The organism is Mucilaginibacter dorajii (assembly GCF_024808255.1).
GTDB classification, from domain to species: domain Bacteria; phylum Bacteroidota; class Bacteroidia; order Sphingobacteriales; family Sphingobacteriaceae; genus Mucilaginibacter; species Mucilaginibacter dorajii.
The window spans coordinates 1-56,266 of record NZ_JANTYS010000024.1 but is presented as its reverse complement, the minus strand read 5'-3'; the positions used below and the strand labels follow the sequence as shown (position 1 = coordinate 56,266).

At 43.1% G+C, this 56,266-nt stretch carries 45 protein-coding genes; 13 read left to right on the top strand and 32 right to left on the bottom strand.

All coding sequences use genetic code 11. From position 1 onward, the window contains the following. A partial coding sequence (locus FHS10_RS24165) for a hypothetical protein (RefSeq protein WP_259096051.1) occupies positions 1-192 on the bottom strand: 192 nt, incomplete at its 3' end. Between the two features lie 67 nt (positions 193-259). Here FHS10_RS24165 and FHS10_RS24160 point away from each other — a divergent pair. Next, positions 260-715, top strand: a complete 456-nt coding sequence (locus FHS10_RS24160) for a GIY-YIG nuclease family protein (RefSeq protein WP_259096049.1) — start codon at positions 260-262, stop codon at positions 713-715. Between the two features lie 433 nt (positions 716-1,148). Here FHS10_RS24160 and FHS10_RS24155 read toward each other — a convergent pair whose 3' ends face one another. Together FHS10_RS24155 and FHS10_RS24150 are read right to left on the bottom strand one after the other, a co-directional pair. After that, on the bottom strand, positions 1,149-2,027 hold the full coding sequence (locus FHS10_RS24155) for a YitT family protein (protein ID WP_259096046.1): 879 nt from the start codon (positions 2,025-2,027) through the stop codon (positions 1,149-1,151). A 10-nt stretch (positions 2,028-2,037) separates the two neighbouring features. Further along, positions 2,038-2,616 carry an HD domain-containing protein gene (locus FHS10_RS24150; protein ID WP_259096044.1) on the bottom strand — a complete coding sequence of 193 codons (579 nt, stop codon included), beginning with the start codon at positions 2,614-2,616 and terminating at the stop codon, positions 2,038-2,040. Between the two features lie 56 nt (positions 2,617-2,672). Between FHS10_RS24150 and FHS10_RS24145 the strand changes: the two genes are divergently transcribed. Together FHS10_RS24145 and FHS10_RS24140 are read left to right on the top strand one after the other, a co-directional pair. Continuing rightward, a complete protein-coding gene (locus tag FHS10_RS24145) occupies positions 2,673-3,950 on the top strand; it encodes a dicarboxylate/amino acid:cation symporter (RefSeq protein WP_259096042.1) in 1,278 nt (425 codons plus the stop codon). Between the two features lie 526 nt (positions 3,951-4,476). Beyond that, a complete protein-coding gene (locus FHS10_RS24140) occupies positions 4,477-5,091 on the top strand; it encodes a trimeric intracellular cation channel family protein (RefSeq protein WP_259096040.1) in 615 nt (204 codons plus the stop codon). Between the two features lie 144 nt (positions 5,092-5,235). On the opposite strand, the gene FHS10_RS24135 is transcribed toward FHS10_RS24140, so the two are convergent. From FHS10_RS24135 to FHS10_RS24090, 10 genes are all read right to left on the bottom strand, one after another. Then, the gene (locus FHS10_RS24135; protein WP_259096038.1) at positions 5,236-7,518 is read right to left on the bottom strand and encodes a GH92 family glycosyl hydrolase; all 2,283 of its coding nucleotides are present in this window, start codon (positions 7,516-7,518) and stop codon (positions 5,236-5,238) included. A gap of 103 nt (positions 7,519-7,621) precedes the next feature. Beyond that, complete coding sequence (locus tag FHS10_RS24130) at positions 7,622-9,121, bottom strand: RagB/SusD family nutrient uptake outer membrane protein (protein ID WP_259096036.1); 1,500 nt, start codon at positions 9,119-9,121, stop codon at positions 7,622-7,624. Between the two features lie 23 nt (positions 9,122-9,144). Beyond that, on the bottom strand, positions 9,145-12,513 hold the full coding sequence (locus FHS10_RS24125; protein WP_259096034.1) for a TonB-dependent receptor: 3,369 nt from the start codon (positions 12,511-12,513) through the stop codon (positions 9,145-9,147). A gap of 350 nt (positions 12,514-12,863) precedes the next feature. After that, positions 12,864-14,075, bottom strand: coding sequence for a FecR family protein (locus FHS10_RS24120; RefSeq protein ID WP_259096032.1), 1,212 nt, complete (start codon positions 14,073-14,075; stop codon positions 12,864-12,866). Between the two features lie 556 nt (positions 14,076-14,631). Then, a complete protein-coding gene (locus FHS10_RS24115; protein ID WP_259096030.1) occupies positions 14,632-15,261 on the bottom strand; it encodes an RNA polymerase sigma factor in 630 nt (209 codons plus the stop codon). Positions 15,262-15,428: 167 nt separating this feature from the next. Then, entirely contained in the window at positions 15,429-16,031 is a 603-nt protein-coding gene (locus FHS10_RS24110; RefSeq protein WP_259096027.1) for a TMEM175 family protein, read from the bottom strand. A gap of 27 nt (positions 16,032-16,058) precedes the next feature. After that, on the bottom strand, positions 16,059-17,273 hold the full coding sequence (locus FHS10_RS24105) for a glycoside hydrolase family 88 protein (RefSeq protein WP_259096025.1): 1,215 nt from the start codon (positions 17,271-17,273) through the stop codon (positions 16,059-16,061). Between the two features lie 97 nt (positions 17,274-17,370). Continuing rightward, a complete protein-coding gene (locus FHS10_RS24100) occupies positions 17,371-18,201 on the bottom strand; it encodes an alpha/beta fold hydrolase (protein WP_259096023.1) in 831 nt (276 codons plus the stop codon). 8 nt (positions 18,202-18,209) lie between these two features. Beyond that, positions 18,210-18,857 (bottom strand): LamG domain-containing protein, encoded by a 648-nt coding sequence (locus FHS10_RS24095; protein ID WP_259096021.1) that lies wholly within the window; start codon positions 18,855-18,857, stop codon positions 18,210-18,212. 29 nt (positions 18,858-18,886) lie between these two features. Then, positions 18,887-19,531: a hypothetical protein gene (locus FHS10_RS24090; protein WP_259096019.1), complete on the bottom strand. Its 645-nt coding sequence runs from the start codon at positions 19,529-19,531 to the stop codon at positions 18,887-18,889. Positions 19,532-19,663: 132 nt separating this feature from the next. Between FHS10_RS24090 and FHS10_RS24085 the strand changes: the two genes are divergently transcribed. The 5 genes from FHS10_RS24085 (at position 19,664) to FHS10_RS24065 (ending at position 24,734) form a co-directional block, all read left to right on the top strand. After that, positions 19,664-20,947: a hypothetical protein gene (locus tag FHS10_RS24085; RefSeq protein WP_259096017.1), complete on the top strand. Its 1,284-nt coding sequence runs from the start codon at positions 19,664-19,666 to the stop codon at positions 20,945-20,947. A 213-nt stretch (positions 20,948-21,160) separates the two neighbouring features. Then, positions 21,161-22,219, top strand: coding sequence for an alpha/beta hydrolase family protein (locus FHS10_RS24080; protein WP_259096015.1), 1,059 nt, complete (start codon positions 21,161-21,163; stop codon positions 22,217-22,219). Between the two features lie 101 nt (positions 22,220-22,320). Next, positions 22,321-22,557 (top strand): hypothetical protein, encoded by a 237-nt coding sequence (locus FHS10_RS24075; protein WP_259096013.1) that lies wholly within the window; start codon positions 22,321-22,323, stop codon positions 22,555-22,557. Positions 22,558-22,751: 194 nt separating this feature from the next. Then, positions 22,752-23,945, top strand: a complete 1,194-nt coding sequence (locus FHS10_RS24070) for a winged helix-turn-helix domain-containing protein (protein WP_259096011.1) — start codon at positions 22,752-22,754, stop codon at positions 23,943-23,945. A 36-nt stretch (positions 23,946-23,981) separates the two neighbouring features. Then, positions 23,982-24,734, top strand: coding sequence for a hypothetical protein (locus FHS10_RS24065; protein WP_259096010.1), 753 nt, complete (start codon positions 23,982-23,984; stop codon positions 24,732-24,734). A 73-nt stretch (positions 24,735-24,807) separates the two neighbouring features. Here FHS10_RS24065 and FHS10_RS24060 read toward each other — a convergent pair whose 3' ends face one another. After that, positions 24,808-25,533: a hypothetical protein gene (locus FHS10_RS24060; RefSeq protein WP_259096009.1), complete on the bottom strand. Its 726-nt coding sequence runs from the start codon at positions 25,531-25,533 to the stop codon at positions 24,808-24,810. Positions 25,534-25,883: 350 nt separating this feature from the next. Between FHS10_RS24060 and FHS10_RS24055 the strand changes: the two genes are divergently transcribed. Then, a complete protein-coding gene (locus FHS10_RS24055; RefSeq protein WP_310504201.1) occupies positions 25,884-27,518 on the top strand; it encodes an ABC-F family ATP-binding cassette domain-containing protein in 1,635 nt (544 codons plus the stop codon). A gap of 250 nt (positions 27,519-27,768) precedes the next feature. Here the strand turns inward: FHS10_RS24055 and FHS10_RS24050 are convergent, their stop codons facing one another. From FHS10_RS24050 to FHS10_RS24035, 4 genes are all read right to left on the bottom strand, one after another. Continuing rightward, entirely contained in the window at positions 27,769-29,244 is a 1,476-nt protein-coding gene (locus tag FHS10_RS24050) for a SusD/RagB family nutrient-binding outer membrane lipoprotein (protein ID WP_259096007.1), read from the bottom strand. A gap of 21 nt (positions 29,245-29,265) precedes the next feature. Further along, positions 29,266-32,697: a SusC/RagA family TonB-linked outer membrane protein gene (locus tag FHS10_RS24045; RefSeq protein WP_259096004.1), complete on the bottom strand. Its 3,432-nt coding sequence runs from the start codon at positions 32,695-32,697 to the stop codon at positions 29,266-29,268. 272 nt (positions 32,698-32,969) lie between these two features. Next, complete coding sequence (locus FHS10_RS24040) at positions 32,970-34,160, bottom strand: FecR family protein (RefSeq protein WP_259096002.1); 1,191 nt, start codon at positions 34,158-34,160, stop codon at positions 32,970-32,972. Positions 34,161-34,249: 89 nt separating this feature from the next. Then, a complete protein-coding gene (locus FHS10_RS24035) occupies positions 34,250-34,852 on the bottom strand; it encodes an RNA polymerase sigma-70 factor (protein ID WP_259096001.1) in 603 nt (200 codons plus the stop codon). A gap of 424 nt (positions 34,853-35,276) precedes the next feature. Between FHS10_RS24035 and FHS10_RS24030 the strand changes: the two genes are divergently transcribed. After that, the gene (locus FHS10_RS24030) at positions 35,277-36,059 is read left to right on the top strand and encodes a polysaccharide deacetylase family protein (protein WP_259096000.1); all 783 of its coding nucleotides are present in this window, start codon (positions 35,277-35,279) and stop codon (positions 36,057-36,059) included. 148 nt (positions 36,060-36,207) lie between these two features. Here FHS10_RS24030 and FHS10_RS24025 read toward each other — a convergent pair whose 3' ends face one another. The 3 genes from FHS10_RS24025 to FHS10_RS24015 form a co-directional block, all read right to left on the bottom strand. Continuing rightward, positions 36,208-36,684, bottom strand: a complete 477-nt coding sequence (locus tag FHS10_RS24025) for a hypothetical protein (protein WP_259095999.1) — start codon at positions 36,682-36,684, stop codon at positions 36,208-36,210. A 61-nt stretch (positions 36,685-36,745) separates the two neighbouring features. After that, on the bottom strand, positions 36,746-38,740 hold the full coding sequence (locus tag FHS10_RS24020) for a M1 family metallopeptidase (protein ID WP_259095997.1): 1,995 nt from the start codon (positions 38,738-38,740) through the stop codon (positions 36,746-36,748). A 64-nt stretch (positions 38,741-38,804) separates the two neighbouring features. After that, complete coding sequence (locus FHS10_RS24015; protein WP_259095995.1) at positions 38,805-39,053, bottom strand: hypothetical protein; 249 nt, start codon at positions 39,051-39,053, stop codon at positions 38,805-38,807. Between the two features lie 342 nt (positions 39,054-39,395). Between FHS10_RS24015 and FHS10_RS24010 the strand changes: the two genes are divergently transcribed. Further along, positions 39,396-39,617: a DUF2683 family protein gene (locus FHS10_RS24010; RefSeq protein WP_259095993.1), complete on the top strand. Its 222-nt coding sequence runs from the start codon at positions 39,396-39,398 to the stop codon at positions 39,615-39,617. Beyond that, entirely contained in the window at positions 39,605-39,871 is a 267-nt protein-coding gene (locus tag FHS10_RS24005; protein ID WP_259095992.1) for a Txe/YoeB family addiction module toxin, read from the top strand. The genes FHS10_RS24010 and FHS10_RS24005 overlap by 13 nt, the downstream gene beginning before the upstream one ends. A gap of 122 nt (positions 39,872-39,993) precedes the next feature. Here the strand turns inward: FHS10_RS24005 and FHS10_RS24000 are convergent, their stop codons facing one another. The 4 genes from FHS10_RS24000 to FHS10_RS23985 all read right to left on the bottom strand — a co-directional run bounded on the left by FHS10_RS24000 (position 39,994) and on the right by FHS10_RS23985 (position 46,283). Beyond that, complete coding sequence (locus FHS10_RS24000) at positions 39,994-42,210, bottom strand: outer membrane protein assembly factor BamB family protein (protein WP_259095989.1); 2,217 nt, start codon at positions 42,208-42,210, stop codon at positions 39,994-39,996. Between the two features lie 15 nt (positions 42,211-42,225). Next, entirely contained in the window at positions 42,226-43,542 is a 1,317-nt protein-coding gene (locus tag FHS10_RS23995; protein WP_259095987.1) for a hypothetical protein, read from the bottom strand. A 371-nt stretch (positions 43,543-43,913) separates the two neighbouring features. Then, on the bottom strand, positions 43,914-45,584 hold the full coding sequence (locus FHS10_RS23990; RefSeq protein WP_259095984.1) for an alpha-amylase family protein: 1,671 nt from the start codon (positions 45,582-45,584) through the stop codon (positions 43,914-43,916). A gap of 309 nt (positions 45,585-45,893) precedes the next feature. Further along, positions 45,894-46,283: a winged helix-turn-helix transcriptional regulator gene (locus FHS10_RS23985; protein ID WP_259095982.1), complete on the bottom strand. Its 390-nt coding sequence runs from the start codon at positions 46,281-46,283 to the stop codon at positions 45,894-45,896. A 96-nt stretch (positions 46,284-46,379) separates the two neighbouring features. Between FHS10_RS23985 and FHS10_RS23980 the strand changes: the two genes are divergently transcribed. Further along, the gene (locus FHS10_RS23980) at positions 46,380-46,742 is read left to right on the top strand and encodes a DoxX family protein (RefSeq protein ID WP_259095980.1); all 363 of its coding nucleotides are present in this window, start codon (positions 46,380-46,382) and stop codon (positions 46,740-46,742) included. A gap of 60 nt (positions 46,743-46,802) precedes the next feature. Here the strand turns inward: FHS10_RS23980 and FHS10_RS23975 are convergent, their stop codons facing one another. From FHS10_RS23975 to FHS10_RS23945, 7 genes are all read right to left on the bottom strand, one after another. Further along, positions 46,803-48,104 carry a sensor histidine kinase gene (locus FHS10_RS23975; RefSeq protein ID WP_259095978.1) on the bottom strand — a complete coding sequence of 434 codons (1,302 nt, stop codon included), beginning with the start codon at positions 48,102-48,104 and terminating at the stop codon, positions 46,803-46,805. Beyond that, entirely contained in the window at positions 48,088-49,461 is a 1,374-nt protein-coding gene (locus tag FHS10_RS23970) for a sigma-54-dependent transcriptional regulator (protein ID WP_259095976.1), read from the bottom strand. Before FHS10_RS23970 ends, FHS10_RS23975 begins: the two co-directional genes overlap by 17 nt. Before the next feature lie 258 nt (positions 49,462-49,719). After that, entirely contained in the window at positions 49,720-50,904 is a 1,185-nt protein-coding gene (locus FHS10_RS23965) for an ABC transporter permease (RefSeq protein ID WP_259095974.1), read from the bottom strand. Between the two features lie 25 nt (positions 50,905-50,929). Continuing rightward, on the bottom strand, positions 50,930-52,156 hold the full coding sequence (locus FHS10_RS23960) for an ABC transporter permease (protein WP_259095972.1): 1,227 nt from the start codon (positions 52,154-52,156) through the stop codon (positions 50,930-50,932). A 22-nt stretch (positions 52,157-52,178) separates the two neighbouring features. Continuing rightward, on the bottom strand, positions 52,179-52,844 hold the full coding sequence (locus FHS10_RS23955; protein WP_259095970.1) for an ABC transporter ATP-binding protein: 666 nt from the start codon (positions 52,842-52,844) through the stop codon (positions 52,179-52,181). Positions 52,845-53,177: 333 nt separating this feature from the next. Then, on the bottom strand, positions 53,178-54,635 hold the full coding sequence (locus FHS10_RS23950; RefSeq protein WP_259095968.1) for a TolC family protein: 1,458 nt from the start codon (positions 54,633-54,635) through the stop codon (positions 53,178-53,180). Positions 54,636-54,790: 155 nt separating this feature from the next. After that, on the bottom strand, positions 54,791-56,038 hold the full coding sequence (locus tag FHS10_RS23945) for an efflux RND transporter periplasmic adaptor subunit (protein ID WP_259095965.1): 1,248 nt from the start codon (positions 56,036-56,038) through the stop codon (positions 54,791-54,793). Positions 56,039-56,266: the final 228 nt, after the last annotated feature.

Genomic DNA, 56,266 nt, shown 5'->3' with positions numbered 1-56,266 from the left:
TAAAAATAACTCTCTCCCACCTGTCATGCTGAGGTACGAAGCATCTATTCGCGAACTTTGCAGAACGGCAGGCATGGCGCAGAATAGATTCTTCAAACGTTCAGAATGACCGTTTTGTAAAAATAACTCTCTCCCACCTGTCATGCTGAGGTACGAAGCATCTATTCGCGAACTTTGCAGAACGGCAGGCATGGCGCAGAATAGATTCTTCAAGCGTTCAGAATGACAGTTTTGTAAAAACAACTCTCTCCCGCCTGTCATGCTGAGGTACGAAGCATCTATTCGCGAACTTTGCATAACGGCAGGCATGGCGCAGAGTAAATTCTTCAGTGCGTTCAGAATGACAGTTTCTTATTTTAAAATCAATTCACATTCTGTACATTTATGGATGCACCAGTATAACTTCTTCACCTATATCCTTACCAATTACAACAAAACCGTATTGTACACAGGTGTTACCAATGATCTTGACAGGCGCTTATATGAACACTTTTTCGGCATTAACCAAACAAATAGCTTTACATCAAAGTACAACTGTTTTTATTTGATCTGGTTCGAAAGGCATCAATATGTTAACGATGCCATTGACCGCGAAAAAGAAATCAAAGGTTGGACAAGAGACAAGAAAAATAAATTAATTGAAGCTGCGAATATAGACTGGAAATTCCTGAATAGTGAAGTTATGGAATGGCCTCCCACTAAAATTCAGGAATAGGTATTTCTTGTACCCTTAATAAAAAACTGTCATTCTGAACGCAGTGAAGAATCTATTTTACGCCATGCTCATTCGCCCTGTAAAGCTTGCGAATAGATGCTTCGTACCTCAGCATGACAGGGTGGTGAAGAGGATTATCATAACTAAAAAACTGTCATTCTGAACGCTTGAAGAATCTATTTTACGCCATGCTCATTCGCCTTGTAAAGCTTGCGAATAGATGCTTCGTACCTCAGCATGACAGGTAGTGAGGAGGATTATCATAACTAAAAAACTGTCATTCTGAACGCTTGAAGAATCTATTTTGCGCCATGCTCATTCGCCCTGTAAAGCTTGCGAATAGATGCTTCGTACCTCAGCATGACAGGGTGGTGGGGATGTCAAAAACTCATTAAATATCTTGCTACCTGACACTAACTACTTGATACTAAAATCAATGCTCCCTTACCCTTTTCTTTAACACCCCGCCGGCGGCTTCTTTGATGCTGTTGGTAAATATGAATGCTTTGGGATCGATCTTGTGCACCAGGTTTTTTAACCTGCGGACCTCGAAACGGGTTATTACCGTAAAGATGATATCAACCGGCTGGTGTACATCGAAGCTTTCCTTTAAAAAGCCACGCTCGCCTTTGTAAATGGTGATGCCACGACCAAGTTCCATCACCAATTTTTCTTTGATGATCTCGCTTTGGCCAGATATGATGTTTACAGCGGTGTATTCTTCCAAACCATCTATCACAAAGCTAATGGTGCGTGACGCGGTGTAATAGGTTAATATGGAATATAACGCTGTTGGTAAACTAATTTTCCAGGCTGCAATTAGGAAAATGATAACGTTTATGGTTAAAATGATCTCGCTGATAGTTAAACTGGTACGTTTAAGTGTGTAAAGCGCCAGGATTTCTATACCATCAAGCGCGCAGCCACCACGAATGGATAACCCTACACCCAAGCCCATGAATACGCCACCGAAGATGGATACCAGCAACTTGTCTGAAGTGATTACCGGGTACGGGACAAAGTGCAAACAGAGTCCCAATGCAACAACGCACGCAAAAGTTTTAAGTGCAAATGCCTTGTTAACCTGGAACATCCCCATGATAATGAAGGGAATATTGGCAATTACGATAACAAAAGCGATGTTTTTATGGTACAGCTCATGAATAAGCAGGGAAATACCTGTTACACCACCATCAAAAAATTTATTTGGTACTAAAAACCCTTTTAGCGCAAAGCCGCAAAATAAGATCCCGATAATTACGGTCACTACATCCTTAAGTATTTCGGGCAGACTATGTTTCGGTTTCGACATTTGTAGTATTCTATTTTAACCTATCAATTATGATTTTCAGGTGCCTTTCCTTTTCGGCCCCCCGCAAAGCGATGGCAGTTTGGGTAAAGTAATGATGGCTTTCCAGGAAGCTCACCTGCTGTTTATCCCACTCGGCCTCCGTTTGCAGGCTGTGGGTTATTTCAAGTTCCGAAAATAACCTTTTACTGAGTATAAAAAAATCATTCCGGCCTAAATAATCCAAATCGGCATCACAAATTATTTCACCCAGCTTATCCTGTGGACTTTGCGGCATTTTAGTAGCCATAATAATATCGCAGATGCGGGCAATTTCCTCATCGGTATAACCAAACGCAGGGAGAAACTCGCTGGCTACCTCGCATGATTTCTTTTCGTGCTCATCTGCTCCTAACAGCAATCCCGAATCATGGAACAGCGCGGCAGTGAGCAGCAAGCAGGTATCCTGGGCGCTTATCCCCTCGCCCAGGGCAATTTGTTTTGCCGCGGTATAAACGTCTTCGGCATGGGTGGCATTATGGTAATGATATTGCGCCGCAAGTTGGGTATTTAATTTATCCAGGATAAATTGCCTGGCCTGTTCAATGTGCATTCGGTATAAAATTGGTTGCTAATATAATAAAATGAGTTATTGTCGATGCATATTGTATGGCATTTGCGCCTGTTATACAGGTAAACGATTATATTAGCTACATGGATAATTGGTTTAAGAACTACAAGGGCATCATTTTTTTAATTGGCGGCATCATCATTGGCAGTATTGCCGGTTTGTTTTTGGGGGATAAGGTGAACGTTATTAAACCCATAGGCGATATTTTCCTAAACCTGCTGTTTACAGCCGTAGTCCCCCTTGTTTTCTTCGCCATATCATCGGCCATTGCCGGGCTGGATGGTTCTAATAAATTGGGCAAATTGTTGGGTGTTACCTCGCTGGTATTTGTGGGCACGGTACTTGTTGCCGCCATGATCACCATTATTGCCATCTGGATTTTCCCTATCCACCAGCACCTGGTGGCCAGCCCCATTACGGAAACTGTAGACAAGAAACCCTTCGGCGACCAGTTGACCAAACTTTTCACCGTAAGTGAGTTTTATGAGCTCCTCTCCCGCAAAAGCATGATGTCGATGATCATATTTTCGGTATTGATTGGTTTTGCAACTTTAAAATCGGGCGAAAAAGGTGCGGGCTTTGCCAAATTCCTGCATAGTGGTAACGAAGTGTTCAAAAATATCTTTATCCTGATTATGGAATTAGGACCAATTGGCCTGGGCGCGTACTTCGCATACCAGGTTGGCGTGTTCGGTCCGCAGTTGTTTGGTGGGTATGCACGTTCGATGGCCTTGTATTACGGTGTTGGCGCTTTTTATTTTGTGGTGATTTTTAGCCTGTATGCTTTTATAGCAGGTGGTGTAACTGCCGTAAAACGGTATTGGAAAAATAACATTATCCCATCGGCAACGGCGGTGGGTACCTGTAGCAGTATAGCCACCATACCCGCTAATTTGGATGCCGCCAAAAAGATGGGCATCTCTGATATGATTGCCAATGTAACCATCCCCCTGGGTGGAACATTGCATAAGGATGGCTCAAGCATTTCGTCTATTGTAAAAATGGCGGTAGTGTTTGCCCTGTTTGGCAAAAGTTTTAACAGCGTTGAAACGGTTATGATTGCCCTGGCCATAACCATACTGGTGAGTTTGGTTGAGGGTGGCATCCCCAATGGTGGTTATATCGGTGAATTGCTATTTATTTCGGCCTACGGTTTCCCGCCAGAGGCCCTCCCTCCTGCCATGATCATCGGCACCCTTGTTGATCCGATGGCCACCCTTTTAAACGCCACCGGCGACACCGTTGCCGCCATGTTAGTGTCCCGTTTTTTTGAGGGCAGGAAATGGATGAGTCAGGTACAGCAGAAAGAAAAATAAAGCCATTTGATTTGTTTATGAAAGATACACTGTTCCACCGAAACGGGTGGAACACATGGAACACACAGAACACCTTTATTACTGATAATCAGCGAGTTAATATTTAAAGAAAATAAAATCAGCGGAACACTTTAGCGACTGAAAATCAACTACTTACAACAATACCAACCAAAATCAATGCTCAATATTGTTAATTACTGACAAGATAGTGTCACCATACTTCGTCGTTAAAAAAGGGGCTTGTCCGTATCTGGGTTTACACTTTATTTTAATCATCCGTTAGATTCACAAGGAAATCTATTTCCAAAAGGGGCACCTACGCGGCCTTGTTTTAACAACTAATTTGGACTATAAACACGGGAGTACACTGGAGTTCTCTTTTGCAGTGTGAAACTCCGTTAAGCATTTAGTGCTTATAGCTTAAATCATTTATCTTTTTGATTCCGCAGGCACCTTACTTTTAAAAGCGATTTCCCCGATTGGATTTACGCTAATCTTTATCTTTGTTTAACAAATACCTATCGCTATGCTCCATATCCTTTACATCATCGCCATAATTGCCGAAGCTATGACCGCCGCGCTATCTGCCGGCAGGCGTGATATGGATTGGGTTGGCGTTTGTATTATAGCCTGGGTTACGGCGCTTGGCGGCGGTACCGTACGTAACATATTGTTTAACCACTACCCCATGAGTTGGGTTGAGCATCCCGAATACCTGCTGATCACCGCCGCCGCCGCCATACTTGCCGCAGTAATAGCCCGTTTCATGAGCAAAATGAAAACCCTGTTCTTATACCTCGATGCGCTCGGTTTAGTGGTATTTACCATCATAGGTTGCCAGGTAGCACAAGCCATAAACCTGCCCACTACCATCATTATGCTCAGCGGTATGATCACCGGCTGCGCGGGCGGTGTATTGCGCGATGTACTTTGTAACGAGGTACCGCTGCTATTCCGCAAAGAGATTTACGCCAGCGCCGCAATTGTAACCGGTGCCGTTTTTCTGGGTTTGGAGCATTTTGGCATTTCGGAGGTTATCTCCATGATCATCGCCTGCATCATCGGCCTTGCTCTACGCTTATTATCCATCCGTTATAACTGGCAAATGCCAAAATTTGTGTATAGGGAAGAGTGGCATTAGACGAATATAAACAATCATGCCGAACCCGTTTCGGCACCCCATAAACTAAGTATACTTCATGCGAGCTACCAGTCCTGTGGGATACCAAAACAAGTTCGGCACGACTTCTATTTCTGTTCCCCCTTCAGGGGGTTAGGGGGTCTCTTATTTCTCGTTCGATAACGAATACGGAACATCGCTATCCTTAATACCTCTTGTTTTGTTAGGTACCGGGGCCATGTTGAAATTAATGGTTGCGCCGTTTTGCAATCCACTGTGGCTAAGCCAGGTAAGATCATAAGGTTTGCCATTAACCGTCATGGTGTTGATGTATTTGTTGGCTTCGCTGTTGTTAGGTGCGTTGATAGCTACGGTTTTGCCGTTCTCCAGTTTAAGGGTGATCTTTTTGAACAATGGTGCTCCTAACACATATTGATCGCTGGCCGGGGTTACCGGGTAAAAGCCCATTGCCGAGAACACATACCAGGCAGATGTTTGGCCATTATCCTCATCGCCGCAGTAACCATCTGGTGTCGCTTTATACAACTTGTTCATCACATCACGAACGTGATATTGGGTTTTCCATGGCTCACCACCATAGTTATACAGGTAAATCATGTGCTGAATAGGCTGATTACCATGCGCGTACTGCCCCATGTTAACAATCTGCATCTCACGAATCTCGTGAATCACCTCACCATAATAGCTATCGTCAAATATTGGCGGCAATGTCCAAACAGAATCCAGCTTGGCTACAAATTTCTTTTTGCCACCCATCAGATTTATTAAACCCTGCATATCGTGGAACACGCCCCAGCTGTAGTGCCAGCTGTTACCCTCGGTAAAGGCATCGCCCCATTTAAACGGACTAAACGGTGTTTCCCATGAACCATCCTTATTTTTACCACGCATTAACCCGGTTGATGGATCAAAAAGGTTTTTATAGTTCAAACTACGTTTTTTGTACAGATCTGTTTCAGAAGCCGGTTTGCCTAAGGCTTTACCCAATTTATAAATGGTAAAATCGTCATAAGCGTACTCTAATGTGCGAGCAGCATTCTCGTTGATCTTCACATCATAAGGCACGTAGCCTAAGGAGTTGTAATACTCCACACCTTCGCGACCTGTAGCGGCCGGGCCTTTATTGTTGGCACCGTGGATCAATGCTTCATATAGCTTTTGGATATCATATCCCCTGCCGCCTTTTAAGTAGGCCTCAGATACAACAGATGCCGAGTTATTACCGATCATTACAGCCGAGTAACCAGGGCTCGACCATTCTGGCAGCCAACCACCTTCTTTATAATCGTTAATTAAGCCTTCCTGCATCTCTTTGTTGATAGATGGATAAACCAGATTCAGGAAAGGATACAAGGCCCTAAACGTATCCCAGAAGCCTGTACCGGCAAATTTATAACCAGGGAATACTTTACCTGTCGATGCGCTGTAATGCACTATATCACCCTTCTCATCTATCTCATACAATTTGTTAGGGAAGAAAACCATGCGGTAAAGGCATGAGTAAAAAGTACGGGTTTGATCAATTGAACCGCCTTCAACAGTTAAGCGGCTCAAAGTTTTGTTCCAAACGTCTTTCGCTTTTTTGCAGGTTACATCAAAGCTGTCGTTACCCTGCTCGCGTTTCAGGTTTAGTTCGGCTTGCTCAATGCTGATGAATGACGATGCTACACGTAAGTGTACTTTTTCGTTATGCTCGGTTTTAAAACCTATCAGCGCGCTTGCATGCTCAGCTTTCAGTTCTAAACCATCGGCCAATGTAGTGTCGCTATAGGTTTGTGCCAGCGTGATCGGCTTATCTACATAAATAACAAAATAATTTTTAAAGTTTTTAAGCGGACCGCGGGCATACTTGGTAGAATAGCCTACTATCTTTTTTTCGCCGGGGATGATCTTTACGTACGATCCTTTATTTAAGGCATCAATAACAATAAATGAACTATCGGTTTTAGGGTAAGTGAATCTGAACTGTGCCGATCTTTCGGTTGGTGTAATTTCGGTAGTTACGTCATGATCTGCCAGGTAAACGCTGTAGTAGTAAGGTTTAGCTGTTTCGGCTTTGTGCGAAAACCAGCTTGCCCTTCCGTTTTGCGATACCTGAGCGTGTTTGGTAACCGGCATTATGGCAAATTGCCCATAGTCATTCATCCAGGGTGATGGCTGATGGGTTTGTTTAAAACCACGGATCTTGTGGGCATCATAAGTATACGCCCATCCATCGCCCATTACACCGGTTTGCGGCGTCCAAAAGTTCATTCCCCATGGCAGGGCAATTGCAGGGTAAGTATTTCCGTTCGATAAATCGTAATGCGAATCGGTCCCCATCAGGGGGGTAATGTAATCAACAGGATCGGTAACCTTATTTACCTGCTGGGCAAATGAACCTGCAGCGGTAAAAAGGGAGGCAATAAGTACCAGGGCTTTCTTCATGCTTTTAAAATGATCTTTTTTGGTAAAACGTTTAACCAGCTGTAAATATAAAAAGACTGGCACGTAAATGCCAGTCTTTTACAATCTTAATAAATAAATATAATTACCAGCCCGTATTTTGGGTTAGTTTACTGTTGGTACTTATTTCGCGCTGCGGAATAGGCCATAAGTAATACTGGGCTTTCATAGTTACATTTTGCTCATTTTTAGTAGTGGTAGCATCACCAAAAGTGTTATTGATCACATCATAGATCTGGTGTGTACGCTGAATATCAAAATAAGCTTTGTTTTCATAAGCTAACTCATGATAACGTTCTTTCCAGATAGCCGCGCGGAACTGATCTTTGGTTAAACCAGCCAAAGGAGCCAGTTTAGCACGTGCCCTGATCTTGTTGATTTGGGTATAAGCATCAGCAGTTGGGCCGCTTACTTCGTTAGTTGCCTCAGCATAAATTAACTGTGCTTCGGGCAAACGTAAAAACGTCCAGTTTTCATCGCACTGGCCATTGCCCAGCGCGCTTTCTACGTGGAAGTATTTGTAAAGCGCGTGCTCGCCAAATTGTAAAATTACGCTTGGGTTACCGTTTTGCGGGTAGCTTGAAAAGTAAAACTGCCTTTCCTGGGTGCGTAAATCGCCGGCTTCGTAGCTTGCTACAAACGCGTTTGTAGGGATCATAGCGCCTAAGTGATCGCCATAAACACCCACCAGCAGGTTAAAAGGAACAGTTAATTGGGTAATAGCGTTTGTAGCTACGCCTACCAGGTAATTTGACTGAAATATTAATTCCTGCTGATTTTTGTGAGGGGTATCATGCAGGTAGTCATATTTATCAAACAAACTGTAGTCACTCAATACAGGTTGCACTTCTGCCGCTGCCAAAGCATAATTAGCGGTTTTTTGCAGCGGATAACCTGCGGTAGTTAAATAAACACTGGCCAGCAACGTACGTACAGCACCTAATGATACCTTACCTGTAGCGTCGGTTTCTGGCAAACCAGATGCTTCCGCAGCTTTTAAATCGCTGATGATTTGATCATATACTGCCGACGTGGCAGCACGTGATGGATAAAGATCAGGGCTGCTGATGGTTACAGGGGTTGTGATCAAAGGCACATCGCCATATAACCTTACCAGGTGGTAGTAAAAGAATGCCCTCAGAAAATATGCTTCGCCTAAAAGTGCTTTTTTATCAGCATCGGCAAAGGGAGTAATTCCCGGAATATTAGCAAGTGCTATATTGGCATTTGAGATAGCGTTATAGCTATTTTGCCATACATCTTCAAAACCGGGGTTAACCGCATCTGTGCGATTATTGATAACGTTATTATTATTAACGCTTTGACCAAGTGACGTAGCGTGACCGGCAAAAAGTTCCATAGTTATAAACGGACTCTCGCCATAGGCATCGCCGTTTTGAAACATATAAAGCTTTTGGTAAATACCAGTAACAAAAGTTCTGGCCTGGCTGGCAGTGGTAAAATAGTTGCTTTTTACAAATTGACTTTTATCTTTTTCGACAAGATCTTTTTTGCAACCACTTACTAATATAGTGAGAACCAGTAACGAATAACCGATCCTGTATTTTTTTAAATTAAACTTCATGTTGATATGTTTTAACGTTTAAATTAGAAACTGGCATTTAACCCAAATAAGAAAGTTCTTGGTTTTGGATAATCATAAAACTGAATGCCCTGTGTGAAGTTACTGGTGTTATTTTGACCTTGAGTACCTTGTGTAATAGCGGTATTGTTGTTGTAGGTAGAAACCTCAGGATCGTATCCGGTATATTTTGTAATTACAAACAGGTTTTGCGCTTGAAGGTAAATTCTTAACCTGCTCAATTTTATTTTTTTCGTAATTGATTCAGGGAAAGTATACCCAAGTGTTACAGCACGGCCACGTATAAAGCTGCCGCTTTCAACCTTTGTTGAATATATTTCTGTTTGATAATATACGTAAGCAGGTCTATCTTCTGCTATACTGGTGTTTTGATTAGTTGGTGTCCACGCGTTTAACACAGTAGCATAGCTATTTGCCTGACCAGTACGATCCTGACCTGAGTGGCGGGTTAAGTTCATGATTTGGTTACCGTAGTTAAACTGCAAATCAACACCTAAATCAATCGCTTTATATTTAAAAGTGTTACTAAACGTACCATAACCATCTGGTAATGATTTACCTAACACAACTTTATCAGCCGATGTAATTTTACCATCGCCATTAGTATCCTGTATTTTTAAATCGCCCGGCAATTTACCAAATGCGGCTGCCTGTGTAGCTTCGGCTGTACCCCATGTGCCTAACACCTTGTAACCATAAAAGCTGCCTGCAGGTAAACCTACGCGCATCAGGTTAAATTGCGAAAGAAAAGTTGGAGACAAGAAGATATCATCATTAGATGCACCTAACTGTAAAACTTTATTTTTAAGGAACGAGATATTGAACGAAGAGTTCCAGGTAAAGTTATTTGTTTTTACGTTGATGGTATTAATGGTTAACTCAATACCTTTGTTTTGCAACCTGCCAATGTTTTTATAAACGCTGTTAAAACCACTGGTTTCTGGCAACGGAGCATTAAGTAACAACTCCTTGGTTTTTTTAAGGTAAGCATCAGCATCAACAGTAATGCGGTTATTGAATAAACCAAATGATACGCCAAGATCATACTCAGCTGTTTTTTCCCATGATAAATCTTCGTTACCAATAGTTGCTTGCTGCGTGCCAATGGCCTGCGCGCCGTTAAATACATAATTAACAGTATTTATTTGCGCCAATGACTGGTATGAGCCAATTTCGGAGTTACCGGTTAAGCCGTAGCTTAATCTGAATTTTAAATCAGACAGGGTTTTGTTATTTTTTAAGAAATCTTCCTGTGAAGCTCTCCAGGCTATGGCCGCAGATGGAAAAAATCCATTTTTAACGTTTGTACCAAAACGGGAAGAACCGTCTCTCCTGCCAGTTACAGTTAATAAATATTTGTCATCATAAGCATAGTTTATACGACCAAATATCGACTCGAACTGGTAAGCAAGATAATTAGATTTTGGGATGCCCGGAATTGAACCGGCGCCTAAGTTGTAATACTGATAGTAGTTATCTGACAGGTTACTGGTTGACGCGTACACACCGGTTTGTTGGAAACCTGTTTTTTCGTAACCGGCAACAACATTTAATGAATGTACTTTATTAAATGTTTTGTTGTACGTTGCATAGTTATCCCACTGCCAGTAAGTATTGTTAGCTTCATCTATTGATGCCGAGCTGTAGGTTTGGCTTGCGGACGCACCGCCAACCAAACCACTCTGGAAATGTGGGTTGTAATTGGCTGATGTTGTTACACCAAGTACACTACGAAAATCAAGACCAGGTAAAATATTAATGTTGGCGTAACCGTTACCACTAAAAACGCGGGTTTTATATAAAGATTCTATTTCGTTTGCTTGCGCAACAGGGTTATCACCACCCTCTAAGTTAGGGTAATCTGTACGTTTTCCGTAAGTACCATCAGGGTATTTGATTGGAATGAACGGAACCATTTCAATTAACATACGCGGAATGTTATTACCTCCGGTACCATCATCTGCTGTACGTTTATCCTGGTTGTTATAGTTTAAAGTGGCACCAACTTTTAACCATGGTTTAATTTGATTATCAAAAGTTAAACGTACATTATAACGTTTCAGGTAGCTGTTTAAAATAATACCTTCATCATCAGAATAATTCAAAAACAAACCGTAATTAATGTTATCAGAACCGCCGGTAAATGCAAGGTTATGGTTTTGACTAACAGATGTACGGGTGGTTGCTTTTTGCCAATCTACATCGTAAAGCGGGTTCAGGTTTTGGTCGAACAATTTACCAATAAGGGCAGTACGTTGTAATTTTGGATCTCTTGTAGCGTAGTTACCTGCTGCCCATCCTGTAGGGTCATATTTTTTAATATTGGCGTAGGAAATATCTTCAACCTCCATAAACTCTTTTGAGTTTAATACTGGCAGTTCTTTAGCCATGTGATTGATAGCAACATATGAATCGTAGCTAACAGTACCGCCTTTTTTACCCCTTTTGGTAGTTACCAAAATTACACCGTTTGCACCACGTGTACCGTAAATAGCAGTTGATGATGCATCTTTCAAAACGTCTATTGTTTCAATATCATTTGGATTAATAGAGTTACCGCCTTCTGTCCAAACAACACCATCAACCACATAAAGCGGATCTGTATTGGTGTTGATAGAGCTATAGCCACGTATACGTATTTTAGTAGCACCGCCTGGTGCACCAGAGTTTGTTGATACGTTAACACCAGCAATTTTACCAGATAACTCCTGCTCAAGATTGGTTTGAGGCCTGTCTTGAAGTTGTTTACCGCTAACGCTACCAACAGAACCCGTTAAATCAACACGTTTAGATGTACCGTAGCCAATTACAACTACTTCGCTCAAGGCTTTTGGATTTTCAACAAGAGTAACATCCAAAGTGGTTCTGCCACCAACGGCAACCTCTTGAGTAGTGTAACCAATAAAGCTAAATACCAATGTCCCTTTTTCTGGTACGTTTAAAGTATATTTACCGGTAGCATCGGTTTGTGTACCTACATCTGATCCTTTGATCCTAACACTTACGCCAGGCAACGGGCCTTTAGCATCAGATACCGTACCAGATACTTTAATATTCGCCATGGTCACAGTTGCTGCTTCGTCCTTCTTTTTAACTACAATAGTTTCCTGGAAAATTTTATAGGTTAAAGGCTGATCTTTAAACGCCTGGTCAAGTGCTTGTTCAAGCGATACACCTGCTACTTCGATATTAATAGCCGAGGCTTTAGATACATCCTGCTTGTCATACATAAAATGATAGCCGGTTTGTTTTTCGATAGAACGAAGCACTTTTTCGACACTGGCATTCTTTTGGTGCAAGGTTACAACCTGGCTGTAGGTTTTGGCGTATACGTTGGTGAGTGCCAAAACCATAACAATAACTGTTAGCTTCATAGCTAAAATTATTTTGGATAATTGGGGCCATGCCAAAGGCACGGCCTTAGAATTAAAATTCATAAGTTTGTAGAGTTTGGGTTAAACATTTACTTTCAATTCGTCGATTGTATTTTTTTGGGGCCCAGATACTTGGCCGGGAAAGTACTGCGAATACTTCCCGGTTTTTTTATGTACTGATGTCCGGTTAAAAAATGCGTGTTAAAACACTTGATAAACCGTTTTACCAGATGAGTCCCTCCCTGAGCTAACTTATCTTTTGTACTTTTTCCATCATAGCGTTTTTTAGGTTAATAATTAATTACTTGGTTGTTTTTATGTATAGGTATTGAAATACTTGGTTGTGTATTTTATGGTATTACCGTTATGTGCTTATCTTCTATTTTAAAGTTAACGCCCATGTATTTAAGCATCCCCATCAATTCAGATGCTTTTACATTGCGAGATATGCGGCCGGTAAACTCCTTTACCGGAATTTTACCCTCAAAACTCACCTGCACATCGTACCAACGGGCGGCTTGCCTCATAATGGTTTCTATGCCTGCATCTCTAAACTGAAAAATACCATCTTTCCAGGCTACAGCGTCTTCGGCATCCGGATCATCATTAACTGCAATGCGGCCGCTTTGTTTGAGCAATGCGCGCTGCCCCGGCTTCAAAATATTGGAATTATCTTTATTACTGATCTTAACAGATCCTTCTAACAGCGTAGTTTTCATTTCACTCTCATCATTATAGGCCATTACATTAAAGTGTGTACCTAAAACTTCAACTACGGTGTTATTAACTTTTACCCTGAAAGGCATTTTGGCGTTTTTGGCAACCTCAAAATAGGCCTCGCCGGTAATTTCAACTTCACGGGTTTTACCCCTAAATACAGCGGGAAAACTCAATGACGAAGCTGAATTTAACCAAACCCTACTGCCATCATTAAGCACCAATTGATATTGGCCGCCCCTGGGGGTTGCTACAGTATTCATTGCAGCAGTATTATCGCCGGTTTCGCCATCGGCATTGTATATCAATTGGCCATCTTTGGTTTTATTGATATGTGCAGATCCTTGTTTGGCCAAAAGACCATTTTTGGCGCTATCGAGTGTTATTGTTTTTCCATTGGCAAGTGTCAATACTGCTTTATTCCCGCCAGGCAGCACATCATGCGCCGGCTGAGCTTTTGCAATAGTTTTTTTATTGACGGCTTTTTTATTATTCTGATTACTTAGCAATACATAAGCGCCAAACCCAACAAAAACCATCAATGTAGCGGCAACTCCTAATTTTAACCAGGTTTGGTTATGATTGGGAGGACGAATCTGATGATCATTATCCGGGTGCGATTTACTTTGCAAAATGCTGTTAAGCATATCCATGCTTTTGGTGGCATCAAAAAGTGGTTCGTTTACCTGTAAACTATTCCAGGCCTCCTGAATAAGGGCTGCAAGCTCTGCATCACTCGCCGATGAATTAATAATTTCAAATAATTCATCCTGCTCCTGCTGTGTAGCAGTTTGATGGTAATAACTATTAAACAGGTAGTTAAGCCTTGCATTAAATGCACTCATACAGGTAAATGTTGGTTCATAATAATTGGTAAATGCAGAGTTTAAGGAAACTCAACTACAAGACAAAAAAACCATTAAAAAAGGGGGTATCAGTTTTAAAAAAAATAAAAAAAGTATTTTTGAGGGTTTATTTACACCATGTCATTGCGAGGAGTAAAAGCCGGTGGCCTCTGAAGGTGGGGATGACGCAGATCGCATGGCGGCGAAGACTCACCCGCCAGCGCTACGCGCGGCACCCTCTCTTCGGCTTCGCCGGAAAGAGGGGTTTGATTTTTTTTTGAATTTATATTGCTTGTAATCAATTTATTAACTATTAAAACCCCTCTTTCCACCAGGGTGAAGAGAGGGTGGCGGGCGTAGCCTCGCCGGGTGAGTCTTAGCCAGCGTTTAAAGCCGATGTTTGTGTAAAGTACAATACGTCATGGGTAGGTACGAAGCAATCGCGAACTATTATAATTCGCTCTGTAGTACATGAGATTGCTTCGTACCTTATAATGACATGGATGGAATATTCGGCAAATAAAATTGAAAAACAGGATAAATGGCTTCTTTCCCCTTATCTCTTGAAATAAAAAATGGCCGCCAAAACCACCGTAAACCCATCCAGGTGGGTACGTACATAATCGGTGATATTAATAGTAGCAATCTGCAGGTATTTTTTTACCGTTTCGCGCGAAAGTTTTAATTGTTCGGCTATTTCGGCATATTTAAGGCGGTTATGCCTGCTTAACAAGTACACTTTTTGTTGTTGGGGTGGCAAATGATCTATGGCTTCATCAAGCAAATTGTAGTACATACCGTTATCTTGTTCCATATTTAAAACGCCCATACCCGCCTCTTCCAGTTTTTTGATCTTCACACGTTCTTTCGCTATTTTTTTGAGGCAATTGAGCGCGTGGTTTTTGGAAATCACAAAAAGATATGCTTTAAAGTCTTCTACGTTTTGCAGCGATTCGCGCGTCATCCATATTTTTACAAAAACATCCTGCACTACCTCTTCTGCAAGCTCGGCAGAATTGGTGATACGATAAATATGGACACCCAATTGTTGGTGATGCGCAACAAACAACCGGCGAAAGGCATGCTCATCGCCGCTGGCTACACTCAGCAGTAATTCTTTTTCATGATGAGTTTGAGTTGCTTTGGTAAGCAATCCTTGCTCATGATCATAAGCAATATCCAACATAGATAAATGTATAGTAGTGGCAAATAATGGTTAATTAAAATGCAGGCGAATTTTCACTTAGGTTAAAACACTACTATAACAGCAAAGTTGCAAAATAGTTTATACTTTGCATGCATCTAAATGCATTTAGAGGATATTATTTTCACAATATATTTTAATACAACACTTTAAACATGGTGCTCATTATCCTGGTGGTTAAGTTTTCGCTCAATCCTTTTATCGGGAATAAACCATATAATGGCCACTACAATGTATAAAGCAAAGCCGGCAATAGGTACATAACAGGTGAGAGAAATTGCCACAAGATAAATCAACAAGGATACTTTTCCCTTCCAATCGGCACCAATTGCTTGCGCTAAAACCGAATTTTCGCCATGAATATTTACCAGTATCCTGGCTAAAATTGTATAAGCTATGGCGTTCATAGCCAGCACAACTCCGTAACAAAAGCTTGGCCATTTTGAGAAATGATTTTCGCCCATCCAGCCGGTTACAAACGGAATAAGCGAAAGCCAGAAAAGCAAATGCAGGTTGGCCCACAAAACAGCCCCGTTTACCGACCGTACAGCCTGCATCATATGATGGTGGTTATTCCAATATATACCCACGTAAATGAAGCTTAAAACATAGCTGATAAATACAGGTACCATTGGTTTTAACGATTCGATGCTATCACCATGCGGCACCTTCATTTCTAATACCATAATGGTGATGATGATAGCTATTACACCATCGCTAAATGCCTCTAACCTGCCTTTTCCTAATGCCATTGTATGATCTATACCGCTAAAAATAACTTATTTTTTTGTGCCGAACGACTGGTAGCGCTTCATGGCTTCAATAAAATAGTAATCGGCATAAGTTAACGGCACATCAATCTCTGTACCGGCAGGGAAGTGCCCAACGCTGTGCTGTAAAATGAAACCACCATTGGTACCGGCGGCAGCCATATAAGGTGGGGCCGAAAGGGTTTTTAAAATAGTTTGTGCCACATCAAAATACTCCTGCCCTTTTTTAGCATCGCTATACGTGCAAAGCTCCAATAAGGCCGAAGCCATTACCGAAGCTGCCGAGGCATCCCTCAGTGCATTGGGAATATTACTCGCGTTATAATCCCAGTAAGGTATTTTATCTGCAGGTAGGTTGGGATTGGTTAAAATGAAATGGGCTATATTTTGTGCCTGATCAAGGTATTTTTTATCGTGCGTTTCACGGTACATCACGGTATAGCCATACAATCCCCATGATTGCCCCCTTGCCCATGCTGATTCATTCGCGAAGCCCTGCGCGGTTTTCTTCTCTTTTACAGCTCCGGTTTGCGCGTCATAATTGATCACGTGGTAAGAACTATAATCGGGCCTGAAATGGTTTTTCATGGTGGTATTGGCGTGGGTGACCGCTATTTTATAATAGCTGCTATCGCCGGTTTCGTGGGTAGCCCAAAACAGTAATTCAAGGTTCATCATGTTATCGATGATCACCAGGTAATCGCCCGGCTTGGAATCCCATGATTTAATACAACCTACCGCAGGATTAAACCTGGTAGATAAAGACTTAGCGCTATTAATCAGTATCTGCTTATACTCCGGCTTTGGCTCAATTTTATTGGCGTTGCCAAAGCTGCAATACATCATAAAACCAAGATCATGTGTATGGGTATTGAATTGCTCTTTGGCCAGCACGCCCATCATCCGGTTAGCTTCGGTCAATAATTGCTCATCTTTTGTTTGCTGATATAGGTACAATAAGCTGCCCGGGTAAAACCCGCTGCACCACCAGCCAGAGTTACTGTTTTCCTGCTTATCCTTATCCGGGTGATACGTTTTAGGAAACTCCTCCGGTCCTATTTTGGTGGCCAGTACTTTATACTGCGCATTGGCATTGGCAAAGTTTTTTGTGATGGTGGCTAAAAGCTCCTTTTGAGGCTTAAAAGTGGTTTGAGCGTTACAAAAAAGGGCAATAGCACTCAAACAAGCGGTAAACCCCAGCGATGACAGTATTTTGAATTTCATAGGTTATAAATTTGGCCGGTGCTAAAGTTGCAAAATTTGATTTGCATTTGCCAAAAATAAAAGCAGGCTGACTTATAAACGTGCCCCTATTTATACCCTACCGCAAAAAATCAAGTACAATCCTTTCCATCAATTCGGGCTGCCGGTAAAAAATAATGTGATCTGCGTTGGGGATAACGGCCAGTTGCGCATGCGGCAATAGCTTATAGACACGTACAAAACTCTCTATAGGATTATATTGATCCCTATCGCCGGCAGTTACCAATACATGGCAGGCAATACTTTTTATCTCTTCGTCGCTAAAAGCTACCTGGTTAACCCATGCATGTTTCAATAACTCCACAAACTCGGCCCAGCGTTGCGGTTCGGGCATTAGTTTCTTCCTGTCGGCTACAAATCCGGGGGCATCTTTTTCGAGTGAGCTGCCACTCAGTAGTTTAAGCTGCTCCATTTCGCCGGGGCGATAGCTTGCAGCCGAAACATTGCCACCGGCAAATACCATTTTCCTGATCAAACCGGGGTGATGAATAGCCAGATCCATTGCCTGCACCGCGCCATCACTAAAACCTAAAAGCAAAATGCTATCCTTTGTTACATGGCGGATAACCGTATAGGCATCTTCGGCCATCATGTGATAGGTGTAAGGTGTGTGCCCTATTTCAGATTTGGCATGCCCCCTGGTACCAATGGCTATCACCTCATAGTATTGGCTTAAGGCAGGTATAAGCTTTTCATACTCAGAGATATCGCCATAAAGTCCGCCATGCAGTAATACCAATGGTTTGCCGCTGCCATAAACTTCGTAGTAAATATTTGTACCGTCGCTCATTTTGAGGTAGTTACCGGCAGCAGGGTTATTACCATACGCAATAGTTTGGGCAATTGCCGGCGACGCGAACATCAACAGTATAAATAACAGCTTTCTCATACAACTAACTATTTTAACAATTTAACTACCAGGTTTTTATAGGCCGATAAGCCACTGTTACCATGCCAGTAACCTACCGAACCATTTTTCAATGATGGATCAAGCGAACTATACACCATAGCCGGTTTTGGGGCATTGTTTACATATACTTCCAACTTGCTGCCTGTAACTATCAGCTTTACATGAAACCAATCGTTATGGGGTAATATGGCTTTAGCCTGGTATTTATCGGCTTCATAATCCCACCAGTTAAAATCGGCTTTCTTTTCGGGCATATATTGGATGGCGTTGATGGTACCCGACGAGAGCGGCCGGAAGTATAGCGTTTCGTAATGATGCGCGTCTTTAATCCTGAAAGCCAGGCCTATATAGGCATTACCCTTACCTGCAAAAGCCAGGTCACATTCAATAATACCATCCCTGAAATTGAGGTTGGTAGGGTATATAGGCGTACCCGCTTTGTAGTCACCTATCTTGCGTTGTACCATCAACGCCTTTTGATTTTTGTAAGATCCAAACTCGTATTGAATGGTATCATTTTGGGGGATCACCCACTCTTTGGGCTTAATAACCGAAAGATCATGAACCACATACTTTTGCTGGGCATTTACACAAATAAACGCCAATAACGGGATAAAAACCAGTAAATTTTTCATAAGAAAACAAAAAAACAGATAACTTTTAATCAATTAATTACAAGGTTGGCAAAATCGCCGGGTAAAGCCGATGACCATAGGCCGATAAGACCGCTTTGCCGGTTGTTCAATTTTTTAACCCTGAGCGACGGCCTGGCAGAATGATCAACATAAACCACAATTTCATCCGCCGTTACCACAATATGGGCATGGAACCAGGCGGTAGCCTGGGGCGCGGGTTGGACCGCGTTTTCATAAACCAGCGGATGCGCCGCCCGCAGCTTATCCCAGGGATAATCGGGCTCGCTCATGTACTGAACCGCGTGGCTGCGCCGCAGGGTATCGGGCGATTGGAAATTGAACGGACGGAAATAAACAACATCATAGGTGGCCGTATCCACGCCATGAAAAGCGATGCCCAAAAAGCTTTGCTGAAAAACATCCTTCCCCCGCATATCCACATCAATGGAACCGGTTTTAAAATCGACACCTTTGAGCCAGACAACACCCGTGCAGGCAATACCTCCCTTTGTTCCATCGTTTAACGGTTTAGCACTTTGGGTGGTGCCAATCACCAGTTTACCATCGCGCAGCAAACGGGCAAGATCATAACTATCTTTTGTAGCCTGACTGTAACATACCACCGACTGAAACGTCATGATTAAAATAAGGACTGATAAAATATTGTATTTCATAAGCTTAGCCTTTATATTAACCAAAGCTTGCAAATGCTTATCACAAAAAAGCCTGATTGGCGTTTCAATTCTGTTCAAATTTGTTCAAAGCATTTTTGCATCTTTAGATGCGGCCTTACTACCTAAAAATCAATGGAAAAAGAAAAACAATTGCTTTTACTATGCTGCCGGTTAATTGAGCAATCATTAAACTGGGGCGACAGCGATATCTGGACCAATGATGATTTTGAACAGTTAAGCAAGCTCATTTTTGAAAAAACAAGGGTGCAGCTCAGCGTATCTACCCTTAAAAGGATCTGGGGTAAGGTTAAGTATAATAGTTTCCCTACCGCCGCCACGCTCAACGCGCTGGCCGGGTACCTGGATTATACCAGCTGGCGCGATTTCAGGCAGCAATACCAGGTTAACGGTGTGATGATCACCGAACCCATCGCCCCTCCTGTTGCCGAAACTGTTGAAACTATGCCCCCGGCAAAAAAAAGCTTCAGGTATGTATGGCTTGCCCTTGGTTTACTGATAGCCATAAGCAGCATTTATTTTATCAGCATAAAAAGAAAAACCGCGCCCGATCTGTCCACCGTTAAATTTGAAACCAAAAAGATCACCGACGACCTGCCCAACTCCGTTGTATTTAATTACGATGCCTCGACCTTCAAATCCGACAGTGTTTTTATCCAGCAAAACTGGGACCCTTCCCGGCGCGAGCAGGTGCCCGGTGATGGTAAACAATTTACATCCATTTATTATCACCCTGGCTTTTTCAACGCCAAACTCATTGTAGATAACCAGGTAAAAAAGGAAGCGGTCATCTTCATTAAAACAAAAGGATGGAAAGGTATTATTGATAAGTCCCCCGTCCCCGTTTATTTATCTGCTCATGAAATAAAAACCACCGGCGGTATGGGCATTTCGGGCGAATTGATGCAGCAGAAACTGGGTCTTTCGGTGTTCAACGACAATTGGGTAAAGTTTTCGAATGTGCGGGAGTTTCCGGGTATTAAAGCTGATGATTTCACCCTTGATTGCACTTTACGCAACAGTTCAACCGCCGGCCAATCCATTTGTGGCAAGCTCGATCTTACCATCCTGGGCACCGGCACCGCCATCATTATCCCTTTGGTTAATAAAGGCTGCATAGCCGATATGGGCATTTTAAATGTTGGCGACTGGATAGGCGGCAAAGACCACGATCTGAGCGCTTTCGGTTGTGATGTATCACAGTTTCAAAACCTTACCTGTACGGTTAAAGATCGGCACCTTAAAATCTACCTCAACAAAAAGCAGATCTACGATGTGGCGCAAAACCATCCCATGGGACATATCATCGGCATCCGTTTTGAATTTGAAGGCCCCGGTGAGGTGAAACATTACAAGCTGGAAACACCGGGAGCAACAGTTTACGAAGAAAGTTTTTAATGCATTTTTCTGTAGAGACGCGTATTTGCGTCTCCCGCAGGACATTCAGAACTTACAGAGCCGGTTTGTAAGGCCGATCTATATGGCCGATTTGCACGCGGGAGACGCAAATATGCGTCTCTACAAAACCTCACATGCAATGAAACAACCACGCTATTGTTACAATGATTAACCGTCCTATTTTATACATTGTACCCATAAATCTGCTACCCTATGTTGTTTAAGATCAAAATACTTTGCACCGCCGCCGCGTTGTCGTTTGGCACGCTGTTTTCATCAGCCCAGCAAATAAATTATCCGCCCGCCGATAAGGTAGCCGCCGATTTTAAAAAGCTGCTGGAACGGCCTCGCGTACCCCTAAACCCATCCTTCGATATCACTAAAACCGATTCGGTAATTATTGAGCACGGTTTCATTTACAGCGAAAAAAACGAAAGGGTACCAATTCTGATCTATAAGCCGGTCACTGGCTTAAAATCATATCCCGCGGTTATTTTTTTGCACGGCACGGGCGGTAAAAAAGAGGATAACAAAGGGATGCTATACCAGTTGGTTAAAAAAGGTATCATGGGCGTATCCATTGATGCCCGCTTTCATGGCGAACGCATAGCGGGTGGCGCGCACGGCTCAAAGGAATATGTTGCTGCCGCTACCGCTGCCTGGGAAAATAAAGACAAAGCCCATCAAACCCATCCATTTTTATTTGATACCGCTTTTGACCTTTGGCGGGTAACCGATTACCTTACAAGCCGACCGGACGTAGACCCCAACCGACTTGGCATGGGTGGCATATCTATGGGTGGTATCGAAACCTGGCTTGCCTCGTCGGTAGATAAACGAATAAAAGTCATAGTGCTGGATATTTCTGTACAAAGCTTCCAATGGTCGTTAGATAACGATAAATGGCAGGCACGGGCAGGCACTATCCAGGGCGCGCACTTACAGGCTGCCAAAGACCTTGGCGATTCGGCTTTAAATAAACGGAATGTAAAGGCGGTGTGGGATAAATTGCTGCCCAACATTACCGGCGAATTTGACTGCCCCTCGCTGCTGCGCCTGATGGCACCACGGGCACTACTGGTTATAGGTACCGAAAACGACCCAAATTGCCCCCTACCCGGCGCAAACATTGCCTACGCATCGGCCATGCAGGTATACACAGCCCAAAAGGCAAGCAATAAGATTAACCGCGACGTAACCCCCAAACTTTTCCATACGTCCACGCCACAGCATTTCAGGATGACGCTGGATTGGTTTAGTAAGTGGTTGTAGGGAAACCAAAGTCCTCGTCTTCCCTATTCGTCAGCAGAACAGCTTCGGGCGAAAACGGGCAAAACAATGCGGGGCTGCGCGGTGGCAGGGCATAGGAGTTTTTGCCTGCAGAGGGCTATTGCGCCGGGGGCAAAATAATCCCGGCCCAGGTTTTGGCGGTTTTGCAGGGCAAAGGCCTTGAACGCAAAGAAGCATTTCTGCTGACAGCCGTTTTGGCTACTTTTGCGGCTTCAAAAGTAACAGCCCTCCCGCGGCAACTGAGCAGGCCGATGTTGTCGGCTAAAACTACTTATTTTCGTTACCCAAACAAGCGTAAAGCACAGTTTGTGGTTGCTTAGTACTTACTTACATGACCTGTAGTATTTTCGAGTTACCTAACCTTTCGAAAGCACGCGTGCAGAGTACTTTGCCCACGTGCTTCGACAGGCTCAGCATGACCACCTTTTTTGACACCTTATTCCCCCCCCAATAATTTTCCACCTCCCACCACATAATTTTACATCGTATCTTTATTTTTTAAGTTTGCTTAACCATGCCCCATATTACCCTTAGCATACCACAAGCCCGAAAAATCATCCTGCACGCGGCTGGCCTGGCCCAGCCTGCACCGTTTGGCACAGGGCCAGAGGCGGTTTATAAACTCATCGACCATTTGGGTTATATCCAGATTGATACCAATTACGTTGTTGAGCGCGCCCACCATCACTCCATTGCGGCACGGGTGCCCGATTACGAACCGGATTGGCTTTACGACTTGCAGGAGGATGGCCGCATCTTTGAATTTTTCATGTCCGACTCAGGCTTTATGCCCATGCACGATTTTCGATTTTCCTTAGTTGTAAAGGATAGCTTTGGCACTAACCGCAAACCGCAATCAAGGGCCGAGATTAACCTCATGGAACAGGTGCTGGACAGGGTTGGCAGAGAAGGGCCACTGATGGTGACTGATTTTGATAACGACCGGCAGGAAGCAAGCTCGGGCTGGTGGGATTGGCGGCCATCAAAAGTGGCGTTGGAACGGTTGTATCTGGACGGCAGACTGATGACCACCCGCCGGCGCGACTTTAAGAAACTATATGACATCCCCCTAAATTTAATCCCCGATGGTACCGACACTACTATGCCTACCCCCCAGGAGTACGCCCGGCACGTGATCATCAAAACGCTCACTGCCCTGGGGATCGCCTCGGCAAAGGAAATGGCCTGGCGCGCCCGGCACGTTAAAAACAACCTGGTGAAAAAGGAGCTGGAAAAAATGGCAGCCGAAGGGCTGATTTGCAGCGTAACAATAGATGGACTTAAAACCGCGCCTCATTTTATGTTGCCTGCTTATCAAAATAAAGAGATACAACTCTCCGGCGATGTTTATATCCTTTCCCCATTTGATGTGCTGAATGTGTTCAGGCACCGGCTCAAACTGTTTTTTGATTTTGATTACCAGGTAGAATGCTTTGTGCCCGCGCCCAAACGCAAGTATGGCTACTTTTCGTTACCAGTTTTAATAGGCGATACCTTTGTGGCCCGCATGGATGCCAAAGCCGACAGGAAAAAGAAGATTTTGATAGTGCACAATTTGCACTTTGAAGACCTGGCACTGGACGAAACGCAGCTCCATAAACTGGCGGACGCGCTGAAACGTTTTGTTGGCTTCAACCAATGCCGGGATGTGGTGATTGGCAAATCAAATCATGAGGGTTATTTGAGGGGGATTGTTGGGGCGCTTTAATAGCCGACGAGAGTGTAATTTGCTTTACATTAGTACATGAATTTTTATAAAAGATATTTAAATGGCAAGGATTGCAACGCTGTTTATAATGATATATACAGCTTAGGTGCTGATGCTTTTAACGGCACGTATTTTGAAGATGTAAATAATGTACTTATCGAGACATTCAACAGGGTCGCATACAATCTTGATATTATCTATCATGAACTGCAGCAGACCGGTTATGTTTTAAATACCGATTCTCAATTCAACTTCCAAAGACCCTTATTAAAGCCGTTGCCCGATACTGATAAGCTGCTTATTACTTTGGATGATGTCGTGAATGGTTTCGGGTATGTACCTTATTCACTAAAACTATTTTATAAAATTGTTGGCTCTTGTAATTTTGGATGGGATTATGAAGCGAATCCAAACATACTTTGGCAGCTTTCAGATCCATTACAGATCAATAGCCTTAATGATCTTTTAGATGAGGTAACTAATGAAGATTGGAAAGAGTATATGAATGACATTCTTGCCGACGGCTATGAAGAATTTGCCTATTTAGATTTAGCAGCCGATTACCTACATAAAGACAATATAAGCGGCGGCCCGGCTTATGCCATCCAACTTACAACAGAGCCGGCTATAGATAATTTATTTTTGAATGAACCTAACCAAACGACATTCATCAACTACCTACGCATAGCTATGGACAATTGTGGTTTTCCCGGGATAAAGCAATCAGCAACCCAACCAGGCTTCCATGAATACTTTGATAAAGTCGGGCCGCAACTGAAAAAGATTTAATCTCTCGGGTTGGTAGGTCGATGTCAACCACATTATCAGAACAAGGCAAAACCTTCTAAATATTGTAAAACGATTACCTATAATATTCTTTAAACAAGTTATCGTCATAGCCTCTCTTGTACCATTCACCGTTTATATAATAATAGTTATCCGGTACCAAAGCAATGATGGGTAAAGTACCGCTTATCTTTTGTTTGCCCGATTGCTGCGTTTTAGGATCGTCTATAGTAAATGATTGAGTTATCCTTTTGTGGGCGCTATAAAAAACATTTCGCACGGAATCGAAGTTTAAAATTACTTTCTTATTTCTTACGTAATTTTTAGAGGGGTAAGAACTTGAGTTATGTCGATCATAAATGTGAGCTACTAACTTAAAATTACTTTTATTATTTCCAATTATATTAAACTTAACCACATAAATGCTCCCATCAATATCACTTCCGAAAGCTTTACCAAAAGAATTTACGAGTATTGCTACATGCATCTTATTTTCTTTGACGGATAAGATCACTGTATTTCTTGACTGATATCCTGAGCCACCTCTTGTATCATAAACAATTTCAAGAAACTTATGACCCAATACATGAACTTCTTTAATGCCATTATAATCTACCAAAAACAAACTGTCAGTTAAGCAGGATACTGTTGCACTATACCACGTTTTCTTAGTTGGTTTCTCTGTTAAGTTAATTTTAACCGTTTGACCTTCAAAAGATTCGACCGAATAAGATTGCCCCTTTGCACTATTCCAAATAGCACAAACGGCAATGAAAAGCAGCAACAATTTTTGTTTCGTCATATTCAATTTTCATAAATTAATTGCGCCATACATCCGTTTAGTGTTAACCATGTTAAAATATAAAATATTGATTACCAATTATTTATAAAGTATACTTCTGAAATATGTTAAGTTATGTTAACCCTGGTTAGATGCGTTTGCCCTGTAGCACAAATTTAAATGTGATAAAAAAATTGGTGAAATTAGCTATAATCTATCTTACGGGCAGTTAAATTCGTGTTTATTCTACGCTCAGCTTGTGAGAAAATAAAGTTAAATATTAAAAGCGATTTCCCTTGCGTCCCCTGCATACTCCTGCCATAATTCTATGTCTTTTTTTATCTTTGCGCACAATTCAATATTTCCATACTGTGATTAATGTAAATAACATCTCCGTTTCATTTGGCGGAACCACCTTATTTAGTGACGTGACTTTTTCGGTAAACGAGAACGATAAGATAGCCCTGATGGGCAAAAACGGCGCAGGCAAGTCGACCATCCTTAAGATCATTGCCGGTGCGTCTAAACCCACTACTGGTAATGTAACCGGCCCCAAGGACGCGGTAATAGCCTATTTGCCACAGCATTTGCTTACCCATGATAACGTTACCGTTTTTGAAGAAACGATGAAAGCATTTGACGAAGCCAATCAGATGCAAAAAGACCTTGATGAGTTGAATGAGCAACTCACTATCCGTACCGACTACGATAGTGATGATTACATGAAACTGATTGAACGGGTATCGGAACTGAGTGAGAAGTTTTATTCGATGGAAGAGGTTAATTATGATGCGGAGGTTGAAAAAGTACTCAAAGGCTTAGGTTTCGAACGCAAAGACTTTACCCGCCAAACTTCCGAGTTTTCGGGCGGATGGCGCATGCGTATCGAGCTGGCGAAAATTCTTTTAAAGAAACCGGATCTGATCTTACTGGATGAGCCTACAAACCATATGGATATCGATAGTATACAATGGCTGGAGGATTTCCTGATCAACTCGGCAAAGGCGGTAATAGTCATCTCGCACGACCGTGCTTTTGTAGATAATGTTTCCAACCGCACCATTGAGGTTACCATGGGCAGGATATACGATTATAAGGCCAAATACACCCATTACCTGCAGCTGCGTGCCGATAGGCGCGTACACCAATTGAAAGCCTACGAGGAACAACAGCGTTTTATTGCCGATAACCAGGAATTTATAGACCGGTTTAGAGGTACCTACTCCAAAACGTTGCAGGTGCAGTCGCGGGTGAAGATGCTCGAAAAGCTGGAGGTCATCGAAATTGATGAGGTAGATACTTCGGCCTTAAGATTGAAATTTCCACCATCGCCACGTTCTGGTCAATATCCGGTAATGGTTGAAGAGCTGACAAAAACCTATGGCAGTCACGTTGTGTTTGAGAAAGCAGCTATGGTGATTGAGCGGGGCGAAAAAGTAGCTTTTGTTGGTAAAAACGGTGAAGGCAAGTCGACCATGATCAAAGCTATCATGGGCGAGATTGATTTTGAAGGAAGTTTAAAAGTAGGCCACAATGCGAAAATCGGGTACTTTGCCCAAAACCAGGCTTCGCTGTTAGACGAGAGTTTAACCGTATTTGAAACCATCGACCAGATTCCTTTAAGTGATGGCACCGTAAAGATCAAAGACCTTTTGGGTGCATTTATGTTCAGTGGCGACGATACTACAAAAAAGGTGAAGGTGCTTTCGGGCGGCGAGAAAACACGCCTGGCCATGATCAAGCTGCTGTTGGAACCGGTAAACGTGTTGATACTGGATGAGCCAACCAACCATTTGGATATGAAGACCAAAGACATTATCAAAGACGCGTTGAAGGATTTTGACGGGACGCTGATTTTGGTATCCCATGACCGGGATTTCCTGGATGGGCTGGTAAAAAAAGTATTCGAGTTTGGTAATAAACGCGTCCGTGAACATTTTGAGGACATCAAGGGATTTTTAGCTTACAAGAAAATGGACAACCTGAGGCAGGTGGAACAAGGATAAATGGGTTTCGGGGAAGAGTCGGAATAGTGCAAATTCCCGTATAAAATGATCCGCAACCGCGCTACAAAAGCCGCTTTACTTTGGTATGGCGGCTTTTTGATTTCCTGTGGATGCAACCACAATAACATTTTGCGCTTTTATCAATCACAAAACTATTGTATTACTTCTATAGCTGCCACGAGTGTATGCAAAAAAGGCCGCTCCTGGATACCAGGAAGCGGCCTTAACGAAACCAACCTAAACCAAGCTGTTATTTATCCCACCAAACGCGGGCTTTATCATTAAAGTTATTGGTACCACCGTAGTTTGCCAATGCAGCGGTGACGTTGGCATTATTTAAATTAAACTCCGATTGCGGGTAAGGAATTTTTCGGGGTATAACGCCCGATGTACCCGGGTTAGGGGTTAAAACCGGGTAGCCGGTACGTCGCCAGTTGGCCCAAACTTCATCAGCGTCAAAAACAAAACCTGCAACCCAAAATTCGGTGTTGATTTTTGATATTTGAGCTTCGGCAGCCGCCGGAAGAGGGTTTTTAGTAAGATAAGCACTTATTTGCGCGTCGGTAATTACCGGGCCACCCGATAGCTTAGCTAACGATTGCATGTGGCCCGTGATACCTGCCTTATAATGGTCGGCGGCGCTGCCTGTAATGTATCCGCGTACTATGGCTTCAGCGGTTAAAAACTCAACTTCGGCGTAAGCGAAATCAAAGAAAGGGGTATCCTTTTGGCCAAATGCATCGTAGTTAACACGCGTGTTTGGAGCCGGATCAGTTGCTTTAAAGCTGTAGCCATTAAATTGAGTGGTATCAACAGGCAATGTTTTGGTACCGCTGTTGGCTATAAAGGTGTTATAAACACCCCCGTATACCGCTAAACGAGGATCGCCGGCTACCTTCATTTCGGTTACCAGGGTTTTATGCAAAAAGAAATCATTTTCACCATCGTTTAAAGTAAAATTAAAGCCATTTGGCGCGGCAGCATTGTGCAATAAAATTGGCATATCGGCATTGCTGGTCATTACACCATCGGCAATTGCCTCCTTTGCCAATGCAGATGCCTGTGTTGGATCGACTTTGATTAAACGCATACCTATCTTCAGCAACATAGAAGATGCCAGCTTTTTCCACTGGGCAGCACTGCCGCCATAAAACTGATCACCACTTACTTTTTGACTGGCATTACTTGTTAAAAGCGTTATCGATTCTCTTAACTCTTTTACAAAATCGGTATAGATTTGTTGCTGCGGATCATAAACAGGTGTAAAAACCTTATCGTTTAATGCTTTACCAGCCTGGCTATACGGGATATCGCCATAATAATCAGTCAATTTCTGGTAAATAAACACGCGCCATATCCGGGCAGCCGCATAGGTTGACTGCATATCTGTGCGGGCTTTTAGTACCGGTACAATATATTCCAGGTCATTTAAAGCCGGCCTGTAAAAATTGTTCCAGTAGCGTTGCGATACATCATCTGTTGCAACATAAGCATTACCCGGCCAATCATTAGCGTAACCGTATTGCATAAACGCGTGGCAGTAAGCAGTACGCGGAAACATATCTACATTGGATGTATTAACCATCGCGTCTGATAACAATGCGCCCGGATCAACAGAGGTTATGGCATCGGGGTTTAAGTTGTATTTGGCAAAATCCTTTGTACAACCGGTAAGCACCGTTACTATAAAAAAGAATAATAATATGCTGTTAAATAAATTTTTCATGATTTTCTCCTTTCTATATGGTTAAAAGGTAACATTTAAGTTGAAGCCATAAGTGCGGCTGGTTGGCAGCGCGCCGCTATCATATCCATAGCCCTGGGCAATACTGTCTGATGCTTCGGGATCAAACGTTGGCAGGTTTTTCTTGAGATAAAAAAGGTTCCGGCCAATAAGCGAGAAAGTAACCGAGCGGATGTGGCTATTGCCTAACACGCTTTTCGGCAAGCTATAACCTAATGATATTTGCCTGAATTTGATAAACGTGCGGCTAAATACATGAGCTTCATCGGCGCTTTTATCGGCATTACCTCCATCGTTATATTGAATATAAGGACTGAATGGCAGCGTGTTTTTAGTGTAGATAGGGGCTGTTGCTGTACCTGTATTAATAACTCCGTTAGGAATATAGGTACCATCGCGCCCTACCAGGGAGGCTTCGGAGTTACCAAAATAGTTGGTCCACCTGGCGCCTGCCTCATAAATCTGGCCGCCAAACTGCCCGTCGATAAGGAAGCTGAAGGAGAAATTTTTATAAGTGAAGGTGTTGGTGATACCGCCAGACCAGTTTGGATTGGCCGAGCCAAGGTAGCTTTCATTATTATTAACATCTTTTATAACGGCATTATTAGGCTGCGAAGCATCAGATGTGCCATATCTTGAATTTACCGGCACGTATACATCCTGGCCCTGGGCATTTTTCAAAAATGTGCTGCCGAATATAGATCCCAGCGGATATCCTACTTTTGATTTGATATTGTAATAATGAGATATCCCGTTAGCTCCGATTGTTGGATCAAGGGCGGTTACCATGTTTTTATTTTTGGCACCGTTAAAGCCTACATTCCAGGTAAAATCCCTGGTTTTTATTGGGCTGCCATTAACCGCTAACTCCACACCACGGTTATACATCGATCCGGCGTTGAAGTATAAAGAGTTATAAGTACTTGCGTTACTGATGGTAGATTGCAGTAAAAAATTATCAGATTTTTTGTAGTAGTAAGCAAAATCAAGCGAGAGCCTGTTTTGGAAAAACTTAAGCTCGGTACCAATTTCGGTTTCGGTTGTAGTTTCGGGCTTTAAGCTTGGCGGGGGTACTGTTCCACCGGTAATTTCGGCATTGGTAATACCATTAACAGGAGGCTTAAGGGTAAATGTTAAATCTGTTAACTGCGGTGTTGGGTTACTGCCGGTTTGCCCTATAGATGCCCTTATTTTACCGAATGATAATATCGACGGATCTATCTTTAATGCATCGGTAAACACAAAGCTTAAGTTAGCTGAGGGATAAAACAAATTCGGTTTAAAATCCGGACGGGTAGATGACAGGGCCGAATACCAATCATTACGACCGGTGACCTCTAAAAACAAATAATCATTATAGCCAAACTGCACCGAAGCAAAAACGGAATTTGTTTTATACCTTGGGGTATGTGACTCGGTTGGCGGGTGCACATTGCTTGCATTATTAAAATTCAACAGGTTAGGATCTGCCAGCCCTTCGGAGTACAGATCTAACGAGTATTGCTGTGAATTTTGTAATTCGGCACCGGCGAAAGCATTTACAGTAAGGTTGGCAAATTTATGATCGTAGGATAACATTGCCCTAACGTCGGACTTTTGCTGCTCAATGGTGGTAGTGCGGTAAACACCATTGGTGTTAATTACGTTGTTTGGACGTACAACAAATAAAGCCGGTGTATTAATGTAATCATAACCTGCAATTAAATTAGCATGCAGGTGGCTGGTAATATCATAAGTGATATTGCCCGATGACAGGATGCGGTTTTGGGTTTGGTTATTGGTTACCTGCTCTATTTGTACATAAGGATTTGCATTGTAGGTTGACAGGTATTTACCATCTGGTGTTTTGGCATCAAGTAAGGTAATATCTGTTGAGCTGGCAATACGCGGGTAAGCCAAACCAAACGAGCCACGGCCATCGCCACGTAAAAGCGGCGCGTTGATACGCAGGGTTCTTGATAAGTCGACCTTAAAATCGGTATGCAGCCTGGTACCATAGTCTTGCGTGGCCCGTATTACCGCATTATAGCGCTCATACTTTTCACCGGGAGTAGGCAGGTTATCTTTTGTTTGCGATAACGATACCCGGTACGATCCGTTTTCTGTTCCTTTTGTGAAAGCTAAACTATTGGTGGTGGTTACACCGGTATTGAAAAAACGATCGAAGTTTTTAGATGCCGGTTGAGATACGTAAGGTTTGGTTTTACCATCGATATCTAAAAATGGCCTTCCATCTAACTTACCCCCCCATGACCATCCCGGAGGGTCGCCGGAATTATCTCCCAACTGTCCGTAAAATATAGGATCGCTATAATCTGCAGGTGTATAAGGGCGGCCAAGGTAGCCACGGCCATATTCGGTTTGCAAATGGTCATAGGGCACCATTTTTTCAAGCACGGTATTACTGTTAAAGCTTATACCAAGTCCCTCGCCTTTTTTTCCTTTTTTTGTAGTGATTAAAATAACACCGGCCTGGGCACCGCCGCCATAAAGCGCGGCAGCTGATGCGCCTTTAAGTACGCTTATGGTTTCAATATCATCGGGGTTAATGGATGATAAGCCATCCCCCGGGTCAGATCCGCCATAAACCTTGCCACCGTCGTCGCTGTTTTCGCGGGTGGTACTGTTAATAGGTACACCATCAACAACATACAAAGGTTGGTTTGAACCAGAAAATGAAGAATTACCACGCAGGATAACCCGCGAAGAGCCGCCCGGTCCGTTTGGAGGGCTCTGCACCACTAAACCGGCTACTTTACCTTCCAATGCGTTGATAAAAGTAGGTTCGCGGGTTAGCGATACCTCTTCGCCACCAATCTGGCTTATTGAGTAGCCTAATTGTTTTTCATCTTTTTTGATACCTAAGGCCGTTACAACAACTTCGCTCAACTTGCCCGATGCATTAAGGCTGATGGTTAAAAAAGTATTGTTGCCAACCGTAACTTCTTTTGGCGCAAAGCCAACAAAGCTTACAATTAAAACACTTTTTTCATCTGGTACATTGATGCTGAAAGCCCCGTTTGCATCGGCACTTACCCCTAAATTGGTACCTTTAAGTTTAATACTTGCACCTGGTAAAGCTTCGCCTTTATCATCAACAACTTTTCCTTTAATGGTAAGTTGCATTACGTTTGCGGCAGTGTATTCTTTTTCCTGTAAAAAAACGGTGTTGTTAACAATCTTGTAGGTTAAAGGCAGATTTTTAAGGCAGGCGCTTAACGCTTCATCCATTGAGGCGTCTTTTACCTTTACAGTGATGTTTTTGTTACGTACATCTTTGGTATCGTAAAAAAACAGGTAACCGTTTTGTTTATTGATTGCCTGCAGCACCTTTTTTAAAGGCACGTTTGTTGCGTCGAGATTAATCTTCTGACTAAACGCGCTTGCGCTGCATTGCATAAAGGCTATGACCATAAATAGGGTAGTCAATTTCATAACCAATAGAATTTTTTTGGGTAGCCACGGTTTATATATGGCCATTAAAAAAGCATTTAATTTCATACTTTTGGAAAGTTTGGGTTAATACATGGTTAGGGACACTAATCTTTTTTTCCGGCTTGCCGGAAGGGTTAACTCAAATATTTACCGTACCCTGATGCCAGTCGGGGTGCGGTTATTTAAATAACCTTGCTGGGGAGCGCCTAAAGCGTTTTTTGTATATTTTTCTTCATTAAGCTGGGTTTGGGTTAATAAACTGTTTATTTGTTTTAAGGCCTTACAATAATTGTTTTTCCTTCAATTGAATAATGGATCTTTTTAAAGCTCATGGCATCCAGTATTTGCGATGCATTAACATTCATTGATATTTCGCCAGAGAATGTGCGCTCTTTTATTTTGCCTTCATACTTTACGTCAACATTATACCAGCGGCTTAGCTGCCTCATTACAGATTCAATGCTGGCATCGTTAAAGTGAAAGATGCCATTTTTCCAGGCTGTAGCTTCATCGGTATCACCATCGGTAATATTAACCACCCCGTTTTTCAGCTGCGATTGCTCGCCGGGTTTAAGCAGGTAGCTTTTATCGCCCGCTGTTACTTTTACACTGCCTTCTAATAAGGTTGTTTTTACCTCGTTTTCATCGGCGTAGGCATTTACGTTAAAATGTGTCCCCAATACTTCTACGGTTTGCCCATTGCTTTCAACCCTGAAAGGTTTGGTTTTATCATGTGCTACCTCAAAATAAGCCTCGCCGGTAATTTGTACCCTACGTTCGTTACCATTAAATGCAACCGGAAATTTAATAGATGAAGCAGCATTAAGCCAAACGTTGGTGCCATCGGCCAGTATAACGTGATATTGGCCGCCACGCGGGGTACTCATGGTGTTATAAGTTGTTACCGATTGTTGGTCATTTGCATTAGGCCCATCGTTATAAGCCACCAGGCCATCGGCCAGTTTTTTAACAGATATATTTGCCTGGCTTGCTATATTGCCATTGGCTGCGCCATTTAAAACCACCTGTTTACCGTTGGCCAGGGTTAATATTGCTTTGTTACCCCCCGGAATAATTTGAATATTTTTTTGAACTACAGCAACCTGCTGCTTTGGATGAGTATAATGAAGATAGGCAGGTATGGCAATTGCAAGGCATAATATAACGGAAGCCGCTACAGATAATAGTTTGGTAATATTTAGCTTACGTACTTTTATTTCGACAGGTTGCAGTCGTGCCTTAATACTTACTAAAGCGCTTTCGGTGTCAAATGATGCGTATTGGTTGTGCAGGCTTTCCAGCTCTTTTTCGCTTAGCAACTTATCAAACAGTGCACTGTTGGCTTCGCTTGCTTCAACCCATGAAAATAGCTCGGCAGATTCCGCTTCGCTTAAATTACCTTTCAAATAACTGCTGACCAGATCAGAGATTCTTAAAAGGGCATCAATTTTTGAATTTTCCATGCGACTGTTACCTGTATTTGTTGATAGAACAGGAAGAGGCAGGGTTTTATCTAAAAGATTTTGAATTAAATTTTAAGATACCTTAACGCTTACTTAATATGGCTAAATAAGCCGGGTAACAGCAGCAGCGCCCCTAAAGCAAGGCCTTCGTCTGATAGACGGGTTTTGAGTAAACTAAGGCCGCGCATTTTTTGGTTATTAACTGTACTTATCGTGATGCCGAGTTCGCAGGCTATTTCTTTTGCTTTTTTGCCATCTTCAAAAGTCATCCGGATAATTTTGCGACATTGTTCAGGCAGGGTATCCACAGCGGCAAAAACCTGCCTCAGTACTTCGGCCTGTATGATATTGTTTAAAACAGTAGCTTCTTCTATATCAGCGTTGAGCAGGGTTTGCTGATGTTTAAATTTAACGTTGTTTTTTTCGAGTTGATTAAAACATGAGTTTTTTACGCTTACATATAAATAAGCCCGCAGGCTATTCAAAGTATCGGGAATATTTTCTTTTTGCCAGAACTTTACAAACACATCCTGCACAATATCCTGGGCATCAAACCTATCCTGTATTATTCTTGAAGCGAAAAAGCAAAGTGGCCGGTAAAACCGCTCAAAAACAAGGTCGAACGCAACCATATTTTTATCCTTTAGCAGGGTAAATAACTCATGGTCTGTCAGTTCGCTCCGGTTGATCATATTAATAACGAATATAAATATATTTTAACATTAACATTACATTCGATGTTAATTACAGGAATTGACAGATGCTGCCGCAGCTTACATCGCATTACAATTGGTTTGTAAATATAATATCAATTTTTGATTTAGGTAAACGAATAATGGCAATGTGATGTAAAGAGCCTAAGCTTTTGCCCTCCCCTATTGCTAACCTTCAAACTACTTTCAACCTTAACAGTATCACATTTAGTATCGGCATTCCGAATACACTTTATGCGGATTTGAAAAGCTTATTTTGTTTTCCCCTAAAAATCAATCAAAAATCTCCTTTGTAAAAGCTCCTTATCGTCCTGAAATCCTCCGAAAAAACACAAATAAATAATTATTTATTTAGCGAAAAACCTGCGTAATATTTACATTTGATCAATCAATTTGAATCGTATTGAAACCGCTTATCACGCTTGTAACCGCTTGTTTTTTTGGTCTTTTACCGGCAGATCGCCCTATTAACAGCAAGGCTATTTTAGCGCGCAAACAAGTACCTGTTTTATGTTACCACCAGATCCGCAACTGGCGGGCCGGCGACCGGCAGGTGGATAAAAATTACATTATACCCCCGGCAGCTTTTAAAGCGCACCTGAAAATGCTGGCCGACAGTGGTTACCATACCATTTTGCCCGATGAGCTGTACAGCTACCTTACCGAAGGCACTCCCCTGCCCCCTAAACCGATAATGCTCACCTTTGATGACAGCGATGGCGACCAGTTTGCCGTGGCCCGGCCAGAGTTGAATAAATACGGCTTTAGAGGTGTATATTTTATTGTGACCAACAACCTCAGTAAAAACAAATACTATATGGACCGCAAGCAGGTGAAGCAATTATCTGATGAAGGAAATGTAATTGCCTGCCATACCCGCGACCATGCCAATTTCAACAAGTTAAAAGGAGCTGATTGGGACACACAGATAAACATCCCCACCCGCAAACTGGAAGAAATTACCGGCAAGCCGGTTAAATATTTCGCCTTCCCTTATGGCATCTGGAAACCGGAAAACCTGCCCGAATTACACCAGCGCGGGTTCAAAGCCGCTTTCCAATTAGACCAGCCACGCAACCCAAACGACCCCATCATGACCATCAGACGGGTGATTGACTGTGGCTATTGGAGCAACCAAACCCTTGATTATTACATTAAACATGGTTTTGGAAAGCCTGTAAAGTAACTGCCGAGTTTAGTACTGCGTAACTCGTGGTTTCAATTAATTTAAGTTTCCAACTTAAATTAATTGAAATTCTACACCGGCTGACAATACTTTATGATTTAAGCAGGAAGCTTCATTTTATCAGGAGCCAGGATATTGCAAATAACAATTACGTCAACCATTGTTTGAGTTCAATTAAGTTAAAATGATCTAAGCCTTTTCCTAAGACTATTGCTTTATTATTGTATTCAAATGATAATGCAGTTTCATTATTTCCGTAAAATCTAAAACCCTGGAATCCCCAATAGTCGGATGATTTTATATCAGATTGCACTTTAACATTAGCTATTTTTGTTAAAATGTAAACTCGTTTTAAATTAACCAGGGAAATACCATACCTGACAATAAGCTTGCTGTCCTTAATTGTAAAAGTTGTTTGCCCCAAAAAGCTCCATGCGGTCAGCATAACTAAATACAGGAAAATAAAAAAAGTGATCAATGTAATTAACGAAAATTCCAAATCACTAAACAACAAGGAGTTATTGAGCGTTTTAAACTTTACTAACACAAATAATGACCAAATTATCGCGATTAAAACAATCGAATAATTTTTCTTTGGTTTCAAAATTAATAGTCTCGTTTCCATTTGAAAGTAAAACTACTGAATTTCTTAGGGAGACACATGTGATGTGTCTCTACAAAAAAAGTTATTTACCTTTCACCTCATAAACATTGTTTCCCTTATTTATATCCGGGTAAATACCATCGGGATCAATAACAACTTTGGTTACCGGGTCGTTTTTATCGGCATTAAACGTGTATTGCCAGCTATATTCCCAAACCTCTACCGGGAAGTTGTGGCGTTCTTTTAGTCCGTTAGCATAAGTAATTTCAACACTTAGCGGCATGGCGGCCCTTTCCATATTATTAATGGTGATGATGGTTTTGCCGGCCGCGGTTTCTACCTTGGCTACGCTTTGATCTAAGCGGTAATTCTCCAAAAACATAGCTTTCCAAAACCAGGTTAAATCCTCACCTACCGAGCTATCGATACTCCTGAAAAAATCCCAGGGGCTTGGGTGCTTGTAGGCCCAATCATTAATGTATTTGTGAAAGGCCCTGTCAAACCGCTCGGGACCGACTATTTGGTTACGCAGCAGGGTTAGCACATAGGCTACTTTCTGATATTCAACCGGGAAAACCATATCGCCGGGTATGGCATCGGGTCGGGTCATGATGGGTACAGTGCGCTCTGAAAAAAGGGTATCCAGCGGACTATAGATCTGCTCATAACCCGGGAATTCGCCTTTATTAAAATCTTTTACGGCCAGGTTATCAATAAAGGTGTTAAAACCTTCGTCCATCCAGGCGTATTTGCGTTCGTTACCGCCAACCACCATCGGGAACCAGGTATGGCCCAGTTCGTGGTTTACCACCATAAAATAGGCGTTGCCGGTATCTTTGGCCGAGCAAAATACCATACCGGGGTACTCCATGCCATCAAGGTTTGATGCCACGTTTACCACCTTATGATAAGGGTAAGCAAACCATTTGTCAGAAAAATGCTGCAGGGTAAATTTGATATATTCTGATGAGCGTTTCCAGCTATCCTTTTTATCCGACTCAACCGGGTACAACGAGCTACCCATTACGCTTTTGCCGCCGGCTACCGGGAAGCTGAGGGCTTCCCAAATGAACGATTTGGAGGCCGTCCAGGCAAAATCGCGGGTGTTATCCATCCTGAATTTCCAGGTACAAGTAGCTTTGGCCGGCCTGGAAGAGGCTTCGGCTACCTCCTTTGCCGACCGGATAAATACAGGCACCTCGCTTTGTTTGGCTGCCTGCCAGCGCTTAAGCTGCACCGGGGTTAATACTTCTTCGGGGTTCAACAAATCGCCCGATCCTTCAACAATGTAACTGGCAGGCAACGTGATGTTTACATTAAAGTTGCCGTACTCTAAATAAAACTCGCCGTTGCCTAGGTACGGCAAAGTGTTCCAGCCTTCTACGTCATCCAACACACACATGCGGGGGTACCACTGGGCAACCGCGTAAATATTGCCGTTTTTGGTGGGCAGTATGTCCGTACGATTAACCAGGAAATCGGCATTTTTATAATTTGTGGGGAAGTTATAGCGATATTGAATGCTGAAAGTAATTTTTTGCCCGCTTTTTAAAGGCTGTGGTAATTGCAGCTCCATTCGGGTATCATAAATATGATAGGTGATATTGCTGGCTACAGCCGTATCGTTTTTTAGCTTAACGGCCTCAATCTCATAACCACCATCGGCAGTTTTTTCGTTGGCATCTTTATACAGGAATAATTTGGCCTTTATACCCCTCGAATCCTTTTTGAAAACGTTTTGTTCAAGCTGCATCCATAAGGTTGATAATGCTTTGGGGCTGTTGTTTGTGTAAGTAATGGTAGCTGTACCGCTAATGATGTTCTTTTGATCATCCAGCGCCACATCTATCACATAGTCGGCCTGGTTTTGCCAGTAGGCCCGGCCGGGCTCACCGGTCGCGCTGCGGTATTCATTACCGGGCGGCAACAGCGGCACAGCCGGGAACAATGCCTGCGGCTGGTAGCGCGACTGTCCCGAAGCCAGGTAGCCGGTAAATACAAATAAAGTTAATGCTATTAAAAATTTAAGGTTGCCATAATTGGGGATGAATCTTGTCTGTAGCTTATCATTTTGCATACCCGCAATATAATAATTTAGGCAATTGGCTAAACCTATGAGTGTAGATGAAAATTATCCTTTTTTAGGTAATTAGTTCCACTTTTTGGCCAAAATCCTCGAAACTTAATTTGCCTTTGCGCAACTGGCTGATGTACTTAAATACGCTCAACTTATCTAATTCGGCTTTGTAGCGGGTGCGATCATGATCGGTTTGCAGGTCGCCTTGTAGTTTCAGCCTAATGGATGTACGCGCGATATCTTCTTCCAATTGATCAATAGGGCAATTGCGAAGCTGCTCAAAATTACTGCGGGGAAAAAGGATACGGTCCATTGGGTTATGCTTGCTTAAATATAGCTAACCGGAGTAACGCGCAATTTAACAGGATGTTATGTTTGTGTTATAGATTTGGATGGAGTACCGGAGATAATTGCTTTAGCAGTGTTCGAATGTCTCCAACTTCGACGATTATGCCTGTAGTTTATAACTATAGTGCGTGTATCTATTTCGCTAACGGGAATTATCGCTTGCTGCAATTCTTTAGTCAAAAGACTAAATTCTATGATCCTAAAATGATTTCACTCAAAAGTAAAAGAAATGGTCAGGTGTGAAATTTTTAAAATCCGAAGCACAATCTCTAATTGCCGATAAAACCAAAATAGCTATATTTGTTATATGACTACATTGACCATTCACCCCGTATCTGAAGACCAGGAAACCGCAATTCGTATATTTCTTGACGCTTTACATGTGAATTATGATGCCAGTGAAGAAACTGACGACACCGCCTACCTGTTGTCGTCTCCTGCAAACGCTGAACATTTGCAAAAGTCGATGCAACAAGGTCAAAATGGTGAGATTACGAAGCTTGGTCTTGATGATATATGGAAGCCATAAACTTCACATCCGAGGCATTAACAGATCTTGAATACCGGAAGAAAAGCGGCAATATTATAATCCTTAAACGTATTCGTCAATTGTTACAAGCTATTCAAACTGATCCTTTTAACGGTATTGGTAAGCCCGAAGCATTAAAATACAATTTATCAGGTTCATGGTCAAGACGCATTAACCAGGAGCATAGAATAGTTTATAAATTCGAAAATAATGTCATCACAGTTTATTCGCTACGCTTTCATTATCCCAGGTAATGTTACCTTATTGTTATTTAAACGAATCTCATGGCTTTAGATCCGCAATTATTAGCATGTTTATCGGAGATCTTAAATAGCGACGTTTCCAATTTGGCACCTTCCAACACCGCCATCTCTCATCAATCCCCCAACCCAAAACAAACATACTCATCGCCAGATTTACTACCTATTTTACCACCTCCACAAGCTATTACCACGTACTGTTTACCGTCAACCATATAGGTTGCCGGGGTAGCGTAACCGGCGGCGGGGAGCTTGGCTTCCCAAACTACTTTACCTGTTTTTTTATCAACGGCGCGGATCTTTTCGTCTTTAGTGGCGGCTAAAAATACCAGGCCACCTTTGGTAACCAGCGGACCACCATATAATTCGGTACCGGTAACCGGGATACCTTTTTTTGTCAATTCGGGATACTCGCCTACCGGGATCTTCCAAAGCAGCTTGCCGGTGGTAAGATCAACAGCATTGAGCGTGCCCCATGGTGGTTTTATGCCGGGGTAGCCATCCTTATCTAAAAAGCGGTTATAGCCGGTCATGGTGTAAGGTACTTCATCAACTACATTCTTTTCTGTTTTGGTGCTGCCGGTGCGCTCGTTAGTAGGTTCTTTGGCTAATGCTTTGCCTGCTTTGGCGTCGGGTAGTTTCAGCAGAAAAGCAAGCAAAGCTTTTTTATCAGCCGGGACTATCTGTTTAAATGAAGGCATCATATTGCGCCCGCTGGCAATGATCTGGCTTAGCTGATCTTCTTTGTATTTTTTGCCGATGTTCACCAGCGATGGGTATGATGAACCATTGCCTTTCAACTCCGGACCGTGGCAGCCTATGCAGTTTTTATTGTAGATAATTTGCCCATCGCCCGCTAATGAGCCATTGCTTGTTGTTTTGGGCACATCAATCATCACCTGGGCCCAGGGCATTTCTGAGCAGCTGATGTACATAATTTTAGTTTCCTGATCCACCGCGGCACCGCCCCACTCGCCGCCGCCATCAAAACCGGGGAAGATCCAGCCGCCTTCTTTGCTTGGCGGGGTAAACATAATGCGGTTTTTAACGTGATCGTATTTCTCCAACATTTCTTTATGGACTTCAGGCGTACGGTCGGTTACGTCCTCCGGGTTAAACATCTGCCTTGCAAAAGGCTGGGGTAAAGTTGGGATCGGCTGTGTTGGCCACGGCGCTTCGCCCGGCAGGGCTTTTTGAGGAACAGGTGTTTCCACTATCGGAAATACCGGCTGGCCGTTTGTCCTGTCGAACATAAAAATATAACCATGCTTGGTGATCTGCGCCACAGCATCAATAGTTTTGCCATTGTGCTGAATAGTCACCAAGTTAGGATTCGCCGGCAAATCGCGGTCCCAAAGATCGTGGTGCACCACCTGAAAATGCCATTTGAGTTTACCTGTTGCCGCATCAAGTGCCAGCAACGAATTGCCAAAAAGATTTTGCCCCTTACGAAACCCGCCATAAAAATCGCCGCCGATGGAACCTGTTGGCACATAGACCAAACCCCGCTTTTCATCGAGCGCCATACCGGCCCAACTGTTTGCACCGCCAAATTTTTTATAAGCCGCAGTATCTTGCCAGGTTTCGTAACCTGTTTCGCCGGGATGCGGAATGGTGTGGAAGATCCATCTTAATTTACCGGTACGTACATCATAAGCCCGTATGTGCCCGGGAGCAGCATCGGCAGATTCGGCTACGCGCGTGCCTACAATGAAAAGGTCTTTATAAACTACGCCGGGTGTGGTACCGGCTACAAATGATTTGGTATCGCGGTCAAGGTTTTTAGTGAGATCGACATAACCGTTATGCCCAAACGTGGGAATAAACGCACCTGTTTCGGCATCAATGGCAAAGGTTTTGCTGCCCACGCTATAAAAAATGCGTTTTTCGCCACCATCTTTATTTTGCCAGTAAATAACTCCCCTGCTCACTTTATAATAAGCCATCGGGTCGCCACTGTTGGTGGTATCCGCTTTGGCGGGATCGAACAGCCATTTTTGCTCGCCGGTAGCGGCGTCAAGTGCAAAAAGTTTTAGTTTGGGGCTGGTACCATATAAAACACCATCAACCATAATGGGGTTACATTGGTTTTGGCTGCGGTTACCCGCATCCGCATCGTGGGTGCTATAAGTCCAGGCTACTTTAAGTTTGTTAACGTTGCTTAAGTTGATCTCCTCATTTGATGAATAGCGGTTGCCTTCTTTTGATCCCGCGTAAGCCCCCCACTCGCTGTAAGGTTTATTATTTTTAGCATGTTGTTTGGGAGGATTTTTGCACGATGTGCAAACACACACGATAAAGCACATGGTGGCGAGGTACCTGTTGTTCATCATTAATTTACTGTTGGTTTACTTTTGGAGCAACTGGTCGGTTGTTACCTCATTGCTCAGCAATTTACCAAATAGTTCCCAACGTTTTGCAGGATCTTTTGCCGTGCCGCCATTTTTTTCGATATAACTTTTCACCATGTCCTGCCCGTAGTTATAATTGATTACATAGCTGCGGTATTTTTTGATAAAACTGATAGATTTATTAGCCGTTTCATCATTCATCAAACAGTATTTGGTAAGGTAGTTCAACGCTTTATCCTTGCTCATGGTGTTGTTGATCAATCCTCTGGCAGCCTCGTTACGTGCATAGTTTAGCTGGCCTTTAATGGCCAACGCTTTAAAATACAGATCGATACCGGCGGTATCCAAACCAGCCAGCGGCAATAGCACGCTTTTGGCAAATTTCACCTTATCATCACCAGGGAAAGCAACCTCGATACCATAATTTGCACTCCCCTCGGCAATTAAACTTTGCGGACTAAACAGCGGGTACATCGAAATCTCAACCCAGCCCTTTTCATTATACAGGTGTTGCTCCAATAGCATATTGTAAACATGGTGGCCAGGGTAACTTTCATGGCTGCCTACGTCAATGGCCCTGTCTATAAAGATCTTCAGATCGGTATTAATTTGTACGGTGCTTTGGTATTTGCCTTTGTACCAGTTATAACCGCTCCATGGTTTATCGGTTACAAATTCCAGGGTAAAATTCTCGCCTTTGGGTAAGGTATAATGTGCCATGGTGCGTTTGCGTGCCTCGGCAATGGCGGCTTTAATTACAGGGTCTAACTTATCTTTAGGGATAATGAATTTATTGGCCAGTTTTTGAAAGCGGTCGCTCACGCGGCCTTTGCCCGGCAGTATGCTATCCAACAGGGCTATCTGGGCTTTAAAATGATCCTCGTCATAAACCGGGGCGGCAACACCAAATAATTCTTTTGATTCTTCATCAAAGGGCCTTTCCTCGCCCGAAAAAATGCGGATGCGCCTGCCGAAAGCCACCAATTGGTTAATCATCCAGTCGGCACGCATTTTATTGGAGTCTATTTTGGTGCTGGTAGAAATCACCTTCAGTTCGTTCATCAAAATATTGGTATTGGCCAGCAGGCTATCTTTTGGGAAATCGGCCTTTTTATCAATCACCTGTTTGGGCTTCAATGAATCGGGACCATAATAGGCATCCACAAAATCGCTGTCGTATTGGCCAATAGCGAGGCCAAGTCGCACATATTCAATGGCAAGGTTGTTGAGTTTTTTATTTTCCTGTAGCTGCGCCGGATCATGCCCGCATGATAGTAAAAAAAGTATGGGGGCAAAAAGCAATATTTTTCTCATAGTAAACCAGTCCTGTTCAAACGTAAATGTGGAACAAGATAGTGATTACATTGTTTAGAGTAGAAAAATGTGGAGTTTTTGACGGTGGAGGTTGAGGTAAATGTTACAGAAAACTTATCATCCTGAGCATCGCGAAGGATCTTCTGGGCTGCAAAAGTCCACGATTAGTACAGCGAAGAAGATCCTTCGTTCCTACCCATGACGTTTTCTATTCCATGATCGAGGGACTGTAACCCTGAGCTTGTCGAAGGGTCGTGCGTAGAGGCCTTTGCCCGCGTGCTTCGACAAGCTCAGCATGACATCCCTTTTGTACGTCATTTTTCCACCTTTACAGTCCCCGGATTTTATAACTCAGGATGACAAATATTTTATCAGGCCCAGTTAAAATCAACCACCCTGCCATTCAACCTCCATTTTCCGGGCAGGATATTTGTTGTCCAATCCAACGGTTCACCTAAGGGTTGTACTTTGGCGGCCTGGGCGAAGGCTTTTTTGATGGCAGCCTTCTGCTCGGGTCCTGTTGCTTCGGGTTGGGCCGAAATAAAGAGCGGGGCACCACTTTCGGCTAATAATTCAAGCCATTGTTTGTTGCGGCTCCATTCAATTTTTGTGGTAAGGCCCACGCAATCGCCATCAACGGCGTAAAACTTATTATGCTGTGGCAGGCGAAAAGCCAGGGTGTTAACGCCCATTTTACGGGTACGTGCCCACTCGTTGCCACTGGTATCATCGCCTATGCGGCACATTTCAAAAATACCGGCACTCAGATGGCTCATGGTATTACAGCCTATCACATAAATGCCATCGCCAGCAGCTTCGCGGATGGCCCTGTACAGATCAAGGATAATCTCGGCAGTGGTTTTACTCCTATCAGCGTAATTCCAGTCCGGTGATGTGATGCTATCCTTCATATCAAAACCCCAGCGGCCGGTAATATCATAGGTGCTGAAATCGTGCTTCACCATTTCAAAGCCCCAATCCTTGTAAAAATCAAAATTGCGTTTAATACGGGCTATGTTTTCGGGGATGGTGGGATCGAGTGTTGGATTTTTAGGGTCGTCCCTGCCGGGGATCTTCGGTGCCAGCAAACTCGCCTTTTCATCATGGCGGGCGCAAAGCGGGCGCATCCACAAACCGGGGCGCATGCCTAACTTTTTGATGGTATCGCCCATCAGGTGCATATCTTTAAATTTATCGTTGGGCTTGCTAAAATCATCATTCCAGCCTCCATCGCCTGGCAATAAAGGCGAATAGGTGGCCCATCCCGCGTCAATTACCGAAAAAGGCCTGTTGTTGGTATCGGTAACCAGCTCACTCATAGTGGCGGTAGTATTTTTAATCAGGTCGAAGTTGTTGTTGCCGTAGGCAAAATACCAATCGTTAATACCGTAAATAGGTTGTTTGGGCAAACGTGGTTTTGGGCACATGATGCCGCAAAAACGATGATCTGTTTGAAAAAGACTTTCGCCGGGTAAAGCGTTGCTGGTAACAATATCGGCAGCGTGTAAAGTGCGGTTGCCTAACAATACGCCGTTACCTCCGGAGTGAGTATCCATCGTCAGCTCCAGGCTATCATTATTTAAACCCCACCAGCAAATACTGTTTGCTCCTGTTTTTACGCCAAAGCACGAGGTTTGTTTAGTATCATGAATGATTACGTACCATGGATTTTTTGCGCCGGTGACGCCGGTTTTCCACTGCAGATCGCCGTATGAGCGTTCCCAATGATCGCCTAGTGCTATGGCCGTCGATGGCACCCCGTGCTTCCATTCTAACCTAACCGCGTTTAATTGGTGTGTTGGCGATGCCACATACACTCCCCTGCTAATGCTACCTGCTTTTAGGGTAACATGAATATCTTTATAACTAAATAAACTGCCGTTGCTACCCTTCAGCTTAAACCATTCATCGCCAGATTGTGCCCAAACTTCATCGGGCGCGTTCACGATATGGCCTGATGCCGATGTGGCATAAGTAAGCCTGCTAAAAAGTACAGCCGCGGCAGTAGTAGCCGATAGTTTAAGGAAGTGTCGTCTTTGCATAGGTATCGTATTCAATTGGTTTTACAACGATACTAAAAGCATTTAGAGATTTAAAACGAAATTTTACCAATAAGTGATTTTTTGCTGGCAGTTTTAGATGCAGTTTAGAAACGGCTTCTTAGCAGGTGTGCTTACAAATTCGCCCTGTAAATCGGAGATTGCTTCGTCGTTCCCCATACTTATAAGATTTTGTAAAAAAAGTTTGTCATGCTGAGGAACGAAGCATGACAGAGTGGAAAGGATAGTTTTATTGAAAATCGATTGCAAATAGTAAGTCTACCTGTCCTAAAGTCCGCAAATCCCAAAGTCCTAACTTACAGCGCTTCTTCTATTCGATGTGATCCTGGCCTTATGCTGTATACCCCAAATCCTTAACTCATTAATTACGCTATTGAGTGATTTACTGTATTCGGCCAGTTCATAAGTGACCGTAACGGGTTTTGTGGCCTCTACCCGGCGGATCACAAACTCATTCAACTCCAGGTCCCTTAGCTCTTTGGATAGGATTTTTGGGGTGATGTCTCCCAGGGCGCGCTGTATATCATTAAAACGCAGCGGTCCGTTTTGCATGGCTACAATGAGCGGCAACTTCCATTTGCCGTTAAGTACGTAAAGGGTATCACGTACAGCGCCGATGGCAACGTTGCAGGCCTCGGGGGTATGAATACGATCTTTTGGTATGAGTGTTTCTGTTTCCATAATAACTATCCTAAAGGATACCGGTATCCTTTAGGATAGTAGTATCTTATTGATAGCAAAGATAAGTATGTTTGACCATATAATTATTAACAAAAAATGAAATCAATAAAAATTACGTATTGGATAAGTACTTCCCTAATGTCGTTACTCATGGTATTTTCGGCTTATAGCTATTTAACACAGGATAAAATCGCGCAGGCATTTCACCACCTGGGCTTTCCCGATTATTTCAGGGTTGAGCTGGCCATTGCCAAACTCATCAGTGCCATTGTATTATTGGCCCCGGTACCTGCCAAAATAAAAGAATGGGCCTACGCAGGGCTGGGCATTACTTTTATATCGGCCTTTATAGCGCACTCCGCCTCCGGCGACCCCGTTTCTGTTGCTATTATGCCGCTGATTATTATGGCGATTTTGGTGGTTTCTTATGTGAGTTGGGGGAAGAAAAGCCTCCTCTAAATCTCCCCCGGTAGAGGAGATTTTTAAAGCCCTCCCTACCGGGGAGGGTTTGGGTGGGGCTTACCCCAGCCAAACCCCAAATTCCGTTTGGCCAGCAGCCACAGTCTTCAAACTAAACTCGTAGCCATGATTGAGCAATATCTCCCGCACAAGGGTTAACCCTATCCCCTGGCCGTCTTTTTTGGTGCTGAAGAATGGCGAAAACAGGTTAACGCTTTGTTCGGGGCTGATGCCCTTGCCGGTATCGGTTATGCTGAGTTTTCGTTCTTTAGGGATAAAGCTGAATTTAACAGTTCCTTTATCATCAATGGCCTCTATGGCATTTTTTACAATGTTTAACAGCGCCTGCTCCAGTTGTTGCTCATCGGCTATAATATTAATGGCATCGGCGGGCATATCAAACTTAAAATCAACGTTCTTTTCTTCGGCTTTAATGGCCATCAGCTTGGCTACCGAAGTTACCAACTTTTGCAGTACAATGGGTTGTTTATTGGCTGGTGGCAGCTTCACCAGGTCGGCAAAGTTACGCATGAACAGGTTGAGGTTTTGGTTACGGTCCATGGCTACCTGTAAGGCATCTTTCAGCACATCAAAATCGTGCCCTTCCCAAAGCTGGTCGGTTTTCATGGCAGACTGCATGATGGAATTTACCGGACCAATAGTGTTGTTCACCTCATGCGCCATCATCCGGATCACCTTACCATAAACCTTTTTCTCGGCGGCCAGGATCTCGGCCGTCAAATCCTCTATCATAATAAAATGTCGCGAAAATCCTCTATCCACAAAATGCGATTTTTGCAATTTGTAGGAGCTTACACCATCCAGTTTCACCACTGTTGTTTCGCCGGATTTAAGCAGCTTCATCTGCTCAAATAACGGATGCTGCAGATCATGAATAGAATTGCCTTGTAGTTTATCATCAGCAATTCCTAATAATTGCAGCGCTTTGGGGTTTACCTGCTGAATCCGGTCGTCAAAATCAAGGATAATGATACCCGTTGGCGAGGTAAAGATCAGCTTTTCTAAAAAGAAATGCTGCTGCTCCTGTCTTGTCCGTTCGGTTCTTAGCTCGTCCATCATTTGGTTATAAACATCAATCAATGCGTCAATCTCATGCTTGCCGGTGGGTAAAAATTTAACGTTAAAGTCTTTATCTTTTATGGCATCTACGCCCTGCATCAGCAACTTTAAGGGGTTTATCAACTGGCGGTAAAGCTGCACGGCTACCGCTATGGAAATCAATACAAATACCTCCGAAGCAATGAACCAAAGCTTATTTTCCTGGAATATAAAGTAGGTGAGCACCAGCGTTACCAGGTGCAGTATTACAACAAATAAAACATATTTAGTCCTCAGCTTCATCGTATGGTATCTGGTACTTTTCTAAGCGGCGGTACAGGGCGCTTCGTGTGAGGCCCAGGGCTGCAGCCGCCCGGCTTATTTTATTTTTATGATGATCGAGCGCACGTTTAATCATCTCTACCTCCACTTCCTCCAAAGTTAAGGTACCCACGCCCGGTAATTGCATATTTCCTTTTTTTACCGGCGACAGTTCCAGTTGCGACCGGAAATCATCTATCCCTAATTCATCCTTCTTACTCACCAGGATTGACCGCTCCACCAGGTTTTTTAACTGCCGGATGTTGCCCGGTAAAGGTAATTGCTGCAGCCATTTCATAGCCGATGGCGCAACTGACAATTTAGGGCGATTATAGATCTCCTTTAAATTATTGATAAAAAACGCAACCAGCAGCGGGATATCCTTAGGCCGCTCGCGCAGGGCGGGCAGGTAAACGGTAATGAGGTTAATGCGATATAACAGATCCTCCCTGAAAGTACCGCGCGATACCATTTCGTTGAGGTTTTTATTGGTGGCGCAAACAATGCGGGTATCCAGCGTTTTGGTGCGACTGCTGCCCAGCATTTCGTAAGTTCTGTCCTGCAAAACCCTTAGTAATTTTACCTGGCTGCTGGCATCCAGGTCACCTATCTCATCTAAAAAAATGGTGCCCTTATTCGCCATTTCAAAACGGCCAATCCTGTCAAACCTTGCATCAGTAAAGGCCCCTCGAATATGGCCAAACATTTCGCTTTCAAAAAGCGAGGTAGAAATACCACCCAAATTCACCTTAATGAACGGCTTATTACGGCGCAGGCTATTTTGGTGGATGGCTTCAGCTATTAACTCCTTACCCGTGCCGCTTTCGCCCATGATCAGGATAGATGCATCCGTGGTAGCCACCCGGCCTATGGTTTCCAGAATATCCAGCATTTTGGGGTCCTCGCCTATAATGTGCTGAAAGTTGTAGCTTTTATCTAACTGCTTGCGGGTGCGGTGCTCGGTCTTTTTATCCTGCAGATCGAGCAAGGTTTTAACCGATTGTATAAGATGTTCATTGCTCCAGGGTTTATTGATGAAATCATTGGCGCCCAATTTCATGCCTTTTACTGCCAGTTCGATACTACCCCAACCGGTTATCAATATCACCGGAATGGTGTTGTTGAGTTGTTTGATCTTCCCCAACAGGTCCATTCCCTCGCCGCCCGATGTATCTATCGAAAAATTAAGGTCGAGGACGATCAGCTCGGGGGTATTTTTTTTAATGATCTTCAAAGCCTCGGCAGGGTTTTCTGTAGATACAGCATCATAGCCTTCGCTTTTCAGCAAGAGCAGCAGCGAGGTGCGTACAGCAATATCATCATCAATAACCAGTATCATAAGTGCAGGTAATATCGTAATTAGTTAAATGAGTTTTGAGGTATTTTGGAGTTTTCAATAAATCATGCATTAAAAATAACCGTTGTCATTTCGACGAGCGAGCGCAGGGTTTTGAGGAGGGCGAGGAGAAATCTTATACAAGCGACGAGCAAACATTGCCTGTTGTATAAGATTTCTCACCCTTGCCTCGCAATTCCTCACCCTTCAAGGATTCGAAATGACATTTCCCTCTTACTTAATCATTGGAAACAGAAACTCCTACTCCTCATGCAAAGCCACCGCCGGATAAATAGCCGCCGCCTGCCTGCCGGGATATAGTGAGCAAACCAACACCAGCAGGTAAACAAATATGATAGATAGTAACATACCTATAATATAAATATGCGCCTGCAGATTAAACACGTTCAGCAACGGAAATTGTATAGCAAAAAACGACCCGATAATCAGCGATAGCGTAGCCAGTATCATAGATTCCATCACCAGTTGTGATGATACCGAGTTACCCGTTGCGCCTATCGCCCTGCGTAAACCTATCTCGCCTTTGCGTTTGTTAATGTTGTACCACAGCACCCCGAACAAGCCAAGCGCGACGTTGATGATCAGGAAACAACTCACTATCGATAATATGATCATCGGGATTACGGCGAAGTAGTTGGTATCCTTCAATTTATTGGTTAAATGCTCAATTTCGATATTGGAATTTTTCATGTAGTTAGCCATAGTTTTGTACAACCTGCCTTCAAAAGCAGCATCGGCGCCGGGACTAACCCTCACCAATATTTTATTTAACCAGCGGAATGAGCCGGTATCGGCGCGGTAATAGATACCGGGACCTGGTTTTACATAGTCGCCGTTGCGTTTAATGGTTTGGATTACACCTACCACCTTCATTTTGTTTTTGTCGTCATCGTTACCCAAAAGCTTACCCACGGCCTGGCCTTTTCCAAAAGTGGCTTCTTTTAAATCGGCATCAATCACAACAGATCGATATTTTGATACGGCATCCTGTTTATTAAACCAACGCCCCTCTAAAACTTCAACCTGTAAAGCGTCTTTATAGGAGTCTTCTCCCGTAAAATTATTTAGATGCTCAATGTGTTTACCTTTATAAGTTAAACCGCCCTCGTTAATTTGTTGCGAGAAAGGCGTATTTCCACTCACAAAACTCAATTCCTGTACCTGGGGCAGGGCTTTGATGATTTTTCTTAAGGTTTCGTAATACAGATCGAGCGAATCGGTATTTTTGGTTTGATAGGCGTTGCTGATATTGATAACCCAAACATCCTGGTATTTGAAACCCATGGGCTTTTTGTAGTTATCATAATAATAAACCATCAGTGTAAACACCGCGAAGAGCACCATAAAGGATACCAGCATCTCGGTCATGAGCAAAAAGTTTTGTTTCTTTTTGTTCCAGATGAGCTTAAATAAATGCTTGAACATAATATTTTAATTTAATGATGAATAATTATTGAGCCTTAAGCGCGGTAACCACATTGAGTTTCGACATGCGCCAGGCCGGGTACACGCCCGATAAAAAGCCGAAAACAAGGCAAACCAGCAAGGCGATAAATAATACCGTAAAGTTGATGGTCAGCTCCAGGTTGGCTATAAGATCGGCACTGTTGATAGCACAAAGCGCTATTACCGATAACAGGGTGCCGATAATACCACCCAACAGGGTAAGGATCAGGTTTTCGACTATAAACTGGTAAACCAATGTTTTTGACGATGCCCCAAACGCTTTACGCACCCCAATTTCCGACGATCGTTCCATAATACGGGTAATATTGATGTTTACCAGGTTAAGCGTTGGCAGCAGCATAAATATGAATACAAAAATGCTGATGGCCGTAATCACAATGAATACACCAGATGTATCTTCGTTACCGGTATCAACATAGCTGGTAAAAAAACTCTTGGCATGGCTATATAAATGCTGATAATCTTTACTTTCAACCGGCACGCGTTTCATCAGGTTTTCATACTCGGTCTGCATTTTGGGCACATCATCTTTTGAGGCCGCCAGTAGCACGCCCATATAGCTGCCCCCGTAGCTTTTGCTTTTATAATCGGCTTTTGATACCGTATAAGGCAGGTAGATATCGCTAAAAAACATATAGCTGGTTACAGGCACATTTTTAACTACACCCAATACCCGGTAGCTCACGTTATCGGCCTCGATGTATTTGCCCACCACCAGATCAACATCACCAAAATATTGCCTTTTCATATCTTCAGAAATGATGGCCACATGATCGGCATTATCTACCTGCTGCTTATTGAAAGGCCTGCCTTCTGTAAAATCATAATCCATTACATCCCAAAACTCGGCATTGGTGTATTTGTAGCTTACAGCTATCTTCTTATTGTTTACGTAGGTATTGGTGCCGCTAAAACCCGACGAGATAGCCACTTTAACCGGCGTTTTCATCATGCCGGTATAATGGCTCAGGAAATAGTAAGATAACGTGCCCGATGTCATGTTATCTTTTCCCTTTTGCTGAATACGATTAATGTATAATAACCTATCCCTTTTTTTATCAGGGTAGTTATCGCCAACCACCTTATCAATAAAGGCGGTTAATACCATGAGTATGGTTAGCGTAAAGCTGATGCCAAACAGGCTGATAAAGGTGAAGAACTTCCTTCGCCTTAATACCGCTATGGCTATTTTAAAATAATTTTTTAGCATGATCTTAATTTTTAGCCGTTAATTATTGAACCTGCGAACCATCAAATAAACGCACCAGCCTGTGGGTTTTATGGGCCATGTTTTCATCGTGCGTTACCATTACTATAGTGGTACCCTCGTTACGGTTCAGGTTAATGAGGATGTCCATAATTTCGTTACCCATGGCGCTATCCAGGTTACCGGTAGGCTCATCGGCCAAAATAATATCCGGCTTACCTACAATGGCACGGGCAATGGCCACACGCTGTCTTTGGCCGCCCGATAGCTGGGTTGGGAAGTGTTTAACCCGGTTGGCCAGGCCAACTTTCTCCAATGCTTCGGTAGCCAGCATTTTGCGTTCTTTGGCAGTGGTATCACGGTAAAGCAGGGGCAGCTCCACATTGTCAAGCACCTGCAGATCATTAATGAGGTGATAGCTTTGAAAAATAAAACCCAATGTTTTATTCCTGAATTGCGCCAATTGCTTATCGTTCAGGTTTTCGGTAACCCTATCCGCAATTTTGATGCTCCCTTTCGATGGTACATCCAACAGGCCCATAATATTAAGCAGGGTACTTTTACCACAGCCGGATGGCCCCATGATAGATAAAAATTCGCCTTTAGCTACGTCAAGGCTTACGCTGTTTAAGGCCAGGGTTTCTATAGTGTCGGTACGGTACACTTTTTCGATGTTTTGTAAACGGATCATATTTTTTTAATTAATTATTGAATGACTGAATTATTGAATTAGTGATTTGAATTGGTTTATGATTGAATGAGCTGGGTAAACGCATCTTTTTGGGTTAACATAACTTAACATATTTCAGATAAAATACAATTCAATTATCTGGTAATCAATATTTTATATTTTTACATGGTTAACACTAAACTGATGTCCCACGCAATGTAAGGGCATCCAAATATTTGCGCCTGTTGTAGGCCAATACAAGTGCATTCGCTACTTTGAATGGCTGAATTATTGATTTACTGAATTTGTTTTTTTTCATTTATTGAAATGACAAGTTTTTGAATTTTTACTTATCTACTGGTATGTTATTTTCTTGTTGATTTCAAAATCGTATAATGACAGGTAACGTAACTGGTAATAGGCTCCCCAAAAATCCCTAAGAGAGGCTACGTAGTCTCGTTTGGCCTGGTCGTTTTCGCGGAAGGCGATACCGAGGTCGGTGATGCTCAGGTCGCCTAATACGTAGCGTTCGCGGGCTATCTGGTACTTTTCGGATGCTATGCTGTCGGCTTCGGCGGTGTATACCAACTGCTCTTTCATTACATTAAATAGCGATACCTGGGTTACTATTTGTTGTTTAAAAGTTTGCTTATCCTGCTCCACGGCGTACTCGGTAAATTGCTGGTTGGCCAGGGCTGTCTTTATGCGCGATTTTGACCGGCCCCAATCCAATATGGGTACTGCCAGCTGCACCTGCAATACCTGCTGGTTCTGCGGATTTTTGTACACACCGGGAATGGTGGTAGATGTACCCGAGTAACCCAAATTAGCGTTTAGCGTAGCTGTTAACCCGTTTTGCCCTTTGGCTTTAGCCACATCCCTTTTTGCCTCGGCAACGCGACGTAAAAAGGCTATGGCATCAGAGCGGTTAGCAAAGGCTTCGGCTAATACTTTATCAGATGATACCTGCATCTGGCTGATATTTTCGGGCACTATCAATACAATCTGGCTGTCGCCTTCCTGCCCGGTATAGCTTCGCAGGTTAAGGGTGGCAATTTCCATATCGCGTTTAGCGGTGCCTACCGCTTTTTTGGCATTGATCTGCTCCAACCGCAGTTGCAGTATATCGTTTTTTGAAACCTTACCTAACTCAAATTTGATATTGGCAATAGCCATGATCTTTTGCGTGTTACTGTAATTGGTTTCGGCAATTTTAAGGTTAACCTGGGCCAATAGCAGATCAAAAAAGAAACCCTCTACATCAATAGCTATTTTTTCCTGGGCTTCAATATATACCTGTTTGCTCTCGTTATATTTTAAAGGCTCTATCCTTTTATCCCATTTTAAACTATTAAACTGAAACAGCGGCTGCGTATAGCCAATGCCATAAGGGATGCCATTGTACAGGATATTATGCCTGTCGAAATCATCAAAACGCTGCAACTGCGTGGTACCGTAAATGCTGCCACCGGTAGCTGTAATACTCTGACTAAAATTAAGCGCCAGTGATGAGTTATCGTTATGTACCGGCTGAAACTGGATGGTACCATCGGGCTGCTGCACCTGGGTAAATGATTTGGTGTACCCCGGCAAAATCCCACTTAAAGATAGCTGTGGCTGATAGTTTGATTTAAAGGTACGATACTCCCAATACTTGGTTTCGCGCACGGTAGCCGCCTGTTTGGCTGCTATGGAGTTGGCCTTAGCCATCTCCACCACCTGCTGCAAAGTAAGCCTCAACGTATCGTTGCTGCCTGCTGCAAATGCGCTTGTGCTAATGGTTAGTAGTAATATGATGTATAAAAGTTTCATTTTACGTTTATATTTTCAATTCGTCATTGTTTTGTTCCTACCACCACCATGTCATTGTGAGGCACGAAGCAATCGCATGCTATACAGAGCGGTCTTGCAGAGTTCGCGATTGTTTCGTTCCTCGCAATGACATGATCTTTAGTTTTAGAAGCGGCTTAATTATTTACCACCACTTCCTTCGAGTTCTTATACTCGGTCATATCAGATGTGATCACCACATCGCCGGGTTTTACGCCATCCTGGATCTCTACATAATCAAAATTGGTAAGGCCGATGTGCACCGTTCTTCTTTCGGCTTTGCCGCCGTTTATTACAAAAATATCCTGCACAGTAGGCCCCTTAAACGCCGGGCCATTAGCTACCCTCATAATCTTGCTATGTGCAGCCGTCACCAAAAAAACATCCACCTTCAGGTTTGGGCGCAGCAGTTTATTGGCACGGTCGTCCAGTTGAATATCAAAAGAAATAATGCTGTTTTGTACCGATGGCGAAACGTTGGTTACGTGGCCACGCAACTGGACATCATTGATCCGCACGATAACCGGGATCCCGCTGTGCAACTGATCCATCGAGTTATCAGAGATACTGCCCTGTACTTTAAAGCTGCCCAGGTCGGCAATGCGGGCAAGCGTTTCCCCCTCGTGAATGTTGGCGCCAATGTTTTTGTTAACGTAGGTAATCACTCCGGCACGGGTGGCTACCACGTTTGCTAAATCGAGTTTGCGTTTCAGGGCTTTCAGGTCGCTTTCCTGTATATCGGCGGCTATCCCTGCTTCCTTGATCTCAATCTGCATGGTTTGCTGCTTGTTTTTGATCTCGTTTTCCAGCTGCTTTTTTTCTAACTGGGCAACTTTCAGGTTTAACTCGGCCTGCTCAATGCCTTCGCGGGTACCGCCACCCGCTTTATACAGGCGTTTGGCATTTTCAACGGCATCGGCCAGGCTGCTGATGCGCAGTTGTTTAATATCGTTGTTGGATTGGATGTCATAAAAGCTTTTTCCCAGGTCGAGCTTCAGTTTACTGATCTCGTTGTGTTTTGATTCGAGCGTGAAATTCAGCTTATCGTATTCGGTTTGTGTTGCCGATCTATCGAGCGTTAAAAGGGACTGGCCCGGTTTTACCTTGTTACCCGCATCCATCAGCGCCTTTTGGATAGATGCGTTGATAGGGCTGGTAATGATCTCTTCAAATTCTGGTAAAACTTCACCGGTGGCATTAAGCGTATTTTCTATATTGCCGGTTTCAACAACGGCGGTGGTAATTTCTGACCTCTTGATGCTCGATTTAATAAATCCCCGAAGCGCGAACACAGCCGACACCAACACCGCGATGGTTATGGTAGCTATCACAGCGCCTTTCTTCCTTTTTTGCGATGTAACTTCGAGTGTAATTTCCTTATCCATTATGATATAAATTTGCAAAGGGTTTTGCAAGACCTATACCAATATTAAATAATTGATTTACAGATAATTATGTGTTTTTTATTTGAAAAAAGTGGTCGATATCGGACAAAGTTTTTTAAAATGGGGCAGTTTGGTGACCCGTCCGGAAATAGCTATACAGATTTGTGAGTAAATCCTGTAAATACTATACAAGGTATTCTGTTAGTCCTAAGATGAACTATACAGGTC

Excerpts from the sequence above, each read along its gene's own strand:
- FHS10_RS24145 (WP_259096042.1), top strand. The coding sequence starts at position 2,673 with ATGGCATTTGCGCCTGTTATACAGGTAAACGATTATATTAGCTACATG.
- FHS10_RS24040 (WP_259096002.1), bottom strand. The coding sequence starts at position 34,160 with ATGGAAAATTCAAAAATTGATGCCCTTTTAAGAATCTCTGATCTGGTC.
- FHS10_RS24115 (WP_259096030.1), bottom strand. The coding sequence starts at position 15,261 with ATGTTGGATATTGCTTATGATCATGAGCAAGGATTGCTTACCAAAGCA.
- FHS10_RS24120 (WP_259096032.1), bottom strand. The coding sequence starts at position 14,075 with ATGAGTGCATTTAATGCAAGGCTTAACTACCTGTTTAATAGTTATTAC.
- FHS10_RS23980 (WP_259095980.1), top strand. The coding sequence starts at position 46,380 with ATGAAATCAATAAAAATTACGTATTGGATAAGTACTTCCCTAATGTCG.
- FHS10_RS24045 (WP_259096004.1), bottom strand. The coding sequence starts at position 32,697 with ATGAAATTGACTACCCTATTTATGGTCATAGCCTTTATGCAATGCAGC.
- FHS10_RS24105 (WP_259096025.1), bottom strand. The coding sequence starts at position 17,273 with ATGAAATTCAAAATACTGTCATCGCTGGGGTTTACCGCTTGTTTGAGT.
- FHS10_RS23990 (WP_259095984.1), bottom strand. The coding sequence starts at position 45,584 with ATGCAAAGACGACACTTCCTTAAACTATCGGCTACTACTGCCGCGGCT.
- FHS10_RS24035 (WP_259096001.1), bottom strand. The coding sequence starts at position 34,852 with ATGATCAACCGGAGCGAACTGACAGACCATGAGTTATTTACCCTGCTA.
- FHS10_RS23995 (WP_259095987.1), bottom strand. The coding sequence starts at position 43,542 with ATGAGAAAAATATTGCTTTTTGCCCCCATACTTTTTTTACTATCATGC.
- FHS10_RS24000 (WP_259095989.1), bottom strand. The coding sequence starts at position 42,210 with ATGATGAACAACAGGTACCTCGCCACCATGTGCTTTATCGTGTGTGTT.
- FHS10_RS24130 (WP_259096036.1), bottom strand. The coding sequence starts at position 9,121 with ATGAAGTTTAATTTAAAAAAATACAGGATCGGTTATTCGTTACTGGTT.
- FHS10_RS23950 (WP_259095968.1), bottom strand. The coding sequence starts at position 54,635 with ATGAAACTTTTATACATCATATTACTACTAACCATTAGCACAAGCGCA.
- FHS10_RS24095 (WP_259096021.1), bottom strand. The coding sequence starts at position 18,857 with ATGAAAAATTTACTGGTTTTTATCCCGTTATTGGCGTTTATTTGTGTA.
- FHS10_RS23945 (WP_259095965.1), bottom strand. The coding sequence starts at position 56,038 with ATGGATAAGGAAATTACACTCGAAGTTACATCGCAAAAAAGGAAGAAA.
- FHS10_RS24060 (WP_259096009.1), bottom strand. The coding sequence starts at position 25,533 with ATGACGAAACAAAAATTGTTGCTGCTTTTCATTGCCGTTTGTGCTATT.
- FHS10_RS23960 (WP_259095972.1), bottom strand. The coding sequence starts at position 52,156 with ATGCTAAAAAATTATTTTAAAATAGCCATAGCGGTATTAAGGCGAAGG.
- FHS10_RS24160 (WP_259096049.1), top strand. The coding sequence starts at position 260 with ATGCTGAGGTACGAAGCATCTATTCGCGAACTTTGCATAACGGCAGGC.
- FHS10_RS24135 (WP_259096038.1), bottom strand. The coding sequence starts at position 7,518 with ATGAAGAAAGCCCTGGTACTTATTGCCTCCCTTTTTACCGCTGCAGGT.
- FHS10_RS24005 (WP_259095992.1), top strand. The coding sequence starts at position 39,605 with ATGGAAGCCATAAACTTCACATCCGAGGCATTAACAGATCTTGAATAC.
- FHS10_RS24125 (WP_259096034.1), bottom strand. The coding sequence starts at position 12,513 with ATGAAGCTAACAGTTATTGTTATGGTTTTGGCACTCACCAACGTATAC.
- FHS10_RS23965 (WP_259095974.1), bottom strand. The coding sequence starts at position 50,904 with ATGTTCAAGCATTTATTTAAGCTCATCTGGAACAAAAAGAAACAAAAC.
- FHS10_RS24110 (WP_259096027.1), bottom strand. The coding sequence starts at position 16,031 with ATGGCATTAGGAAAAGGCAGGTTAGAGGCATTTAGCGATGGTGTAATA.
- FHS10_RS24025 (WP_259095999.1), bottom strand. The coding sequence starts at position 36,684 with ATGGAAACGAGACTATTAATTTTGAAACCAAAGAAAAATTATTCGATT.
- FHS10_RS24070 (WP_259096011.1), top strand. The coding sequence starts at position 22,752 with ATGCCCCATATTACCCTTAGCATACCACAAGCCCGAAAAATCATCCTG.
- FHS10_RS24065 (WP_259096010.1), top strand. The coding sequence starts at position 23,982 with ATGAATTTTTATAAAAGATATTTAAATGGCAAGGATTGCAACGCTGTT.
- FHS10_RS24090 (WP_259096019.1), bottom strand. The coding sequence starts at position 19,531 with ATGAAATACAATATTTTATCAGTCCTTATTTTAATCATGACGTTTCAG.
- FHS10_RS23955 (WP_259095970.1), bottom strand. The coding sequence starts at position 52,844 with ATGATCCGTTTACAAAACATCGAAAAAGTGTACCGTACCGACACTATA.
- FHS10_RS23970 (WP_259095976.1), bottom strand. The coding sequence starts at position 49,461 with ATGATACTGGTTATTGATGATGATATTGCTGTACGCACCTCGCTGCTG.
- FHS10_RS24010 (WP_259095993.1), top strand. The coding sequence starts at position 39,396 with ATGACTACATTGACCATTCACCCCGTATCTGAAGACCAGGAAACCGCA.
- FHS10_RS24100 (WP_259096023.1), bottom strand. The coding sequence starts at position 18,201 with ATGAGAAAGCTGTTATTTATACTGTTGATGTTCGCGTCGCCGGCAATT.
- FHS10_RS24020 (WP_259095997.1), bottom strand. The coding sequence starts at position 38,740 with ATGCAAAATGATAAGCTACAGACAAGATTCATCCCCAATTATGGCAAC.
- FHS10_RS24140 (WP_259096040.1), top strand. The coding sequence starts at position 4,477 with ATGCTCCATATCCTTTACATCATCGCCATAATTGCCGAAGCTATGACC.
- FHS10_RS23985 (WP_259095982.1), bottom strand. The coding sequence starts at position 46,283 with ATGGAAACAGAAACACTCATACCAAAAGATCGTATTCATACCCCCGAG.
- FHS10_RS24085 (WP_259096017.1), top strand. The coding sequence starts at position 19,664 with ATGGAAAAAGAAAAACAATTGCTTTTACTATGCTGCCGGTTAATTGAG.
- FHS10_RS24050 (WP_259096007.1), bottom strand. The coding sequence starts at position 29,244 with ATGAAAAATTTATTTAACAGCATATTATTATTCTTTTTTATAGTAACG.
- FHS10_RS24080 (WP_259096015.1), top strand. The coding sequence starts at position 21,161 with ATGTTGTTTAAGATCAAAATACTTTGCACCGCCGCCGCGTTGTCGTTT.
- FHS10_RS24155 (WP_259096046.1), bottom strand. The coding sequence starts at position 2,027 with ATGTCGAAACCGAAACATAGTCTGCCCGAAATACTTAAGGATGTAGTG.
- FHS10_RS24015 (WP_259095995.1), bottom strand. The coding sequence starts at position 39,053 with ATGGACCGTATCCTTTTTCCCCGCAGTAATTTTGAGCAGCTTCGCAAT.
- FHS10_RS23975 (WP_259095978.1), bottom strand. The coding sequence starts at position 48,104 with ATGAAGCTGAGGACTAAATATGTTTTATTTGTTGTAATACTGCACCTG.
- FHS10_RS24150 (WP_259096044.1), bottom strand. The coding sequence starts at position 2,616 with ATGCACATTGAACAGGCCAGGCAATTTATCCTGGATAAATTAAATACC.